Consider the following 55,076-nt stretch of genomic DNA (forward strand, 5'->3'; position numbering starts at 1 on the left):
CGTCACGTTCGACGATCTGGCCTGGATCAAAACCCAGTGGCCGGGCAAGTTGGTGGTCAAGGGTATCCAGACGCTGCCCGATGCGCGGGCGGTGGCCGATGTGGGCGTCGACGGCATCGTGTTGTCCAATCACGGCGGCCGCCAACTCGACCGGGCCCCCATCCCGTTCCATCTGTTACCCGCGGTCGCCGCCGAGGTCGGCAACGACGTCGAAATCATCCTGGACACCGGAATCATGGCCGGCGCCGATATCGTCGCCGCCATCGCGCTGGGCGCCAGATTCACCATGATCGGCCGGGCATATCTGTATGGGCTGATGGCGGGCGGTGAGGCGGGAGTCGACAGGGCCATCGAGATCCTGGCCGGTCAGGTCGAACGTACGATGCGCCTGCTCGGTGTCACTACTCTCGAGGAGCTGACACCGCAGCATGTGACGCAGCTGGTGCGGCTGGTCCCGAGGGCCGCGACGTAGAGGAGCTCCGATGGCGGTCGGCATCCGGGAAGTAGCCGCGGCAGCGTCGGTATCTGTCGGCACCGTTTCCAATGTGCTCAACGCCCCCGAGCGGGTCGCGCCGGCCACCGTCGCCCGTGTACACGCCGCGATCGAGCGGTTGGGTTTCATCCGCAATGACGCGGCCCGTCAACTGCGGGCGGGTTCGTCGCGCTGCGTCGGGCTGCTGGTGCTCGACGTCGGGAACCCGTTCTTCACCGATGTCGCCCGCTCGGCCGAGCGGCGCGCTGCCGCCAACAATCTGGTGGTGCTGCTCGGCACCTCCGATGACGACGCCGGACGGGAGCGTGCGTACCTGGAGACGTTCGACGAGCAGCGTGTCTACGGGCTGCTGATCTCGCCGGTCGGTGAAGATCTCACCCGATTACACGCGCTGTACAGCCGCGGCGTTCCGGTGGTACTGGTCGATCGCGACGGTACCGGGACGCCGTTCGCGTCCGTCGCCGTCGACGATGTGGCCGGCGGGCGGGCGGCCGTGGCGCATCTGTGCGAGCAGGGTCGCACCCGCATCGCCTATGTCGGCGGCCCGGCCGGACTGCGGCAGGTCGCCGACCGGCTTGCCGGGGCGCGCGCGGCGATCGAGGACCATCCCGACGCGACGCTGGAGGCGATGGAGACCGCGGAACCCAGCGTGTTGGCCGGCCGGGCGGCGGGTGAAGAGCTGTGTGCGCGTGCGGCAGGGGATCGACCCGATGCGGTGTTCTGCGCGAACGACCTGCTGGCGATCGGCATGCTGCAGGCGTTGATGCAGGGCGGGATCTCGGTCCCCGGCGAGATTGCCGTAATCGGTTACGACGATATCGATTTCGCCCGGTCCGCGGCGATCCCGCTGTCCTCGATCCGCCAGCCCAGCGCGGATATCGGCGCCACCGCAATCGAACTGCTGCTCGATGCGGTCGAACGCGCCGAGCCACGTCATGTGGTGTTTCGTCCCGAACTGGTCGTGCGGGCCTCGACTGCTACGTCGGCAAAGGCCGGCGGTCGCGAATCAGGGCCTTGATCTCGTCGAGGCCTTCCCAGATATTGACGTTCATCCCCGCCAGTACGCGGTCATCGCCGTCGAGCCAATACACGGTGAATTCCCGGCCAGGCACGTCACCGCGGAACTCGACACGCTCGTAACCGGCCGAATGTCCGACGTACTCCATACCGAGGTCGTACTGGTCGGTGAAGAAATAGGGCAATTCGTCGTATTCGGTTGGTTTGCCGAGCATTCCGGCGACCGCGACGGCCGGCTGTTTGAGGGCGTTTGCCCAATGTTCGGTGCGGATCCTGGTACCGAACAGCGGGTGGTCCGCCGCCGCGATATCACCGACCGCATAGATATCGGCGTCACTGGTGCGCAGCGCAGCGCTGACCTGGACCCCGCCGCCGGCCATGGCCAGCCCAGCCTCTTCGGCCAATTCGGTATTGGGTTGGGCTCCGACGCCGACCAGCACGGTATCGGCGGTGATGGTCGAGCCGTCCCCGAGTAGCAGACCGGTTGCCTTGCCGGCGTCGGTGGTGATCTCCTCGACGGAGGCTTCCAAGCGTAGGTCGACACCGTGCTCGCGGTGCAGTGCGGCGAACACCTCGGCGGCCTCTTCGCCGAGGGCGGCCAGTAATGGTAGCTTCGCCGATTCCACCACGGTGACGTCGATTCCGCGTTGGCGTGCGTTGGCCGCCACCTCAAGTCCGATCCAACCGGCTCCGACCACGGCGAGCGAAGAACCTTCTTGCAGAGCAGAATTCAAGACTTCGGCATCGTTTATCGTCCGAAGGTAGTGCACTCCCAAGGCGGTCGAGCCGGGGATCTTTGGTCGACGTGACCGCGAGCCGGTGGCCAGCAGCGCCTTGTCATAGGACTCGATGCTGCCGTCATCGGCACGTACCGTGCGCGCCTGCGGGTCGATGGCTGTGACGGCCCGACCCAACCGCAGGTCGATATCGTGATCGGAATACCACGACGAGTCGTGGACGGTGAACTCCGGGAGCGATTTCTTACCGGCCAGAAATTCTTTGGACAGCGGCGGGCGCTCGTAGGGCAGATGGATCTCTTGTGCGAACAGCACAATTCGTCCGCCGAATTCTTGTTCCCGCAGCGCCTCCGCGGCTTTCGCACCGGCTAGGCCGCCGCCGATGATGACGAACGTGGTGGGTTCAGACATGTGCGTTTCTCCCTTCGCTTACCAAACTAGCCCGCCACCGAGTTCTGCTGCATCGGTCGGCAGTCCGAGGTCGGCTGCCGGCGCCAGGACGGTGTTGGGGTGTCCTTGAGGGTGATTCCCGCTTCGTCGGCGTAGGTGGTGCCTGCGGTTTCCAGGAGTCGGGTGACGAGCTCATTGCGATCGGCCACGATAGGGGCTACCCGAGGCGGCGGGCGGCAAACCTAGCTGCGCGACAGACCCTTCGCGTAGTCCACCCCGCGGGTCACCCAGGACACCAGCTGCCGTTTGGTCTTGATGCCGTCCCCGGCGACGCGTAGCCAGCCGCGGGTCTCGCGTCCCGCCATCACCATCGGGCTGACGTGTGCGCGTTGCAGCAGGGCCGCCGTCTCTTCGGGTGCGACGCGGACCATCAGCCCGCCCTGGCCGCTAACCGCAGTGCTAGTAACCGCGACGGCCATCTTGCCCCCGATCAGGAAGGCAAGGCCGCCGAACATGGCTTTCTCGTCAACACCGGATTGTCCTGCGAGGAGTTCCCGGATGCGGTTGGCGAGGTCCTGGTCATAGGCCATGCCACCCGAGTTTAGGGCCGAGATGTTCGGCCATATCGGTAATGATCTGCGTGTAATCGTCTGCGTCGAAGGTGAACGGCAGGGCGAAGGCGATTTCGTCGGCGCGTTGGAAGCCCGCGTGGGCGAACAGTTGGTCTGCTAATTCGTCGGAGGTGCCGACGTAATCGGGGGAGAACAGCATTCCGCGCGCGCCCTGCGGGGTCTTGGTGCGTTCCAACCTGCTGGCGGCGTATTCGCGATACCGCCGGACCTGATCCGGTGTTGCCGAGTCGGTCGGAATGACCACCAAACCCTGTGACACCCTGGAATTTTCGGGGTGTGGATGGTTGGCCCGATAGGCGTCGATCTGTTCGCCCTGAATGGTGGCGAAATCACGCGAGTCGGTGCCGTCAGCGCTGACCACGGAGCTGGTCAGATAGTTGATGCCCTGTTGGCCGGCCCAGATCGCCGAGGACAGTCCGCCGCCGTACCAGACGCGCTCGGCCAGCCCGGGGGAGTGCGGTTGTACCTGACGGCTGAACTGCTCGATCCCGACGGTGCCCTCGAACTCGCTGACCGGCTCGCCGCGCAGATATTGCAGGAGCCGCACGACGCGATCCTTGGAAAAGTTCTCCAGCTCGTGGGTTTCCGGGTACAGCGCGGTTTTGAAATTGTCGTACATCATCGGGGTGCCCACCGAGACACCGGGATTGACCCGACCACCGGAGAGGATGTCGACGGTGGCCAGGTCTTCGGCCAACCGGAACGGATTCTCCAACCCCAGCGGGATGACGGCGGTGCCGAGTTCGATCCGGGAGGTGCGCTGACTGGCGGCGGCCATGATCGCCACCGGCGAGGAGATACCGGGTTGCAGATGTCGGCAGCGCAGCCACACGCTGTCGAAACCCAGATTCTCGGCATGGACGATGACATCGAGCGTCTCTTCGATGCCGGGTCCCGGGTTCTCGGCGTCGAACCGGCCGATGGTCAGGAACCCGAGCTTGCGCAACGGCTCTCCGCGTCTGGGCATGGCTCTCCTCGCGTCGACATTGCACTCAGGGTCGTGACTGATAAGAAATCACGACCCCGAGTGCAATCTGGTGATTAAGCGGCGACGGTCGCCGTCTCTGCGACCGGCTCCAACGCCTGCGCGATGATATCGGCCACGTCGGTCATCGGTTTGACCTCCAGGGCCTCAAGCACCTCGGCTGGCACGTCGTCCAGGTCGGCCTCATTGCGCGCCGGGATGAAAACCGTTGTCAGCCCGGCCCGCTGCGCGGCCAGCAGCTTCTGCTTGACACCGCCGATGGGCAGCACCCGACCGTTCAGTGTGACCTCGCCGGTCATCCCGACATCGGCGCGGACCTTACGTCCGGTCGCCATCGACACCAGCGCGGTCACCATCGTGACACCCGCGGACGGGCCGTCCTTGGGCACCGCGCCGGCAGGCACGTGCACGTGGATCTGCCGATCGAGCGCCTTCGGGTCGACACCCAACTCGGCGGCGTGGGCTCGCACGTAGGACAGCGCGATCTGCGCCGACTCCTTCATGACGTCACCCAGCTGACCGGTCAACTGCAGGCCGGTATCGCCTTCATTGGAACCCGCCTCGATGAACAGCACATCGCCGCCCAGGCCGGTCACGGCCAGGCCGGTCGCCACACCCGGCACCGCCGTGCGTTCCTGCGATTCCGGCGTGAACCGCGGACGGCCAAGGTAGGCAACGAGATCCGGCTCGTCAATGGTCAGCGACTCGACTGAGCCGTCCCTACCGGCTAGCACAGTGGTGGCCTTGCGCAACGCCTTGGCCAGCAGCCGCTCGAACTGGCGCATACCAGGCTCGCGGGTGTAGTCGGCCGCGATCTTACGCAACGCGTCGTCGGTGACTGCCACCTCTTCAGCGGTCAACGCTGCCCGGTCCCGCTGCCTGGGCAGCAGGAAGTCGCGGGCGATGGCGACCTTGTCGTCTTCGGTGTAGCCATCGATCTGCACCAGTTCCATCCGGTCCAACAGGGCCGACGGAATGTTCTCGATCACGTTGGCAGTGGCCAGGAACACCACATCGGACAGGTCCAGATCGAGGTCCAGGTAGTGGTCGCGGAACGTGTGGTTCTGCGCCGGGTCCAGCACCTCCAGCAGGGCCGCACTCGGATCGCCGCGGTAGTCCGAGCCCACCTTGTCGATCTCGTCGAGCAGCACGACAGGGTTCATCGAGCCGGCTTCGCCGATGGCCCGCACCAGGCGGCCCGGCAGCGCGCCGACGTAGGTCCGCCGGTGGCCACGGATCTCGGCCTCGTCGCGCACACCACCGAGGGCGACGCGAACGAACTTGCGGCCCAACGCACGAGCGACCGATTCACCCAGCGACGTCTTGCCGACACCGGGAGGGCCGGCCAGCACCATGACGGCACCGGATCCCCGGCCGCCGACAACCTGCAGTCCACGCTGGGTACGACGGGCCCGCACGGCCAGGTACTCGACGATGCGGTCTTTCACATCGTCCAGACCATGGTGGTCGGCGTCCAAGATCTCGCGGGCCGCCTTCAGGTCCGTCGAATCTTCGGTCGTGACATTCCACGGCAGCTCAAGGACGGTGTCCAGCCACGTGCGGATCCAACCGCCCTCGGGGCTCTGCTCGCTGGAGCGTTCCAGCTTGCCGACCTCACGCAGCGCAGCTTCCCGCACCTTCTCGGGCAGATCGGCGGCTTCGACACGGGCCCGGTAATCGTCAGACCCTTCCGGCTCGCCTTCGCCGAGTTCCTTGCGGATCGCGGCGAGTTGCTGGCGCAGCAGGAACTCCTTCTGCGTCTTCTCCATGCCGCTACGGACGTCGTCGGCGATCTTGTCGTTGACTTCGGTCTCGGCCAGGTGCGAACCGGTCCAGTCGATCAGGACCCGCAGCCGCTGCGCCACGTCTTCGGTCTCCAGCAGCTCACGCTTCTGGACATCGGTGAGATACGAGGCGTAGCCCGACGTGTCCGCCAGCGCCGACGGGTCGGTCAGCTGGTTGACGTAATCGATGATCTGCCAGGCTTCGCGCCGCTGCAGCATCGCCAGCAGCAGCTTCTTGTACTCGGCGGCCAGGGCTTTGACGTCGTCGGTGACGTCTACTTCCGCCACCTCTTCGACCTCGACCCACAGCGCGGCACCCGGCCCGGTGGTGCCGGTGCCGATATGGGCGCGACGCTCGCCACGGACCACCGCGGCGCTGCCGCTACCGCCGGCGATCCGGCCGACCTGCACGATCGACGCGATCACGCCATAGGTCGGGTACCGATCGTCAAGCCGTGGGGCGATCAGAAGCTTGCCGGACGTTCCGTCTTCCGCGGCGACCTGCGCTGCTTCGACGGCGGCCTGTGCTGCGTCATCGAGTGCGATGGGGACGACCATGCCCGGAAGCACGATCGGATCGGCGATGAACAACACCGGCAGAGATTGGGCTTGCGCCATAATTCCTCCAAAGTTGATACTGCCGGGCTCAACCTCAGGCGGGCGCGGTTTGTTCCCCTGGGGCGATGACCACCAGCCGGATGGCGACCTCAATGAGCAGGCCGACACCCCACATCGCGGAGAGCAGAACGTCAGCAGCAGATAGGCGGCGAACGGGTCGAGGCGCCGGCGTGCGATCACGCCGACGCCCCCGCGGCGCGCAGACCGTAATACGCGACCAGCCCTGATCGGTTGCCGTCACCGCTTCGACAGTATGGGTATCTGCTGACCGGCAGCTGTGAGGGAATAGCCATCCCGGTTCACCTGTCGTAGCCCGTATGACTAAAGCGGTCCAATTCGACGGGTACGGCGATATCGACGTTCTTCGGGTGCGTGAGGTACCGCGCCCGGTTCCGGCCAACGGCGAGGTTCTGGTCGCGGTGAAAGCGGCCGGCATCAATCCCGGCGAGGCGATGATCCGCAGTGGCGCTTTGGATGACCGCTGGCCCGCGACCTTCCCGTCCGGCCAGGGCAGCGATCTGGCCGGGGTGGTCGCCGAACTCGGCCCCGACGTGCAGGGTTTCGCTGTTGGCGACGAGGTGCTCGGGTTTTCCGATCAACGCTCCAGCCAGGCGCAGTTCGTTGCCGTCCCGGCCGGGCAATTGACCCGTAAACCGCCGGGCGTGTCATGGGAAGTGGCCGGCGGCCTCTACGTCGCTGGTGTCACCGCATACGCCGCAGTCCGGTCGGTGCACCTGACCGCAGGCGATACCGTGGCGATATCCGGTGCGGCGGGTGGGGTCGGAACCATTGCCGTACAGCTGGCAAAGCGAACCGGCGCAACGGTTCTCGGGATCGCCGGCCCGTCCAATGACGACTGGCTGATCGAGCACGGGGTGATCCCGGTGAACTACGGTGATGATCTGGCCGACCGGCTGCGTATCGGGTCGCCGTCGGGAACGGTCGACGCCTTCCTCGACCTGTTCGGCGGCGGCTACGTTCAACTCGCCGTCGAGGAACTGGGGGTCGCGCCACAGCGGGTGGACACCATCATCGACTTCGCCGCGGTCGAGCGGTTCGGCATCAAAGGCGAGGGCAGCGCCGAAGCGTCCACCGCCGCGGTGCTGGCTGAACTGGCCGCGTTGATTGCCGCGGGCGAGTTGGAGGTGCCCATCGCCGGGACGTTCCCGCTGGACGATGTTCAGGATGCCTATCGCGAGCTGGAACAGCGGCACACCCGCGGCAAACTCGTGCTGAGCATCGCGTGACGGGGCCGATTGTCGCCATCACCGGCGCCAGCAGTGGTATCGGTGAGGCGACCGCTCGCCTGCTCGCCACCAACGGCGCGTCCCTGGTCCTTGGTGCACGCCGAACCGACCGACTGGACCTCATCGCCGATGAACTGCGCGCGCATGGCGCTTCGGTGATCACCTGCAGCACCGACGTCACCCGCCGCGAGGATCTGGAGCGCCTGATCGCCGCCGCCACCGACGAATTCGGCGGGCTTGACGTGCTGGTGTCCAACGCCGGCGTCGCCCACCTCGGACCGGTTGTCGACGGCGACGTCGACGGGTGGTCGGCGATGATCGACGTCAACCTGCGTGGCGTGCTGTACGGCATCGCCGCGGCCATGCCGGTGTTCCGTAGCCAGGGGCACGGTCACTACGTGACGACAGTGTCGACGGCCGGGCTGAAGATCGTGCCCACGCAGGCCGGGTATGCCGCGACCAAGAATGCGATACGCACATTCATGGAGGCGCTACGTCAGGAGTCGACGGACGGCGTGATCCGTACGACCTCCATCTCGCCGGGATACGTTCGCACCGAGTTCAATCCGACCGACTTCGGCTTGCCTGCTGATGCCGTTGCCAGGGCGATAGCGTTCGCGATCGAACAACCACATGACGTCGAGATCGGCGATATCACCATCCGGCCGACCGCTCAGGGATAGCTCACTTCTCGCTGACACTGGCCAGCGCACGCTGGATATCGGTCCGTCGCTTTTCGATCGACCGCCCGATCTCCTGTAATAGCAACGGTTTCCGCAGCACCAGCTCTTCGAGGTGTTCACGGTCGATCTGCAGGACGGTGACTTCGCCGAGCGCCGTCGCGTCAGCGCGCACCGGTTCCCGGGTGAGCGCAGTCTGCCCGAGGAAATCGCCCTCTTCGAGAACCCGGACCGGCACCAATGCCCCCGCCTCGGCAGTCACCGACAGCCGCACCCGCCCACGCACCACAAACGTCATCCGCTTGGGTATCTGACCGGTGGACTGTAGCCGCTCGTCGGTTCCGTAGCGGGTGATCCTGATGTGGGGCAACAGTTCCTGTTGATCGGCGGGACTGAGCCGCAACGTCGGGGCGATGGTCCGCAGGGAGCTCTCGATCCGCTCGGGGGTGGCGAAATCGTCGACGGTCTCATCGAGGTGCAGACCGGCGCGGCGCGATGCGTACCACATCCACCGCAGGAACATCGCCCGCGCCGCCCCGTCATCGGCGGGAGTGTGCAGTGGGATCGACGTAGCGTAGGCGTTGGCACCGGTCGGGACCGCCTTGACGGCGGTGCCCTTACGCAGGTGCGGTAGGGCGCCTGCGACAGCGCTGAGCATCGAGCAGACATCGTCTGGCGGATCGTCGACGGAGAATACCGAGGTCACAGTGATCGAATGCGCCCCCGGCGGGCGGCTCAGGTTGGTGAACGACGCCGCAGCCAACATCGAGTTGGGGATGATCTGGAGGCCGCCGCCGGTATCGATATGGGTGGCCCGCCAGTTGACCTCGATGACCCGACCCCGCGCCGGTGGGATGTTGAGCCAGTCGCCGATCTGAAACGGCTGCTCGAACAACAGCAGCAGGCCGGAGATGACCTGACCGACCGAGTTCTGCAAGGCCAGACCGAGCACGATGGACGAGATGCCCAATGCGGTGAACAGGGCGCCGACATTCGCACCCCAAATGTAGGAGAAGATGATAGCCAGGCCGACGGCAATCACCACGAACCGGGCCACGTCGAGGAAGATCGACGGAATCCGTTGGCGCCAACTGCCTTCCGGAGCGCCCTGGAACAGGGTGGCCTTCAGCCCGGACAGCACCAGGATCAGCACGACAAACCCCAGTACCGTCGCGACGATGCGGACCGGGGTGGCATCTGCCGAGACCTGGGTGGCCTGCACCAACAAGAGCAGCAGGGCGCCCAGCGGAAGGATGTAGTTGCGTAGCAGGCTGACGGGCTTGACGAACACACTGTTGCGGTGGGTCAGCGCATTCTGCACTTCGGTTAGCACGACCAACCCCAGCGGCAGGCCGATGGCCACCCCGAGAGCCCAGTAGAACCAGGGCATTTCGAGCACGCTGGTCATCCGTGCCGCTCACTGAGCCGCCAGACCGGCTCGGTCACGCCGTCGACCATGACGTCCCCTGCGGCGGCGAATGCTCTGGTGTCCCGCATGGCCTCGTATACCGTGGAGGTGACATATACGCCGGGTTGCGGTGACCCGCTCTGCACCTGGTAGGCCAAGCTGACCGCCGAGCCCCACATGTCATAGGCAAGGCTGGCCCGACCGACCAGACCGCTGGTGACGGTACCGGTGTCGATACCTGCCCGCAGTTTCAGATCGTGACCGGTCTCGCCGTTGAACCGGTCGATGATGCGCTGCATCTCGACCGCGAAATCGACTGTCCGCCGTACGTTGTCCAGCCGCGGAATATTGAGTCCGCAGCTGGCCAGGTAACCGTTGTGCAGGGTGCGGATTTGCTCGACGCCGAGACTCTCTGCAGCGGAATCGAATTGGCGGACCAACTGGTTGACGATGGCGAGCTGCTCGTCCGAGTTCAGGTGTGCCGACAGTTCGTCGAGGCCGATGATATCGGCGAAGATCACCGTGACGTTCTGATGGTCCTGGGCGATGGTCTCTTCGCCTTCTCGGTACCGCTGCGCCACCGGTTCGGGCATCAGCGACAGCATCAGCCGGTCGTTTTCCTGACGCTGCTCGTTGAGCAGATCCTCCTTGATGGACAGATTGCGGCTCATATCGTTGAAAGCCGCTGTCAGGTCCCCGAATTCGTCCCGTGAATGCACGGGCAGCGTTATCCCGTACTCGCCGGAGCTGATGTTCTGCGCGCCGGATTCCAGCCGCCGGATCGGTCTGACGAACAACCTGGCGAACAACGTGGCCGCCAGGCAGACGACGAAGATGATCGCCACGGTGGACAGCACCAGCTTGCGGGTGAAGACGGAGACCGGCGCAAACGCTTCGGCGGTATCGATCTTCGCGACAATCGCCCAGTGCAGGCCAGGGATATCGACCGGCGCGTAGGCCTGCAGCGTCTCGTTCCCTAGATAGTCCCGCTCGATCTCAGTGCCGACCTGTCCCTGCAACGCGCGGTGAGCGGCGTCGGCGTTGACCGGTTGGACCAACGTGTTGCCGTGCTGGCGGATCGACTCCTGTGCGACGTCCGGCGGGGTGCCCGCTGCGATGACGTCGCGTTTGAAGGCTTCCGGGTCTTCGACGAACAGGCGCGAGTCCGACCTCATCAGGTTGTCTTCGCCGATGAGTATCGTCTCGCCGGTCTTGCCCATGCCGACCTGTGCCCACCGCTTATCGGCGGTCATCAGTTCGTTGATCGTCGAGACCGGGAACTGTAGCGCCAGCGCACCGTCCACCCGGCCCTGTGGACCCACGGGCGCGATCAGCCAGGCAGTGGGCTGATCGGCCGGTTGATAGTCACCAAAATCGGTGATACCGACGTAGTCGACGGCGTTGGATGCCATCGCCTTGGTGTAGGCCTCGGTGAGGTTGCCGCCTTGATAGGGGCCGGTCAGGATGTTGGTGCCCAGGTCGACGCCCTTGTAGGCGGTGTAGACGACGTTGCCTCTGGTGTCGATCAGCAGGGCATCCTCGAACTGGAACCGGTTGACGATCTCGCGGAAGAAATCGTTGTACTGCGCATTCGCCGCCGACCACAAACTGCCGTCGCGGGCGTCGTCGTTGTTGATGGCGTCACTGTTGTTGGGGTAGGGCGCGGTGTAGTTCGCCTGCAGATATTTCTGCGGGTTCGACATGGGCAGCAGGTTTGCCACGCTCACGTCGTTACCGGTCTGCGCGTCCTCGACTGTGGCGAACGAATTTTTGTAGTAGTCAACAATCGACTGCTGCTGGGCGGGATTGATGACCGAGTTGTTGAGCTGGTCGAATCCGGTGGTGAAGGCATCCAGCGCATTGATCGTGGTGGACCCCTGGGAATAGATCACCAGCGAGTTCTTCAGGTTCTGCGTCTCGTTCTGCAACGCGCGTGTCTGCGATTCGCGAATCTCGGTCAGCCGGTCGAACACCGATACCCGCAGTGAATTCCGCCCCGACTGGTAACCGATGGCACCGACCACTGCCACCGACAGAACGCTGGTGACCAGAAGCATGACCAACAACTTCGACTGGATACTCACCCGGGACAGCAGCCCGCGGTTGTTGCGCCACTGTCGTCTCGGCGCGCTGGCCGTAGCCTCGTGCTCGAGATCAGCCTCGGGCTCTGTCGGTGTCGTCATCGGTTCAGAAGATTAGCCTGCAAACCTGGACAACTAGGGTCAAGTATGTCCGATGGTCACAATCTGGCCTGATTCGTCCGGGCGCAGGCCCTACTGCGCCGGCCGGAGGATCCGCCAACCCTGCGCAGGCACGTCGATCTCGGTGACCTGCTCCTCGGGTGGCGCACCGCTACCGGCGATCACCACGCTGGGTTGCTGCCCCAGCGCAGCCAGTCCCAGCCGTACCGGCTCATCATCGATGTTCAGCGCGATGATCAGCGCGTCGTCACCGTTACGCGTCTCATAGACGTAGGTGCGATTATCCAATTTCAACGGGCGGGTACGGGCGGCGTGCAGCCAGGGGTTCCTGCGCCGCAGGCCGATCAGGTACTGGTGCAGGGCGAACATCTGCGCCCCAGCGTCATCAACCTGCATTGGGGGAGAGGTGAATTCGGGCCGCACGGCGTCATCACCACCGAAGCGCTCTTCCTTCACGCCGTGGAAGCCCAACTCGTCGCCGGCGTAGATGCTTGGCACCCCGCCGGTGGTGAGCAGGAGCACCAGCGCGAGGGCGGGATGCGCGGGGTCGGTCAGTTGGCTGGCGATTCTGGTGACGTCGTGGTTGCCGATGAAGGTCAACGGAGCGAAGCTGTTCAGGAATTCGTTGTGCCGCTTCAACGCATGGTCCAACTCGTGGAAGTTGGCGTCGTTGAGACCGCTCCAGATCGCCTTCCACAGTTCGTACTGGGTGACCGAGTCGAACCCCGCTCCGGCGACCAGCGCCGCGTAGTCGCCGTGGATGACTTCGCCGACGAACCAGGCGTCGGGATGGCGCTCCCTGACCTTCGGCAGTACCTGGGCCCAGAACCGTTCTGGCACTGAGTAAGCCGCGTCGAGACGCCAACCATCGGCGCCCCGATCCAGCCAGTGCGACATGACCCCGACGACGTAGTCCACCACCTCGGGTTGCTTGTGGTCGAGCGCGATCAGATCACCATGGCCTTCGAACGTGCCGAAGCGGCCGGGGCGGCCGCGGAACCAGCGTGCGGCCTCTTGTTGGTCGGGGGAGTCATCGTCGAGAGCCGAAAGGTATTGGGGAAACTCGGTACCGACGTGGTTGAAGACACCGTCGAGCAGGACCCGCAGCCCACGCCGGTGAGCCTCGTCGATCAACTGGTCGAAATCGGCATCGTCGCCTAGTCGCGGATCGATGCGGTAGTAGTCTTCTGTGTCGTAACCGTGGGTGCGCGACGCGAAGATCGGTCCCAGCGCCAAACCCGAGGCACCGAGTTCCACGGCGTGATCGAGCCACTCCGCCACCCGGCGCAGCCGATGCTCGTCACAGCTGGGCGGCTGGTCGCTGGGATAGGCACCGACAAAACCGAGCGGATAGATCTGCCACCAGATCGCGTGCGCCACCCAGTCGGGTTCACTCATGGTCGAAACCTCGCTTCATAGAGGGCGCGCATCTCATCCTCGAACTCCGGCACCGGGCCGTCGGCGACCAGCCTTGGCGCCACGACGGTGATGGGCAGCGGGGCCACCGGTGACGGTGCGGCGCCCCATTCGTCGCGCCATCCGCTGAGCTGAGCCCCCGAGGTTGCGTACACGATGCGACCCAGCCCGACCCAGGCGTGCGCTGCCGAACACATCGGGCAGTGCTCACCGGAGGTGTAGACGGTGGTGCGGATGCGGCGAACGGGCGCGATATTGGCCGCGGCCCAACGGGCGATCGAAAACTCGGGATGCTGCGTCGCATCCCCGTCCTTCACCCTGTTGCGATCCTCGAACAGGGTCTTCCCGTCGGCGTCGACCAGGATCGAACCGAAAGGCTCGTCACCGTTGTCCAGTGCCTGCCGGGCCAGTTGTACGCAGCGCGCCAGGTGTTCGACATCCTCGTCGGTCACTCCCACAGGTTCGGAGCTTACCCACGGGGTCCCTGCCAGACCGACCGTACGGCTGATAGCTCGGCTCAGTCGATGCAGCAGGACGGTGTGGTCGCCAGCCGGCATGCGCACGACGCCTCGATCGGCACGTCGGCCCTGGCCTTGGCCAATTCGAGCTGCCTGCCGATGATGCCGGCCTCTCCGGCGCGGCCCAGTCGTTGCAGGCATTCGTGGTACCCGTGCAAGGCCCACAGATTTCCCGGGTGCTGGCAGGGGCGGCTCAACGTGGGGTCGAGGCCGAGGTCGGCTTCATAGACCTTCGCAGCCTCTTCGACATTGCCCTGTTCGAGCAGCAGCGCACCGTAGGCGTGCCGGACGGGTTGCATCCAGCCCCACGGCTCGTCATAGGCCAACCCGTCCGAGCGGGCGATGGCGGTGCGGAGATCGGCGAAGGCCGCGTCGAAACGGCCTTCCCGGTAGGCGATTTCACCGTCGAGCATGGCGGCGGCGACGGCCAGGATGTCGCTGCAGACGTTGTTGAACAGCCAACGTGAATCCGGTACGTTCGCCACCGCGGCCACAAACGCCGCCCGTTCGGCATGCGCTTGCGGCAGTTGGCCTTTCGCTGCATGCGCGATACCACGGCCGTAGTGGACCAGTGCGGTGCTCACACAGTAGAGATCCCGGTCCGCCGGCAACGGCTCGGCGATCAGCTCATCCCAGCGGCCGAACCGGATCAAGACGTGTACGCGTAGCGGAACGAAGGCTTCCAGCCAGTCGGCCATCGGCGGAGATTCGATGGACAGCAGCTCGGGTGTGAGCTGTTCGGAGAGTTCGGCGGCCGCCGCCAAGGCGATCTGGGACTGACCGCTGAACATCGCGGAGTAGACCACGAAATGCAGGTCGTGAGCGCGGTACAGCGAGTAATAGTTCAGCGGCCCTTCATGTTCCACGAATCGCCGGTCGGCGCGGACGGCGGCCAGGTTTGATTCGACCGAGGTGTGATAATCCCCGCAGAGCACATCGATATGGGTGGGCATGTGTTGCAGGTGGCCTGCGTCGGGAACCAGATCGCGCAGCAGGTCCGCGGCGGGTAACGCCACCTCCGGATGCGCTGACATCTCCATGGTGTGCAGATAAAGATGCAAGATCCCGGGATGCGCCTTGCCGGCATCAGTGGCCAGTGCGTCGTCGAGGAGCTGCTTAGCCTCCAGCACCCGCGACCCTGGCGCGGGTTCACCGGTGCTGGTATCCCATAACGCCCATGCGGTGACGTTCACCAGGGCGTCGGCGGCCAGCGCCGCAATATCGACATCATCGGGGTAGGCGGCTGCCAGTTCGGCCATCGCGTCGGCGTACGCGTGGTGCCCGGTGGCGAGCGCGTCCGCGTCATCGGGGTCATCGGTGGGGAAGCGGGTGGCCAACGCGTTGATCAACCCCTGCTCCGCGGCGCTGGCACGACCATCGGCGGCCAGCCGAAGTTCCATCCGGGCCCGGGCCAACGACGCCGCCAGGTCAACTGGGTCAAACGCATCCCAGGCTTTGTTGTAGTTCGGCCCGACCGCGTAGGCGATACCCCAGCGGGCGATCGCCAGTCCGGCGTCGATCGTCAGCGCCTTCTCAAAGCAGGTGATCGCCTCGGCATGGTTGAACGCATAAGCCCAGACCAAACCGCGGTCGAACCACAATTGTGCTTGGGGCGTGGGGGTTTCGACGCGACGGTGGAAGGTGCCGAGATCGTAGTAGGGCTCGGTGGTCTCGGTGGCCGTCATGATCGAACAATAATGCAGCCCGGCAAGGGGCGGCCGCTCAGGCGGGGTCGTGGAGAGTGAGCTGGTAGCCGTCGGGGTCGGCGAAGGTGAACGTCCGACCGAAGGGGCCGTCAATCGGTGCGGAGACGATGGTGTGACCGTCGGCGACGAGAGCATCGTGAATGGCCTGAACGTCGGTGGCGTGTAGCCAGATTGCGGCACCGATGCCGGGTTGGGCCACAGAGGCGAGGTCGGTACCTGCAATGACGTCGCGCAGTGCGAACGCGATCGGCGTGGTCTCGAAGACGACGGCGTGCGGAGGTCCGGCCTGTGAACGGACGAGGCCGAGGTAGTGCTCATAGAACGCTTGCGAAGCGTCGAGATCGCGGGCTTGGAGCGAGATGAAGTCGGGACCGGTGACGGGCATGATGAGCTCCTTCTTTTCATGTCAGTTAGCTGACACGAATCAACCTATGTCAGAATACTGACATGAGTCAAGACGGTGTCGGCGTCGACCTGGAGACGTCACTGGGTTACCTGCTGAAAGAGGCGTCGAGCGTCCTGCGCGCAGCCATGGAGGAGGTGCTGCGGCCGCTCGGGATGAGCGTGACGCACTACTCCTGCCTCGAGCTGCTGGCTCAACGACCAGGCCTATCGAACTCTGAACTCGCGCGGGGCGCATTCGTGACCCGGCAGTCGATGAACGTGCTGCTCCAAGCGCTCGAACGAGATGGCTACGTGAACAGGCCTGCCGAGGCGCCCGTCGGAAAGGTTCTTCCCGCCCAGCTCACGCCTCGGGGCCGACGCAGCCTGGAGAAGGCGAGCGCAGCGGTCCGGTCCGTCGAGGCCAGAATGCTGGCCGGTATGACGAAGGCCGAGCAGGCGGACGCATTTCGAATCCTGCGGAGCATGATCCATTCCCTGCGCGACGACAACGACGGCGAGTAATTACACAGTCAATTGGCTATTGGAGATAGTCGAGGGGCTTCGCCGGTGTAGAGATAAGCAATCAATTGCCGGGGAAGGACATGAATGAATATCGCACGCATTTCGGGAGCCAGCGTGGCTGTCGCCGCGCTTCTTGTCGGCGTCACCGCGGGGTGTAGCAAGGACGAGGGATCCGCTCCGTCGTCATCGAGTTCGGCAGCATCGAGTTCGGCAGCGTCGAGTTCGGCGGTAGCGTCGTCGACCAGCGCCGCACCGGCCGACTACAGCAATCTGCTCATCCCGGCGACCGATGTCGGCGATAACGCGACCACGCCGGGACCCCCGCAGCTCAATCCCGGCGGCAACCCTGGGGTCGCGCAGGTTTTCGAAAGCCCCGATGGAAAACACCGCGTCATCGACACCATTTTGGTGTTCCCTGATACGGCTGCCGCGGAATCGAACTTCACCAGCAACAAAGCCACCCTGAACGAGATCGTCACCGGCGCACCGGAGCCGATCGACGTCGGCACCAACGGGACGATCGCCACCGGCACGTCACCCGATGGTGCCAAGGCGGTGACGGTGATCATGTTCAGCGAAGGCAAGGCGCTCGTGCACCTGTCGTTCGAAGGTCCGGCTGGCGACAACGTGCCGCAGGAGATCGGGCAGGACATCGCCACGAAGCAGGCTGACGCCGTCAAGGCGGGCCTTCCCGAGTAAAAGCGTCGTACCCCCATGGCACAATCGAACGTATGTTCGAGACAGCGGTCGCCTACGAGGAAACTCCTCTGTCGGTCTCGCTATTGGAGCGGGTCCGGGCAGCGTCGCGGGCGGAGTCCCAGGCCGCCGCCGAACGGTTGGTCGCGGTCGCCGATTTCTATACCGACCGCCTCCGCGCCACCGGCGAATGCGCCGAGATGGCTATCGACACCTGGGACGCCGTCGCCGCCCAGATCGGCGCTACCCTGCGGGTCAGCTCCAATAAGGGTGATAGTTACCTCAAATATGCGATGGCCATGCGCGAAGACCTCCCTAAGGTTGGGGCGATTTTCGAAGCCGGCGATATCGACTACGCCATGTTCCAAACCATCGTCTTCCGCACCGGGCTGGTCACCGACCCCACCCTGATGGCCACCCTGGACGCTGATCTGGCGGTGCTGGTGTCGCGGTGGAAGTCGATGAGCCGTAAACGCCTCGTCGACGCTATCGACAAGCGCATCCACCGCCTCGACCCGGACCTGGTTCGGCGTGCGAAAGATGTTGCCGCTGACCGCTATGTCGAGATCGGCGAGACCGACGCCGGCATGGCTGAGATCGAGGCGCGGTTGTTCAACACGACCGGCCTGGCCCTGGATCGACGCCTGGATGAACTCGCCGCCACCGTCTGCGACGCCGACCCGCGGACCAAGGATCAGCGCCGCGCCGACGCTATTGGCGCAATGGTCGAGGGCGCCGAGCAGTTGGCGTGCACCTGCGGCAGTGATAGCTGCACCGCCGCGGCCAACCGGCGCCCTGCCGGCCATGTCGTCATCCACGTCGTCGGCGAAAAGAGCGCACTCGAAGGACGTAGCGAAGCCCCTGGCTTCTGCCCGGGTGCCGATGCGTTGATCCCGGCCGAAATCCTGCGTGAGCTTGCCGCCGCCGCGAAATGGCTACCGATCATCCCGCCGGTCGACGCTGCGCCCGAAAGCAGTTACCGGCCATCGCGGGCACTGGCCGACTTCGTGCGGTGCCGCGATCTGACCTGTCGGGCACCGGGATGTGACCGGCCCGCCGTGGGTTGCGAAATTGACCACACCGTCCCGCATCCCGACGGGCCGACGCATCCGTCGAACCTCAAATGCCTATGCAAGCTGCACCATTTGTTGAAGACGTTCTATGGCTGGCACGACGAGCAACTCCCCGATGGCACGGTGATCTGGACCCTGCCCGGCGGGCAGAGACACGTCACCACACCCGGCAGCGCCCTGTTGTTTCCCACGCTGTGCATACCGACAGCGCGCCTACCGAAACTCGGTTCCACCGCTCGGGCAGGGAATCTGTCGAACGCGCCGACCCGCACCCGCACCCGCAGGCAACAATGCGCCCAGGCGATCGCCGCCGAACGCAACCACAACAAGCAAGCCCGCCTGGCCCGGCAACACCACGCCGCGGGCGCTATCGGCTGTCCGGACGATCCCGACGATCCGCCGCCGTTTTAGGGCAGCAGCTAGCATCGGCCGCATGATTCGCTGCGTCCGTCTGTGGACCGGTCAGGACGACGGTTCCCATGTGCAAATCGGTCGGCTCGACATGAGCTCAGGGCGCAATGCCGACCTGGTGTCGTCGACGATGCCCGCCACGCATGTCACCGTTGAGGAGACCGCCGGTGGCGGTGCACTTGCGTGGCATACCGCTCCGGTGCGCCAACTCGTTGTAACCCTCTCCGGCACATTGGCTTTCATCACCCGCGATGGTGAACGCTTCACCCTGCATCCCGGCGATGTGCTGCTGGCCGAGGACACCGCCGGCTCCGGTCACCAGTGGCAGCTGCAAGGCAGCGACCCCTGGCGCCGGATGTACGTCGTCCTCGCCGAAGGAACGGACGTGGCGTTCGTTCCCGACTGAGCCAGGTCTAATGCCCGGCGACGATATCGGCCTCGTCGATCTCGACCGGGTCCTTGGCTCCGGGGAGGAAGTAGAACGCCGCACAGACCAGGCCGAAGAACAGATAGCCCAGCGCGACCTGCGGGTTGGCCGCCCACGCCACCTGCGGAGCGTGGATCAGCCCGATGAAGGACAGCGCGGCACCGACCACCGACGCAATCGCGGCGTTGATGAACTTCTTCTCCAGGATGAAGGTCACCATGGTGCCGAGAATCAGGCCGACCAGGACGGCGCCCTCGCCGAGGGTCTGCAGGCCCTCGTAGACCACGCCGGCCCCGTTGAGTTTGTCCATCCCGACCTCGGTGGCCGACGTCCCCGCCGCATTGAGCGCGTTGTCGATCAACCCGCTGGCCCACTGGGCGAGGTTCGGCAGGATCGCCGCGACGACCGCCACGGCGTGCAGGCGGGGAACCGCCTGGAACGCCTGGGCGCCGATCAGCAGGCCGATGTACAGCAGGATCGGCACGATCGCCGGCACCGGCAGCAGGGCATCGAGCACACCGAAAAGGCCGAGGAAACACAGGATTCCAATGACAACCCCGCTGGCCAACGAGTAACCGGCGCGCCCACCGGCGTCCTTCCAGCCCGGGTGGCCGATGTAGACCGCGGGCGGGAACGGGGATCCGAATGCCGAACCGATCACGGCACCCGCACCGTCGGCGAGCAGCACGCTGCGCAGGTTGTAGTTATCCCCGGCCGCGGCTGCACTTTCGACGTTGCTCATCGCCTCGGTGAAGTTGTAGACACCCAACGGAATTGCGGTGCCGAGCAGCGGGGCCAGATGCGACAACCCGGAGAACAGCATGTCGACACGCAGATCGGGGATGCCGATCGCGATGTCGGAGACAGCCTGGCTGACATCGGGTGCGGACATGTAGCCACCGATCCAGCCGATGGCGGTACCGACCAGCAGGGCGGCCAGTCCGACGGGAATCCCGAAGGGCAGCTTCATATTCGTGAAGAAGCCGATCAGGATGATCGCCATCACGGGCAGGCCGATCCAGGCCGCCTCCCACATCTGCGCGGCGGGCCGCATCGAGATGAAGGTGATGGAGATGCCGGCCAATGTGCCGAGCATCGCCGCTCGCGGGGTGAGCTTGCGGATATACGGCCCGACGAAGGCGCCGATCATCACGATGATGCCGATCATGAACGCCCACGCCAGACCCGATTCCCAGGCCACCATGGCGTCCTTGGTGTTGAGGTACACCGGCAGCATCACCACGAAGACCACGATGAACATGTGCGGCACACTGGGTCCGTACGGCAATGCCGTGACGTCGGAACGGTTTTCCTTCTTGGCCAGCCGCCGGGCGAGGAAGGTGTAGTACAGGTTGCCCAGGATCAGCGCCACCCCGAGCGCGGGTAGCACGGTGCCGAGCACGTCGCCGGCGGGCACCTTGATGACCCCGATCATCAGACCGGTCAGGGTCAGCACATTGACCAGGATGTTGAAGCCAAGCCCGAAGAAGGCATTGGTATCGCCGCGGGTCCACCACGGCACGTTCACCGCTGACGGCGGCTCGTCGGATACCGGGGGATCGGCGGGTGGTTCGGTGACGTCGGTGCTGCTCATCGTTATTCTCCTAGGGCATTCAGCGCGGGGATGACGGTCGCGCTATCCGCGACCCAGCCGAAGATGCCGCCCTGGGCGGCGATCATCTCCAGTCCGATTTTCTGGAAATCGGGGAAATACGAACCGACACAGTCGGATACCACCAGGCACTCGTAGCCGCGGTCATTGGCTTCCCTGGTGGTGGTGTGAACGCAGACCTCGGTGGTCACTCCGGTCATCAGCAGCTGGGTGATACCGGCCTCGACCAGGATGTCTTGTAAGTCGGTCGCATAGAACGCGCCTTTGCCCGGCTTGTCGATGACGATCTCACCGTCGATGGGGGCCAGCTCGTCGACGATATCGTGGCCGTACTCACCACGAATCAGGATGCGGCCGTACTTGCCCGGGTCACCGATCCGCTTCGACGGCGCACCACGGCTCAGCTTGGCCGGCGGACAGTCCGAGAGATCGGGTTCGTGGCCCTCCCTGGTGTGGATCACCAGAATGCCTGCCGCCCTGGCCGCTTCGATCAGTGACTGCAGCGGCGGTATCACCTGGAGCAACTGCCCTACGTCATTGCCGAGGCTTTCGCCGAAACCGCCGGGCAGCAGGAAGTCTCGCTGCATATCGATGATGATCAGCGCGGTTTTTCCGGCGATCAGCGGGAACGGCGACGGGTCGGCCAGGACTTCTACGGTTTCACTCACAGGCGCTCCTCTGACATGGCGGGGACATTCGTTGCGGTGGGACGGGTTTCGCGGGGCTCGTCAAGCACATGCGCGGCGAACTGCAGGACGATGTCATCGCTGCAGGCCGCGCCGAGTAACGTCGCACTGTGCGGTCGGCCATCGGCGGCGGTCCCGAGTGGCACCGCGACGCCGAGTAGATCCAACAGGTTTCCGAAATGCGTGTAGTGACCGAGCATCGTGTTGCAGTCGATGGGGCGGGCCTGCACCTCCTCGACGGTGAATGTGGTCCCGATGGTCGGCACCACCATCACGTCCATCTGCTGCCACAGCCGACCCACCTCGGCCTTGAGTTCCTGCAGTCGCTGTAGCGCCGCGAACGCATCGACGGCGGTGTACTTCTCGCCACTGCGCAGAATGTCGCGAACCACGGGATGGATCGAATCGGGATGGGAGGCAAGGAAATCACCGAAGACGACCAGGCGCTCGGCGACCCATGGCCCCTGATAGAGCAATTCCCCGGCGGCCAGGAACGGTGCCAGCGAGACCTCGACAGTGTTCACCTGTGCGGACAACCGGTCGCGAAACGCCAGATGGGCGCGTTCGATCTCCTTATCGCCGAAGAACTCCAGCTCCGACACGGGCGGCAGCCCGACCCTGATGGCAGAGCCGCCGTAGCGGGGACCGCGGTCGCGCGACCATGCGTCATCGTCATCGCGGCCGGCCATGACGTCGAAGACGCGGTCGACATCGTCGACCGAGCCGGCCATCATCGTGATGCAGTCCAACGATTTGCACGCCGGTACCAGCCCGACGGTGCTGATCAGGCCACGCGACGGTTTGAAGCCGATGACACCGTTGAGTGCGGCGGGCACCCGGCCAGAACCAGCGGTATCGGTGGCCACGGCGAACGGCACCTGACCCAGCGCCACCGCCAGTGCCGACCCGGAACTTGAACCGCCGGAGATCATCTCACCCCCGTACACGCTGCGCGGCACCGTGTACGGGGTCCTCGTGCCGTTCAGTCCGGTGGCGAACTGATCGAGGTTGGTCTTGCCGACATAGAGTGCACCGGCGTCGAGGAGTCGCTGGACGCATGGGGCGGTACTGGTGGCCACATAGGAGTAGTCCGGGCAGGACAGCGTGGTCGGCACCCCTGCCACGTCGATACTGTCCTTGACGCCGAACGGCACTCCGTAGAGCGCCAGCGCCCGTGCCCCAGGCCGGTTCTCGATGGCCTTGGCCGCGGCCAGCAGCTCATCGCGCGGAACCGTCGACAACCATGTTCCGTCGTCACCGCGAGCGGCGATCGCGTCGGCTACCCGCGCTGCGGTTTTGGTGGGCGAACCCGATCCACTGGCGTGCGATTCCAGAATCTCCGCGACTGAGGGACCGATCGACGGGCCTGCTGTGTAAGCCATAGTTGTCGATTGTCGACAGAATGATGGCGCTTACGGGTCGGCTGTGTGTCGATTGTGTTAGCAGCCGTCAGAGCGTCAGATAGGTGAGGTGGCCGTGGTCGTGCATGGCGGCCAGCACCACCGCCGAGTCGTTGGCCTCAAGGGCGGTCAGGATCGACTGATGACGTTCGATACCGTCACTACCGTGCTGGTGGCGCGCCTCTTCACGTAGATTGACGGCCATCGGTAGCTGCAGTTTGAGCAGGATGGGTTCCAGCGCAATGTTGAGTTGGCGGTTATCGGCCAATCCCACCACTGCGGCATGGAACGCACGGTGGGCGTCATCGCGTTCCAATTCGGTTACCGCCGAACGCATCTGGCATAACGCATCGCGCACCGGGGCCAGGCCGTTGATCGGATCGGGCAGCGGGAGCGCGGATTCGATGGCATGGCGTTCCAGCACCCCGCGCAGCTCGAACAGCTGCCGGATGTCCTCGGGGGACCAGTCGCTGACCCGAGACCCGCGCCGGGGCAGATGTTCGACGAGGCCCTGCTGGGCGAGCAACCGCAGCGCTTCGCGCAGCGGGGCCCTGCTGATGCCGAAATCAGCGCACAACTGCTCCTCGACGATCTTCTCGCCGGGCTCCAGCGAACCGCTCAAAATCGCGTCACGTAGCCGATTCTCGGCGAGCTCGACGAGCGTTGCGGGAAGTTCGTGCTCCTTGGGCGCAGACATTGTCGACAATTGTAGGGGTTGCGGCGTGATGAGTACGGTGACCTGATGGCGACCACCCGGGCCCGCAACGCGGAAGGCACCCGCGCCGACATCCTGGCCGCGGCCAGGAAGCGGTTCGGCGAAGAGGGATACGAGCGCACCACGCTGCGTGCCGTGGCGGGTGACGTCGGAGTCGACGCCGCCCTGGTCATCCGGTATTTCGGCAGTAAACAGGACTTGTTTGCCGCCGCCGCCGAGTTCACCCTCGATCTGCCAGACCTGACCGATGTGGAGCCAGACCGCCTCGCCGAAGTTCTGTTACCCCGGTTTTTCGCGGTATGGGAGGACGACAGCACGTTCGTGGCCCTGTTGCGTGCCGCGATGACCAGTCCGATCGCCGTCGACACGATGCGACGCGTGTTCGCCACCCAGGTCGCGCCCGCATTGACGGCCATCACCCCGGATAATCACGCGCAGCGCGCCGGCCTGTTCGGCGCCTATGTGATCGGCCTGGCGACCACGAGGTACGTCATCCGCAATCCGGCCGTCGCGGAGATCAGCCATGACGAACTCGCGAGGTGGATGGCGCCGGTGGTGACCCAACTTCTGGTCGGGCCCGCACCGGTCACTGATGAGCCATCGCGATATTGAACCTGTCTTCCGCGGTGATCAGGTGGTCGTGGCTGTCGTCACCGATATCGATCTGCACCCATTCGATGGTGCCGGAGAACTTGTTGCCGGTGGGCCCGTAATCGGGGGATGCCGGTGAGCCGGTGTCGGCGCCGACGTCGCAGGCCTCGTCGGCCGAATAGCCCATCGGAATGGTCCGCTCGACGCGGCCGGTGCCGACCGCCTCGCCGTCGTAGTACAACGTGACGTCGCCGCCCTTACCCAATCCGCCTCCGTCGTAGACGAATTCCATGCGGACCTGATGCTTCCCGGCCGGGATGGGGGATTCGGCGGTGATCATGTAATGCTCGATACCGAAGAAGTTGAAGCAGTATTTGAGCTTGCCGTCACACGCGTACAGCGTCCAGCCGCCCGCATTGCCCCCCTGGGTGGCGATCACACCGGTGGCCCCGGAGGCCGGCACGTCGGTATTGGCGGTCACCGAGTGGGATTTGTTCTTCACCGAGATCACACAGCCTTCGGCCACCCGCATACCCGAGAACAGCAACTGGCTGTTGCCCGTGATCAGTTGAGGGCGCCCGGCGATATCGGGATTGATCCGCTCGAACCCCCGATCGTCGATCGGGACGACGTTGTACTTGACCGCCTCGATGAGCCAAAGCCGCTGCAGCTCGGCGAGTTTCTCGGGCCGCTCGGCCGAGAGATCGTGGGCCTGAGTCCAGTCGTCGGGACCGTACAGCTCCCAGACATCGTCATCGAAGGCGGGCGGGGTCTCGACCGTCCACGGGGTTCGGTGCTTGGTCGAGGCCGTCCAGCCATTGTGATAGATGCCGCGATTGCCCATCATCTCGAAGTACTGCACCACGTGGGTTTCCGGTGCCGCCGCGTCGCGCAGCGTGTCGAGCATGCTGACGCCTTCCAGCGGTGCCTGGGTGATGCCGTTGACCATCGTCGGTGCGGGTAGGCCGGCGGCGGCCAAGATCGTGGGTACGACGTCGATCACGTGATGGAACTGGTTACGCACACCGCCCTTGTCTGCCAACCCATTCGGCCAATGCACGACGGTACCGTTGCGGGTGCCGCCCCAATGCGAGGCGACTTGTTTGGTCCATTGATACGGCGCGCACAGTCCGTGCGCCCAGCCCACCGCATAGTGGTTGTAGGCCTCGGGGGTGCCGAAATCGTCGATCTTGGACAGCAGAAACTCGGTAGTCTCGATACCGGGCATCCCGTTGAGCACGGCCATCTCGTTGAAGCAGCCGTTTGGTGTGCCCTCCGCGGACGCCCCGTTGTCGCCGATGATGACGTAGATCAAGGTGTCGTCCAGCACGCCGAGGTCACCGATGGCGTCCACCAGCCGACCGATTTCGTGATCGGTCTGCTCAAGGAAACCGGCGTAGATCTCCATCTGCCGGGCCAAGACGGGTTTGAGTTCATCGGGCATGTCATCCCACGCCGGTATCTCATCGTGTCGACGGGTCAGCTCGGCATCCTGCGGGATCACCCCCAGCTTCTTCTGTGCCGCGATGGTGTTCTCCCGCAACACATCCCAGCCTTCGTCGAACTTTCCGCGGTACTTGTCCGACCAGTCCTTGGGCACATGGTGCGGGGCATGCGTGGCACCAGGCGCCCAGTACATGAAGAACGGCTTATCGGGCATCAACGCCTTCTGCTGACGTACCCAGGTAATGGCGCGATCGGCCAGATCTTCGGTCAGGGTGTAGCCGTCCTGCGGTGACTTCGGCGGTTCGACCGCCGTGGTGCCCTCATAGAGGCCGGGGTAATACTGATTGGCCTCACCGCCGACAAACCCGTAGAAATACTCGAAACCCGAACCCGTCGGCCACTGGTGGAACGGCCCGACCGGGGACACCTCCCACAGCGGCACCTCGTGGCACTTGCCGAATTGCGCGGTGGAATAGCCGTTGAGTCGCAGGGTCTCGGCGACGGGCGCCTTCTCCTTGGGCCGGATGCTGCTGTTACCCGGCGCTGAGGTGGCCATCTCGGTGATTGCCCCCATGCCCACCGAGTGGTGGTTGCGGCCGGTCAGGAGCGCCTGACGGGTGGGGGAACATAGTGCCGTGGTGTGAAAACGGTTGAGCTTCAGGCCATTCGCGGCCAGACGCTCGATCACCGGTGTCTGGCACGGACCGCCGAACGCCGATGCGGCTCCGAAGCCGACGTCATCGATCAAGACGATCAGCACGTTCGGGGCACCCTTGGGTGGCCGCAGCATGGTGATCGGCGGATAGCTGGTGTCAGGATCCTTCGCGTCGTACGTCGTGAGCCCGACGTGCTTGGGCTCCGGTATCGGAAGCTGTTCTCGCGCAATGTGCTTATCGGTTGCCATGATCCCTCTTTCTAGAGATGGGCGACTGGTGGTGTGATCGACAACAGAGCTCGGGTGATGGTAGCGACCTCGGCAAGCAATACGCGTTGACCGGCGTTATCGACCGTCAGTAGCGTCGATGCGTCCCGTAACTGCTGATCGGCCTCGCTCAGGTGGGCGGTATCGACGGTCCATGGCTGGCCGGCCGACGGCAGGTCCCCTCGCAATGAATCCACGTAATCGTCGACGGCCACTACGAATCGGCGATCCAGCCCGACGTCCGGGGTCGGCAGGTGAGACTCCAACGTCGCGCACGCGCCGGTGACCGTGTTGAGCGCGCCCCGATACGACGTCAGCCACCGCCGGACCGCAGGTGCCTCGACACGAACGCTGCCACGCGCCGCCTCGAATGCCGACCGCGCCCGCGACGCCCGCTGCCAGGCGGTGGTCAACGTCGCATCAAGATCCTCGATCGGATGTACGAATGCGCGTAAGACCGTTGCGGCGTAATCGATTTCGTCCTTGAGGAGTTCGCCGGCGCGTTGCCGCAGCCGGATCAGGGCGCGATCAGGTAGCACCACGTGACCGCCTACGGCCAGCGCTCCGCCGATGATAGTGGCCATCAGCCGCTCCTGGATTGTGGCGGCGTCGGCTGCGCCGGAGATATCGAGTAGGAACACGATGGCCGCTGCCAGTGCGGCAGTCAACGCCGCGTAGCCGATACCGGAAACTGCGTACCCGACGCCGATAAAGGCGACGGCGAGCACCGCGGACACCAGACCCGACGGATGCACGAGCACCGTCACTGCCGTCGCGACGGTGATCCCGACCGCGTTTCCGGCAATCCTGGTGATGCACCGGGTGTAGGTGTGGGCAGTCTCGGGACGGAGCACCATCACCACGGTCAGTGCAATCCAGTAGCCGTGCGGCATCCCCGTCGCCCGAGCCAGCGCGGTGCCGATCGCAGCGGCGGCGGTCAGCCGGATCGCATGCCGCAGCACCGGCGAATCCGCGGACAGGTTCTCGCTCAACGCCCCCTTCGCGGCCGCCACGGCCTCCGAGCGGGGTGGTCTGCGCAACTGTTGCACGGTGCCCGCGGGGGCAACCGCCCCGGTGAAATGCAGTGTGGCGGCTTCCCAGAGTTGGGTCCGCAGTCGCTGTCCAGATACCGCGGCGGGCCTGGGCAGCGCAGCGACGGCGTCGTCGACCCGCCCCAGGGCGGCCAGGGTGGCATCGTGCGCCGCCCGGCGGGTCGGTCCAGCGACACCGTCGAGTACGTCGGCAGCCGCGGACAGAACCGCCGCGACCTCCGGTGTGGCCGCCGTCGGGCCAAGGGCGGCCAGAGTCATGGCGATCCGTTCGGGCAACCCGTAGAGCCCGCGGAAGGCAGGCGGGCGGCGACGGGCCTGACTTTCGGAGAGGGTGAACGCTTCGCGCAGCGCGATCAGCGGGGTCGGGTCGAAGGACACCACCGTGCCGGTGTCATCGGTGGATTCGGTGGCGAGCAGTCGCGCATGCCTGGCCACCGACCGGTACGCGTTCGCCAGCGCCAGCCGTTGAATCTGCCAGCGTTGCCGCGGCCAGGCGGCGACCAATACCGCCTGGATCAGCCCACCGGCCACTGCGAGTAGGGCAGCGATCACCACCTCGGTGAGCGTCTGCGGTAGGGCCGACGACGTGACCAGCAGGGCGGTGGCTGCGGCGGCCACCAGGCCGGCATTCGCGCCCAACGCCCACACCATGCCAGCGCCAAAGCACCAAATGGCTACCACCACAACGAAAATCACACTGTGCGGTGAGCTGAGCGCACCGACGAACACCGCCGCACCCATCCCCAGCGATACCGCTATCACGAGGTGGATCCGGCCACGGGGCCCATCCTGAAGCGCGGTCGCACCTGCGATGGCCGCGCTACCGCCCGCGGCGATTGCGGCAGCGCTTGACCCCCAGTGCAGGGCGACCGCGACCGCGACCACCACGCCAAGCAGACTGCGGGCCACCTCACCGATGTAGGGCCACGACGGCCGTAGGCCGGCGGCCCCCCAAACGCCACCCCCAACGACGCCGTCCCCATAAGAGCGGCCCCGAATCATGGGTCGATTATTGCGCGTCCAGGCCCGGAGTAGGTTCTCCGACATGGAGAAAGTCATCCTCGCTCTTCGTACCGACGCATCCGCACAACAAGAGTGGTGTGCCCGGCTGCGTGGCCCCGTCGCTGCGGAATTGCTCGACCTCGACCTGCCGGGACTGACGCTGAACGTCAAAGACGATGCGGTCCGCGATTCGCTGATGACGCTGACCACGCTGGACCCACCCGTCAGTGGCTTCGTCAGCCTGTGGACACATCAGTACTACGGCGACCAGGTGGCGGCGGCCATCGCCATCCTGGAGAAGGAATGCGATGACGTCTTCGGCTATCTGGTCACCGAATCTGTCCCGCTGGATCCGCCGCGGACCGAGCCGGGCGAGCGGACAACAGGATTGGCCAATATCGCGCTGTTGCGCCGACCCGATACGTTGACCGAGGAGACCTGGCGGGCTCGTTGGCAGCTCGATCACACATCGGTGGCCATCGAAACCCAGGCGACCTTCGGTTACTTTCAGAACGAGGTCGTGCGGCCGCTGACCTCCGGCGCGCCGACCATTGCGGCGATCGTCGAAGAATTGTTCCCGGCTGAATCGGTCACCGACATCAAGGCGTTTTTCGGCGCGTCCGATGATGCCGACCTCAGCGACCGGATCGGCCGGATGGTGGCCAGCACCGCGGCGTTCGGTGCGAATGAAAATGTGGATACCGTGCCGACCAGTCGCTACGTCCTGCGTACACCGTTCGCGTCATGACGACGCTGAATGACGCTTTCGCGTTGGCGCGGGACGAGAGCGGTCTCGTGGTTGTCTCCACGGTGCGGGCCGACGGCAGCGTGCAGGCATCGCTGGTCAACGCGGGGGTGGTGGCCCACCCCGCGACGGGCGAGCAGGTGCTGGCGTTCATCACCTACGGCAAGGTCAAGTTGGCGAACCTACGGGCCCGGCCCAACCTGGCCGCCACCTTCCGCAATGGTTGGCAGTGGGCCACCGTGGAGGGTCCGGCCGAACTCGCCGGTCCCGACGACCCGGCCGACTGGCTGGCCGACGCCGATCAGCTTCGGCTGCTGCTGCGTGAGGTATTCGCCGCAGCCGGTGGCACACATGATGATTGGGCCGAGTACGACCGGGTGATGGCCACTCAGCGCCGCACGCTGGTGTTCGTTACACCGACCCGGGTGTACAGCAACGGATAAGTGTTCATAGGGTGGCGGGGTGACTCTCGACATCGCCGACGAGAACCGGGTGCGTACGCTCACCTTGAACCGTCCGGGTGCCCTCAATGCCTTCAACGAAGCGCTGTACGACGCGACCACCATCGCGCTGCGAGCGGCCGCCGACGATCCCGAGGTGGCGGTGGTGATGATCACCGGCACCGGACGCGCGTTCAGCGCCGGTACCGACCTGGCCGAGATGCAGGCCAGGATCACCGACCCGGGTTTCACGCCGGGTGAGTACGGCTTCATGGGGCTCATCGATGCTCTGAGCGCTTTCCCGAAACCGTTGATCTGCGCCGTCAACGGTGTCGGAATCGGAATCGGCACAACGATTCTCGGCTTCGCCGATCTTTCCTTCATGGCGACCACCGCGCGGCTGAAGTGTCCATTCACCAGCCTGGGCGTGGCACCGGAGGCGGCGTCGTCGTATCTGCTCCCGAAACTGATCGGCCGACAGAACGCGGCATGGCTGCTGATGTCCTCGGAATGGGTGGACGCCGACGAGGCCCTGCGCATGGGTTTGGTGTGGAAAGTGTGCGAACCAGACGATCTGCTGGCGCAGGCCCGCAAGCATGCCGAGGTGCTGGCCTCGCGGCCGATCTCATCTCTGATGGCAGTCAAGAGCACGATGGCCGCTCCGGTGCTGCCGGGAATCGATGCCGCACGCGAGCGCGAGAACGCGTGTTTTGCTGAATTGATGGGCACTGCGGCGAACGCCGACGCGCTGGCTGAATTCAACAAAGGTAAAGCCAGCTAACCCACCGGGCTAGCCAACGGCAGCAGGGGTCTTCGCGTGGAAGTAGGACTCGATGATCGATCGAACGGTATGTCTGCAGCGGCCGCAATCGGTGCCTGCACCGCACGCCGCGGCGACCTCTTTCGAGGTGCATGCGCCGTTGGCCACCGCATCAACCACCACGTGACTGGTCGCTCCGGTGCACAGGCAGACGTACATAATTAGTGGAGTCTAACCTAAGTCCGCCGAAAATGTTAGGGGGCCCTTGGTTAGGTGTGCCTACCGTAAACGCGCTGGTAGCGAGCATTTACCGCGGCATTTCTGCGTGCCATGCCACTGATACTGGGCTAGGTTCGTATCTGAAGCGGATTGCGCACAGCCCCGCGCGCCACGACATTTCGAGGAGACCCCGATGCTAGGCGATCCAGATGTTCTCAAGCTGCTCAACGAGCAGCTGACGAGCGAGCTCACCGCCATCAACCAGTACTTCCTGCACTCCAAAATGCAGGACAACTGGGGCTTCACCGAACTTGCCGAGCACACCCGCAAGGAATCGTTCGAGGAAATGCACCATGCGGAATGGATCACCGACCGCATCCTGCTGCTCGACGGCCTGCCCAACTACCAGCGGCTCTTCTCGCTGCGTGTCGGCCAGACCATCCGCGAACAATTCGAAGCCGATTTGGCCATCGAATACGAAGTGTTGGAACGGCTCCGGCCCGGCATCATGATGTGCCGCGAAAAGGGCGATGCCACCAGCGCCAACATCCTCGAAGCAATCCTCAAGGACGAGGAAGGTCATATCGACTACCTCGAGACGCAGCTGCAATTGATGGACACCCTCGGCGTCGAGCTCTACTCGGCACAGTGCGTATCCCGCCCACCGGGTGGCGGTTCTGGCGGCGGCGGCTAGCAACACAGCGTCAGGCAGTAACCTCGGCACCGTGACTCTCGTCGCGGGTATCGACTCGTCAACTCAGTCCTGCAAGGTGATGGTCTGCGATGCCGATACGGGCGCTGTGGTGCGCTCGGCGTCGGCCCCGCATCCCGGTGGCACCGAGGTTGATCCGCAGGCGTGGTGGGTGGCGTTGCAGGCCGCCATCGACGGCGTCGGCGGTCTCGACGACGTCGCCGCGGTGTCGGTGGGAGCCCAGCAGCACGGCATGGTGTGCCTGGACGAGACCGGTGGTGTCGTCCGAAAGGCATTGTTGTGGAATGACACCCGCTCAGCCGGTGCCGCACAGGAACTGATCGACGACCTCGGTGGACCCGCGCAGTGGGCCAAGGAGATCGGCGTCGTACCGGTTGCATCGATCACGGCAACCAAGCTGCGCTGGCTGGTGGACCACGAACCCGATAATGCCGACCGGACCGCCGCGGTCTGCCTGCCGCACGACTGGCTGACGTGGCGATTGGCCGGATCCGGTGACCTCAAGGCGCTGAGCACCGACCGCAGCGATGCCAGCGGCACCGGCTACTACTCGGCCGGGGTGAGCCGGTACCGCGACGATCTGCTGACCCTGGCGATGCGGGGACGCCGACCCCACCTACCCGTCGTCTTGGGACCCAGCGACGTGGCGGGGCAGCTCTCCGGTGCCCGCGCGGTGCTCGGACCCGGTGCCGGTGACAATGCCTCAGCTGCGCTGGGATTGGGCGCTGCCTCCGGCGATTGCGTGATGTCGCTGGGCACCTCAGGTGTCGTCAGCGCGGTCGGTGAGGCCGCACCACACGATGCGGACGGCATTGTCGCCGGATTCGCCGATGCCACCGGACGTCAGTTGCCGCTGGTGTGCACGCTCAACGGTGCGCCGGTACTGGCCGCGGTGGCAGGCATGCTCGGAGTTGATCTGGGCCGGTTCGCCGAACTGGCACTCTCGGCGCCCGCCGGGGCCGAGGGGTTGGTGTGGGTGCCGTACTTCGACGGTGAACGCTCACCTAATCTGCCCGAGGCCCGCGGCGCGTTGCAGGGCACGACGACGTCGAACCTGACGCCGGCGAACGTCGCCAGGGCCGCCGTCGAAGGTCTGCTGTGCTCGATGGCGTATTGCCTGGACGCGATCGCCGAACAGGGCGTGAACGTCGACCGGGTGTTGCTGGTCGGCGGCGGCGCGCATTCTCCTGCTGTGCGCGTTATCGCCCCGGCCGTACTGGGTAGACCCGTCGACGTGCCCACACCGGGGGAGTACGTCGCGCGGGGCGCCGCCCGCCAGGCCGCATGGACCCTGACACAGGGCGACGCGCCGCCGACCTGGGAGTTGGAGGGTGCCGACACCTTCACCGCAGACCCCACCCCGGCGGTGATGGAGCAGTACCACGCGGCCCGCACGCTGACGCTGGGTCAGTCGAAGAAAGTTTTCCTAGTTTAGCTAACAAAATGGGGTATCCGCGACGATAGGCACGTTATGAGCCAGCCGACTGCCACTGCGCAGACCGCGGACCCCGAGTCCAGTAGCGCGCTGATCACGCCGCAACGGCGGAACCTGATCTTCACCGCGCTGCTGCTCGGCATCCTGCTGTCCGCGCTCGACCAGACCATCGTCGCCACCGCACTGCCCACCGTCGTCGCCGATCTCGGCGGCGCGGGCCATCAATCCTGGGTGGTCACCAGTTATCTGCTGGCCTCGACCATCGTGACGGCCGTCGTGGGCAAGCTGGGTGATCTGTTCGGCCGGAAAGTCATCTTCCAGGTCGCGGTGCTGTTCTTCATGGCCGGTTCGGTGCTGTGCGGATTGGCCGAGTCCATGACGATGCTGGTCGCGGCCAGGGCAGTACAGGGCATCGGCGGTGGCGCCATCATGGTGACCGCGACCGCGGTGATCGGCGAGGTCATCCCGCTGCGCGAGCGTGGTCGATACCAGGGCGCACTCGGCGCGGTGTTCGGTGTCACCACGGTGATCGGCCCGCTCTTGGGTGGGTTCTTCACCGACCACCTGACCTGGCGCTGGGCGTTCTGGATCAACGTCCCCGTCGCGGTGATCGTGCTGCTGGTCAGCGCGGTGGCCATTCCGGCGCTCGCCAAGAGCTCGGCCAAACCGGTGATCGATTACCGGGGCATCCTGTTCGTCGGGCTCGGCGCATCCGGGTTGACCCTGGCGACCAGCTGGGGTGGCGGCGAATACGCCTGGTCGTCGCCGGTGATCATCGGCCTTTTCGCGCTGTCGTTGGTGTCGATCGGCCTGTTCATCTGGGTGGAGTCCAAGGCTGCCCAACCCATCCTGCCGATGCGGCTGTTCCGCAATCCGGTTTTCGCCGTGTGCTGCGTGCTCGGCTTCATCGTCGGGTTCGCGATGTTAGGTGCGCTGACCTTCCTGCCCACCTTCATGCAGTTCGTCGACGGGGTCTCGGCCACTGAATCCGGCCTGCGCACGCTACCGATGGTCGCCGGGCTGCTGATCACCTCTACCGGCAGCGGCATCCTGGTCGGTCGCACCGGTCGCTACAAGATCTTCCCGGTGGCCGGGACCGCGATCATGGCGGTGGCGTTCGTCCTGCTCTCGCAGATGGACGCCAGCACGCCGACCTGGCTGCAGTCGGTCTACCTGTTCGTGCTCGGCAGCGGGATCGGGCTGAGCATGCAGGTGCTGACGCTGATCGTGCAGAACACCGCCCGGTTCGAAGATCTGGGGGTGGCCACCTCCGGGGTGACGTTCTTCCGGACCATCGGTAGTTCCTTCGGCGCGGCCATCTTCGGCTCACTGTTCACAAACTTTCTGTCCGACCGCATCGGGCCTGCGCTGGCCGCCAGTGGGGCGCCACCGGAATCGGCGGAATCCCCGGCGGCGCTGCATCGGCTGTCCGCCGAGATGGCCGCGCCCATCGTCACCGCCTATGCCGATGCGCTCGGGATGGTCTTCATGTGCGCCGTGCCCGTTGCGGTCATCGGATTCATCGTGGCGTTGTTCCTCAAGGAAGTTCCGTTGCAGGAAATCGACAAGGACATGGACAACGTCGGAATGGATCTCGGCGAAGCGTTCGGCATGCACACAACGGAGTCCCCGCAGAAGATTCTGGAGATGATGATCGGCCGGATGTTCCGCGATGATCCCGATATCCGGCTGCGCAGCTTCGTGAAGTACCCGGGCTGCGAACTCGATATCGCGCGCCTGTGGGCGCTGATGCAGATCAACCGGTATGTCCAGTCCACGGGCTCGGCGCGGATCGAAGATATCGCCGAGCGCATCCGGGTGCCGGCCGAGGTCCTGGAACCCTCGTTCGCCCGGCTGGTCGACACCGGTTACGCGTTCCGCACGGGAACCGAGTACTGGCCCACCGGCCGCGGTTTGCGGCAGGTCGATTTCGTCCGCTCGCTGATCGTCGCGCGGATCATGCAGCAGCTCGGGCGGTCCAGCGAATTCGAATCCCGGCTGGACCTGGTAGAGGTCGAGGCCGCCCTCGATCGCGTCGCACAACGGGTGCTGGTGCAACGCAGCTGGAACGAGGACGACGACCGGCGCGCCGCGATCGCCCCGACAAACTAGAACGTGTTCCAATTCGGCCCGCCCGGGCGTAGCATCGCGCCATGAGCCGAATCGGAGATTTCCAAGACGACGACCTGGCGGGCTGGTTTGTGAAGTCGCCGGATATCGGTACTGCGATGGGCGGATTCAGCCATGCCGTCTACAACAAGAACCGGCTGCCGATGCGGGTCCGCGAGCTGGCCCGCATGGTGATCGCCCACGACAACGAATGCGCGGTCTGCGTCAACACCCGCGACGAGGACGCCCCCGCCGCCGGGGTGGACGAAGAGTTGTATGACCACGCGCTGGAGTGGCGGACCTGGCCCGGCTACACCGAGCAGGAACGCACCGCGGCCGAATTCGCCCACCGGTTCGGCACCGAACACACCAAACTGCGCGATGACGAGGAGTTCTGGGAACGCGCGAACGCACAGTTCTCCGATGAGCTCCTGGCTGACCTGGCGTTGTCGTGTGCGTTGTGGGTCGGGATGGGCCGGGTGCTGCGCACCCTCGACCTCGGACAGACCTGCAAGCTGACCATTCCAGCACGCACTTAACCCGCACGCGGCCTCAGTCCCAGGCAAGATGGCGACATGACAGCCACCTCTGCCGAGCTCGAGGCCAACGGCGTCGTCGCGGTGATCGGGACCGTGGTCAACCCGGCCGGGTTGACCCACGCCAAGACCGTTCCCGCCGCGCGGGTAGACGCCTTCGCCGACCCGGGTCTGGGAGCCAGCCCGGTCTGGCACGGCTTCACCATCGACCAGACCGGAATCGCGATGACCGACGGTGTCGGCGTGGTCGGTGACGAGCGGATCCGGATCGACCTATCGGCGCTGAGGTTGATCGGCGACGGATTGGCTTGGGCGCCAGGGGAGTTCTTCTGTCAGGACGGGACCCCGGTGCCGATGTGCAGTCGAGGAACCCTGGCCAGGATCGAGGGCGAACTGGCCGCGCACGGGCTGGCCGCACTGGTCGGGCACGAGATGGAATTCGTCCTGGTCGGGCCCGACGGGAGCGCGCTGCCCTCGAATCTGTGGGCGCAGTACGGATTGGCGGGTTTGCTCGAACATGAGGGCTTCGTGCGCGACGTGCTGGAGGCGGCCGCCGCGGCCGGCGTCGTCATCGAGCAACTGCACCCCGAATACGGTCTCAACCAGTTCGAGATCTCGCTGGCACCCCAAACCCCGGTGGCCGCCGCCGATCAGCTGGTGCTGACCCGGATCATCATCAGCCGAGTCGCGCGCCGGTACGGCTTTCGGGTCAGCCTGTCCCCGGTGCCGTTCTACGGCAGCGTCGGATCCGGTGCACACCAGCACTTCTCGTTGGCTCGCGGGGGAGTGCCGGTGTTCTCCGGTGGCGACGGTCCGCACGGGCTGACCCCGGATGGTGAGCATGCGATTGCCGGAGTGTTGGCGGGTCTGCCCGCTGCTCAGGGCATCCTGTCCGGGTCGATCCTGTCCGGGCTGCGGATGCAGCCCGGACATTGGGCCGGCGCGTGGGCGTGCTGGGGTACGGAGAACCGGGAAGCGGCGGTGCGCTTCCTGGTCGGCGGCCCTGCCAATCCGTACGGGGCCAACGTCGAGGTGAAGATCGTCGACCCGTCGGCCAACCCGTATTTCGCGTCGGCGGCCATCCTCGGCCTGGCGCTGGACGGGATCGACCGCGAGGCGACGTTGCCCGCCGAAATCGCCGTCGACCCGGCGACGGTCGAGGGTGCGATGCACCTACCGGACTCACAAGCCGACTGCATTGCTGCACTGGATGATTCGGCGCTGCTGCGGCGCATCCTTGGCGAGCCCGCCATGACCATGCTGGTGTTGGTGCGCCGCTACGAGATGGCACAGTACGGGGAGTTGTCGCCGGAGGAGTTGGCGGCGAAGTTCAGGCTGGCCTGGAGTCTCTAAGCTAACGCACCCCGCGCAGCAACCGGCCAGGTCGGGCACCGGTGTCGACACCGTGGCGGCGCGTGAGCACCCCGTTGACCACTGTCGCGTCGTACCCGCTGGCGCCCTGGATCAGCCGACGCCCACCGGCGGGCAGGTCGTAGACCATTCGAGGTGAGTCGAGGGTTAACGCCTCCATGTCGATGACATTGAGATCGGCCCGCTTGCCGACCTGGATGACGCCGCGATCGGACAGCCCGAAAAGCGTTGCGGTATCTAAGGTCTGCTTGCGGATCACGTATTCCAGCGAGAACTTCGGCCCACGGTATCGGTCCCTGGCCCAGTGGGTCAGCAGGAACGTCGGATAGGACGCGTCGCAGATCAGGCCGCAGTGGGCACCGCCGTCGGACAGTCCTGAGACCGCCGCCGGGCTCTGCATCATCTCGTAGATCGCGCTGTGGTCGCCCGAGGCGTAGTTGAAGAACGGCAGCATCAGCATCGCGCCGGCATCCGATTCCAGCATCAGGTCATACATCGTCGACAACGGGTCCTGGCCCCTGGCCGCGGCGATCGCCGCCACCGTCATATCCGGGGTGGGTTCGTAATCCGGCGGATCGCCGATCGCGTAGAGCCGGTCGGTGCTGTACTGCGCCAGCGCGAACAGCCCGTCGAGTAGCACCCCGGGGGCAGGTGCCACATCCTCTTCGGCGAGGATCGCGGCCTTGACCGCTGGATCCGTCAGCCGCTGCGACAGTTCCTCTCGGCTAAGTTCGGCCTTGAGCCGTCGGAACGTCGGGCGGTGGGTGAAGGCGTGGTAACCCGGGAAACCCAGCAACATGCCGAACGGTCGGGCCGCGAACTGCGCGTACAGCTCGATACCGTTCTCATGCGCCTTCTCGGCGCGATCCAGCTGCTGGCGCCACAAGTCCGGGGCGTGCGACGCCTGGATCAACGTGAACGAAACCGGCCGGCTGATATCGTCGGAGAGCTTTGCCATCCACTCCATTTCGCGCATGCACGCCTCGGCTGGGCTCTCGCCCGCGGTGCCCTGCGGAGCCACCTCGAACACGGCCTGGCCACCTGCGGCCATCGCCCGGCCCAGGCCGAACAGCTCCGCCTCGGCCGCATACGTGCCAGGGACGGCCTGGCCGTCGATCGCGCGGTGCGCCTCGGTGCGTGAGGTGGAGAAGCCCAAGGCGCCGGCCTCGATTCCCTCCTGCACGATCCGGGCCATCGCGGCGATATCGTCGGCGGTGGCTTCCTCGTTGTTGGCGCCGCGTTCGCCCATCGCATAGCCGCGCACCGGTCCGTGGGCGATCTGAGTACCGTAATCAACTGACAGATGGCGCTTCTCGATGGCATCGAGATACTGCGGGAAGCTCTCCCACTGCCAGGTGATGCCCTCGGCGAGCGCGCTGCCGGGAATGTCTTCGACGCCCTCCATCAGCTCGATCAGCCACTGTTCCTTGCCGGGACGTACCGGCGCGAAGCCGACGCCGCAGTTGCCGCTGACCACGGTGGTGACGCCGTGCATGCTCGACGGCTCAAGAGTGTCGTCCCAGCTGACCTGACCGTCGTAATGGGTGTGCACGTCGACGAATCCCGGCGCGACGATGCGCCCCGTGGCATCGATCGTCTGTGCCGCATCAACCTCGATACCCGGGCCGTCACCGGTGCGCCGCCGCACCTCGACGATCTTGCCGTCCTTGACGCCGATATCGGCGCGATAGCGCTGCGCTCCGCTGCCGTCGACAACCGTTCCGCCAGTAATCTTTACGTCAAGCATCGTTGCTCCCTAAACCAGGCCGGTGGCGTCGAACACCCAGGACATATCGGCGTTTGCAAAGTCCGCCAGCCAGGTCGGTGGGGCATGGTTGGTCAGCGCGGCCATATCCCAGTAGTCCTTCCACAGGGTGATCTTGCCGTCCACCACCTTGTGCACCGTCGCGAACTGCAGAACCGCGGATTCCCCACTGGCCCAGTGCCAGGTCTCGGAATGCTCGTACATCACGTCGACGCCGTTATCCACCAGCAACCCGTCATGGTTGACATAGGAGGCCAGCGGTTCGATGCCGATCTTGAGGCGTTTGACGATGTCTTCTGGCCCCCGCGCCGCCGCACCAGGTCCGACCGGCATATCGAGATAGATGCAATCGTCGGAGAGGTATGTCTTCAGCGCCCCCCAGTCGCGGCGCGACAATGCCTGCCACATCCCGACGACGACGTCGGTCACTGGAGAATCCACCTCTGTGGGCACCTGCTGATCAACGGACACTGGCGAATTCGCCCTTCTGCTGGGTGGGTGCGGAGACGGCGGTGTCCGCCCGCAAGAAGCTGCCGGTGCGCTCGTTACCGAGCACCTCGGTGGGCTGGCCGTCGCGGATCACCGCACGGCCACTGATGAACACCGCACTGATGGTGGCGTCGTTACGGTTGACCATGCGAGAGAGCCCGCCGTACTGCTCGACCGTGGCCTCGGCATAGTCGTCGAGGGTGCTGTCGAGTTTCTCCGGGTCGATCACCACCACGTCGGCGCGGTCGCCGACACGCAGGTGGCCTGCGTCGATGTGGTACCAGTCGGCCAGTTCTCCGGTCAGCCGATGCACCGCGTGTTCGACGGTCATGAACGCAGTTCCGGCCCGCTCGGCATCGCGGACGTGGCGCAGCAACCGCAATCCGAAGTTGTAGAACGCCATGTTTCGCAGGTGTGCACCCGCGTCCGAAAAGCCCATCTGGATACCGGGTTCGGCGGCCAGCTTCTTGAGTACCTCGGGCCGGTGATTGGAGATGGTGGTCCGCCAGCGCAGCGCCCGGCCATGCTCCAGAACCAGATCGAGGAACGCGTCAACCGGGTGAATACCGCCACGCTCTTTGCCGACCTGACCGAATGATTTGCCCACCACCGAGGGATCGGGGCAGTCGACGATATCGGCATCGAAGAAGTCTCGCTGCCACACCCGCACACCGAGTTTGTTCTCGTAATCCTTGCGGAACTGCCGGCGGTAGGTCTCATCGCGCATCATCTCGTTGCGCTCGATCTCATCCTGCAGATGCAGGGCGGCCGCGCCGGAGCCGAACTCCTCGAAGATCACCAGATCGATACCGTCGGCGTAGACCTCGAATGGCACCGGCAGGTGCTGCCAGCGGAAGTCGCCGCCGAGCCGATTTACCACACCGGAGAGCGGGCGGAAGATCTTGACGGCGAACGGGTTTGACTTGACGTCGGCAGCCGAGAGCAGGCTGGTCTTGAGTTTCTTGCGAAAGACCCCGAGGGACTGGGCGACATTCGACAGCAGATTCAGCGGGTTTTCGATATCGGGGCCGGACTGCAGAACTCGTCCACGACGCCGCAGGATCGACTTGAGCCTGCGCAGTTCGCGGGGTTTGGCATAGGTGGAGGGCAATGTGCGCGACCGGCACACCTCGCCGTCGAGTTTGTCGAACAACAGCTGCATCGAGGACATCCCGACAAAGCCCGCATCCATCGCATCGACCAGCCAGCGTTCCATCTGCGCCTGCTCGGCCCGGGTGGGGCGTTCCTCCTTGCGCGTCGCCCGATCGAGACCCATTGTCGCGGTGCGTAAATCGGAGTGTCCGATGAATGCGGAGATGTTCGGCCCCAGTGGCAATGATTCGAGGGCGGCGATGTACTGCTCACAGTTCGACCAGGTTTTGCGATCGTCGATCGCGCTGATCACATACTGCCGGGGGATCGCTTCGACCCGGCCGAAGATATCCCCGGCATCGACACCGTCGACGTGAATGGTCGACAGCGAGCACGATCCCAGGGTGATGGTGGTGACCCCATGACGGACCGACTCCGAGAGCGACGGCCGCAACAGAACTTCGACGTCGTAGTGGCTGTGGATATCGATCAAGCCGGGCAGTACCCACTTACCTGATGCGTCGATGACCTCGGTGCAGCCCGCTTCGTCCAGGTCGTGCGGGGTGATCGTCGCGATGTGGCCGTCCCTGATACCGATATTGCGGATGGACGACGGCGCACCCGAGCCGTCGAACCAACGGCCGTTGCGAATGATCGTGTCGTAGGTCACAAGCGTTAATAGAACCTGTTCTAGGGACAGGTGTCAACGATTTAGTGAACAGATTTATCGATGTGTTCACATGCGACGCTCCGTGTCTTCGCGCGCATACTCGAGAGGGTGACTCCCTTACAGCGCTACATCGCCGAAGAGATTGCCACCGACCACGTCGACGGACTGCTGTCCCGTCGCGAAGCGATGCGCCGGTTGGCGCTGCTTGGCGTGACCGCAGCGTCCGCAACAGCATTGATTGCGGCGTGCAGCGACGAGCGGGCCACGGCGCCGAGCTCGACGAGCCCGACCGGCAGCGCCACGACCGGCACGTCGGCGGCCGCCGCCGGCCCGCCGCCGGGCATGGCCACCGCCTTGCCAACCACCGATATCTCCTGGGCGGGTCCCACCGGCGAATTGAAAGGTGCCTGGGCGCAAGCCGGCGACCCCAAGGGGGCCGTGTTGGTCATCCACGAGAACAAGGGACTCAACGACTGGGTGCGCACCGTTGCGGGCCGGCTCGCCGGCATCGGGTATTCCGCGCTGGCGATCGACCTCCTCTCCGAGGAAGGGGGCACCGGGACGTTCACCGATCCGGCGGAAGCCACCGCGGCGCTCGGCAAGATCGATCCCCAACGGTTCGTCGCTGACCTCAAGTCCGGGTTGGGAGAGCTGACACGACGAGCCCCTGGCAAAAAGCTCGCGGTCATGGGCTTCTGTTTCGGTGGCGGCCTGACCTGGCAACTACTCGCCTCGGGTGTCACCGAACTGGCCGCGGCAGTGCCCTTCTACGGCCCGCTGCCCGACGGCGCTGACTTCGCTGGGTCGAAAGCTAATGTCCTCGGCTTCTACGGCGCGCTCGACACCCGGGTCACCTCGACCCAGGACGCGGCCACAGCCGCCTTGGAAAAGGCCGGCCTGAACCACCTGCTCGTCGTCGAACCCGAGGCCGATCACGCATTCTTCAATGACAGCGGTCCGCGGTACAACGCCGATGCCGCGGCCGACGCCTGGCAGAAGGTGCAGGACTGGTTCGGGCGGTATCTGGTCTAGTTGAGTGTCAGCACCACGGACACCCGGCCGCGGTCGTCGCGCGTCGCAATCGCGTGACCGCTGCGCTCGGTGCCATCCAGCTGGATCGTCATGGGCGCCCCTGCCCCAAGGAAGTTGCGCCACCACGCCTTCTTCTCGGGCATTCCGACGCGGATGGTGACAGTGTCACCGCTGCGCTGGTAGCCGATCGGCAGGCTGAAGGCGCGGCCGGACTTGCGGCCGACATAGCTGATCGTGGTGATGTATCCGCTGACCAGCGGACCCACCACAGGGGCGTTGGCCAATGCCGTAGCACCCGCGTTGAGCACATCGACCAACCGTCTGAGCGGACCACCGAAGGACATACAAGGCATGATGCCAGGCGATGCTATCCACGCTGGGCGATGTGCTCGACTCGCTGAACCTCGAACAGGTCAATGCGCACTTCTTCGTCGGACAACAGTTCGACGGGCCCGGTCATCACATCCTCGGGGCTCATATCGCCGCCCAGGCACTGATGGCGGGCGCGCGTACTGCCGGCGGCCGCGCGCCGCACAGCATGCACACCTATTTTCTGCGGCCCGGTGACGGTCGAGAGCCCGTCGACTTCGAGGTCACGCCCCTGCAGGACGGACGGACCTTCGCCGCGCGGCGGGTGACCGGCCGCCAGAAGGACGTCGTGTTGATGGAAGCGAACACCTCGTTCAGTGCGGTGGTCGAGGATATCGAGTACCAGCCGACGATGCCCGTGGCACCCGATCCGGACACCCTGTCCTCGATACTGCCGCAGGGCACCTGGGCCAGTCTGGACTGGTTCGAACGCCGCACCGTGCAGACCGCCGAAGGGGCCCCTGCATCGCGAATGTGGTTGCGCCCCATGGGCGATATCCCCGACGATCCGATTCTGGCGAGTTGCCTGGCGGCCTATCTTTCGGCAGTCACCTTGATCGAGCCCACTCTGGTCCCGAGATGGAAATCCATGGCGGCTCCGCCAATTTCGGCGATGCGTGGCCATTCGGTCTGGTTCCATTCTGATGCGGTGCTGTCGGACTGGCTGTTCTACGACGAATCGAGTCCCAGCAGCACCGGTGGCCGGTCACTGGCGACCGGGACGATGTTCAATCGCAGCGGTGAACTGGTATGCACCGCGACCCAGGAAATCTACTTTCCGCCGAAGCGAGGGTGAACCGCAGCTGCGGTGTTCACTGGTAATTCAGGTACCGGTTGAGCTGCGGTTGTCGACCGCACACGCCTGGTCGATGTGATGCTCTCATGACGCGGATCGTGCAGGTCGCGAATTTCTACGGCCCGCGCTCGGGTGGTCTGCGGACCGCCGTGGACCGCCTCGGCGCCGAGTACTGCGCGCGGGGCCACGAGGTGTTTCTCATCGTCCCGGGCGGCCGGTCTGATCGCACCGAGATGGCATCGGGGGTCACGCGAATCTCGTTGCCGGCCCGCAAGATTCCCTGCACCGGAGGCTACCGCGCCGTGCTCCCCGGGCCGGTGACCGGGCTGTTGGAAACGCTCGCCCCTGATGCGCTCGAGGTGTCCGATCGCGCCACGCTGCGCTCGCTGGGCCGGTGGGGGAGTCGCCACGGTGTCACCACTGTGATGATCTCCCATGAACGCCTGGACCGCCTCACCGGACAGCTGCTGCCACCTCAGATTGCAAGGCGGGTAGCCGATTACGCCAATCGGCGCACCGCACGCGAATACGACACCGTGCTGTGCACCACGCAGTTCGCCCGCGAGGAATTCGACCGGATCGGGGCCTCGAACGTCGTCACCGTGCCGCTGGGGGTGGATCTCGGCACGTTTCACCCAAGCCGGTTCTCGCACCAGGTCCGCGGCCGCTGGGCGGCGCCAGAACAGCTACTGCTGGTGCACTGCGGCAGACTCTCGGTGGAGAAACGCGCCGATCGGAGCATCGATACCCTTGCGGTACTGCGTGATTCGGGCGTCGATGCAAAGTTGGTGATTGCGGGGGAGGGGCCATTGCGGCACCGTCTGCAACGGCACGCGGCGCGACTTCCTGTCGACTTCGCGGGTTTCATCGACAGCCGAGAGGGGGTCGCGACCCTACTGGCCTGCGCCGATGTGGCACTGGCGCCGGGACCGCACGAAACCTTCGGCCTGGCCGCACTGGAGGCCCTGGCCTGCGGCACACCGGTGGTCGTGTCGCGTACCTCGGCCCTGCGCGAAATCCTGACCGCCGACAGCGGCGCGTGTGCCGATAACAACCCCGATGCCATCGCCGCGGCGGTCACCAACGTCATCGGTCGCCCAGAGCGGGGGCGGCGCCACGCGGCCCGACTTCGAGCCGAACGATTCACCTGGCCTAACGCCGCCGCGGGGATGCTGAAAGCGCTCGGCGCGTTTGGCGTCTGACGATTTGGGCAACCTGGACTTATTGACGGGTCTGTCGAAGGCGCGGCCCACCTAACGAAGGAGCCGGAATGGCTGACAACACCACCTTGTGGATCGTTATCGGGGTCGTCGTGGCGGTGCTTGTACTCGGCGCGCTCGCCTGGCCGCCCGCAACAAGCGCAACCAGAAATTGCACGGCGAGGCCGAGCGCATCCGCAGCGAAGTCGAAGAGGAATCCGCGCAGGTAGCGCGCCGGGAAGCGCTTGCAGAAGAGACCGCCGCGAAGGCGCGGGCGGCAAAAGCCGAGGCCGAGGTCAAGGCCGCGGAAGCGGCCCGGCTCGAAGAGCGCGCGCTCTCGCACCGCAGCTCCGTGGAGTCGGCCAACGATGATCTCGAGGAGCGCCGCGCGCACGCCGACCATATCGACCCGCGGGTCAAGACCGACAAGACCGATGATGCCGCTCAGGCCGGCGACGTTGATCACCCGGTCGTCGTCGAGGATCCCAACTACACCGACCCGTCAACGCGCGCGGCTCACCGGCGCTAGTCGCTGTGGTCCCAGCCTGACCGGCAGCGCCGACCACCCGCGCAGGACCCGGGTCTCCCGAGGGACACCCGGGCCTGCCGGTTTGGCATCTGGGAACCTCTCGAAGAAGGCACTGAGCCCGACTTCGCCCTCAGCTCTGGCCAGTGCCGCCCCTAGGCAAAAGTGCCGTCCACCCGAAAAGGAAAGGTGCCGTGCGGCATTGGACCGGGTGACATCGAAGGTATCCGGGTTGTCGAACAGGGCGGGATCGCGGTTGGCCGCAGCCAGGTAGATCACCACCATCTCCCCTGGCGCAACACCGGTCCCCGCCACTTCGGTCGCCACCCGGGCCACCCGGCCGGTGAGCTGTACCGGGGATTCCAGGCGCAGGATCTCCTCGACGGCACCCGCCCAGTGCTCGGGAGCTTCGCGGAGCACGTCGAGTTGGTCTGGCGAGGCCATCAGCAGCCGGATCCCGCTGCCCAGTAGATTGACGGTCGTCTCGAAGCCGGCGGCGAGGACCAGACCCGCCACCGCCCGCAGCTCATCATCGTCGAGCCGCGCGTCCCCGTCAGAGGCCTTGATCAACTCGCTCAACAGGTCATCGCCCGGGTCCTGTCGCAATCTGTGCAGGTGATCGGCCAGCCAGCTGTTGAAGCCCACCAGCCCCTCCTGGACCCGGCGGTACTCCGGCCAGGTCAAACCGATATCGAGGCTGGGTGCGGCCAGCTCGCCGAATTCCAGAATCTTCGCGCGGTCGCTATCGCGGACGCCGAGCATGTCGCTGATCACCGCGACCGGCAGCTGGGAGCAATATCGGTCGACGATATCGACGACGGCGGTGCCGTCGGCGGCCAGCTCGTCGAGCAGTTGCTCGGCCGTCGCGGCCACCCGTCCCCGCAGCGCGGCGACGGCCCGTGGGGTGAACACCGACGAGACCGTCTTGCGGTAGCGAGTGTGCGCAGGCGGCTCGACAGCCAACAAAGACGGCGGCCGCAGTGGATGCAATCCAGTTGGCCTGGTGTGCTTTTCGAGCCAGCGCAGTGGTGCGGGCAGATTGGATCCCAGTGAGATGACGCGAAAGTCATCCGAGCGGAGCAGCTCGTGCGCCACGCCGTGGTCCAACGTCAGGTACCCGGTGCGGCACGCGATCATGGGTCCGCGCTTTCGGAGCTCCTGGTAGAACGGCACCGGATCTGCGCGGACGGCCGGGTCGGCGACCAGCCGGGCCTGCGGGTCGCCGCGTCGTGCACCCACGTTGACGAGCACGCGGACCACCCCGTGCATGGACATCCAATGCAACCGTTGTCTCATGCGACCCACGCTAGTGACTCCCGCCCGGTCACGGCCTACGCTTCCCTCATGATCGCGCGGCTCGTAGCTTTCCCGGTGGCAATGGTCGCCCTGTTCGGTGGCTCCGTCGTGGTTGCCGCTCCCGCTCTCACCGAGGTCCCTGCGGCATGTGATTTCACCCTGACCGCGCCCTACGTCGTGGACGTCTCGGGTACGCCAACGGTCACCGCAACCCTGAGCCCCGCGGCCTGCACGGGGACGGCGAATCCGAAGTCCTCACAGATCTGCCTCACCGTGGGCGCAAGCGTCGGCCAGTGTGTGCAGGCCAATGGCTATGCGACCGCGCAAGCCTTCTTTGCGCCGTACACGCCGGGTCTGACCTACACCGCGAAGGGCTCAGGCTGCGCAGGCATTGCGACGCCGTCGGCAGCGATCTGCTCCTCGGTGGGCCCCAAGAGCGCCACTCTTTAACGCGGCGGGGTCCAGCTGACCGGCAGCCTCTTGATGCCATGAATGAAGGATGACTGCAGCCGCGCAGGCTCCTCGGTGGCGGTGAGATCGGGAATCTGCTTGTGCAGTTCGTCGAAGAGCACGCTGATCTCGCGGCGGGCGAGGTTCGCTCCCAGGCAGAAGTGCACGCCGCCGCCACCGAACCCCAGGTGTGGGTTGCTGGCCCGGGTGATGTCGAAGCGCCATGGATCGTCGAACTTCTGCTCGTCCCGGTTGGCCGACCAGTACCAGAGCGTGACCTTGTCACCCGCGGCCATCGGGACACCGCTGAGCTCGAAATCGCGGGTCATGGTTCGGCGCATATAGATGACCGGTGACGCCCACCGGATGATTTCTTCGACCGCTGTCTTGCTGTGGCCGTCGAAGTTGCTCCACCACGTGTCGCGTTCGGCCGGGTACCGGGTCAGCGCCAGCACGCCGTGGCTGATGGCGTTGCGGGTGGTTTCGTTACCCGCCACCACCAGCAGGATGAAGAACGACGCGACCTCGGCCGAGGTCAGGCGTTCCCCATCGAGCTCCGCGTGCACCAGGCTGGTCGTCAGGTCCTCGCCGGGATTCATCCGGCGATCCTCGGCGAGCGCGTGGGCATAGGCGCCGATATCCATTGCGACCTTGACGAAGCCGTCGAAATCGGTGGTCAGGTCGGGGTCACCGAATCCGAGGATGACGTTGGTCCAGTGAAAAATGGTGTCGTGGTCCTCTGCGGGGATGCCCATCATGTCGCAGATGACTTGCAGCGGTAGCGGTCCGGCCAACTCGGCGACCAGCTCGCCGTTGCCGTCGGGGTGATTGGCCACCATATCGGCAACGAGGCGGCGAGCCCGGTCGCGGACAGAAGCTTCGATGCGGGCCACCACTTTCGGGGTGAAGGCGCGGCTGACGATCCCCCGCAGGCGCTGATGGCGGGGATCGTCCATCGCGATCATCGACCCGAAATACTCGGTCAATTCGGGGGATTGGTCGCCGATGGTGATACCGCCGCTGGAACTGAAGATTTCCGGGTGGCGGCTGGCGAAGTGCACATCATCGAACCGGGTGAGCGCCCAATGACCTTGCCCGGGGTCGAAACCGGCCAGCCCCGTCGGCGGATCGAAGAACGTGATCGGCGCCTCCCTGCGCAAAGTGGCGAATGCCCCTTCGCGGAGGCTGTCGTCGAGTCCCCAGAACTCCCACGCGGAGAGGTTGATATCGACCAGCGGCACTTCGGGCGGTGGCGCTCCGTTGACAGGTGTCACAATTCCCACCACAGGAGACTAGATTCCGGTGTCACCCTGTGTGGTCAGATCACGCTGATAGGGAATGCTGGCCGTCACAATGGCTCTGTGACCAACACCGAAGGATTGCCACCCCTGGTGTGCCGCGCATGCGGTTCCAGCTATGACGTGTCGAGTCTGGCCTGGCACTGCGATTGTGGGGGTGTCTTCGATATCGGGGACAGCACCACTGCCGTGGCGATCACACCCGAGCAGGGGGAGCGGACATCGATGTGGCGGTACGAATCGGTGCTGCCGGTGCCGTTCGACGCCGATATCAGCCTCGGTGAGGGCGGTTCACCGATCGTCGCGTCACGCGCCCTCCCGCACGTGCGGCTCAAGCTGGACTTTCTGATGCCGACACTGTCATTCAAGGACCGCGGGGCGGTGGTGCTGGCCACCCTTGCCAAACGGCTCGGCGTGCGTTCGGCACTCGTCGACAGCAGCGGTAACGCAGGGACGGCCGCGGCAGCCTATTTCGCGCGGGCGGGGATCGACGTGCAGGTGTTCGTCCCGGCGTCCACCTCGCCGGGCAAGCTGGCCCAGATGCGGGCGCACGGTGCTGGCCTCACCCTGGTTCCGGGAACCCGCGCCGATACCGCCGCCGCGGCACTGGCGGCCGCTGACAGACCCGGGGTTTTCTACGCCAGCCACGTCTTCCACCCCTATTTCCTGCACGGGGTGAAGACCTACGGCTACGAGATCTGGGCGCAGAACGGTTACTCCCTTCCTTCGACCGTCGTCGTCCCCGTCGGCAACGGAACCTTGCTGCTGGGCTGCTACCTGGCGTTCCGCGAGCTCGTGGACGCCGGACTGGCCGCCAGGATGCCTGCACTGGTCGCCGTGCAAGCAGAAGGCTGTTCGCCGGTGGCGGCGGCCTTCGCCGCACACCTTGACACCGTGGCGCCGGTGGCAGCGCAGGCGACGGTTGCCGAGGGGATTGCGATCGCGGCCCCACCGCGCGGTGCGCAGATCCTGGCTGCCGTACGCGAGACCGGCGGCACCATCGTGTCGGTCAGCGATCAACAGGTGCTGGCCGGGAGGACCGAACTTGCTGCTGAGGGGCTCTATGTCGAGCCGACGTCGGCGGTGTGCTGGGCCGCTGCCCGCGCCGCCGCCGGACCCGCGGCGGACCTGCCGTGGAATTGGGCTCTGGCCGTGGAGTTGTTCCGCGTGGACAACGTCACACTTCCGCTATGCGGTGCGGGGTTAAAAGCGCCGGGGTGAGTGGGTATTTGATCACGCATGCCCACCGTATCCCGCACTTTCACCGTGACCGCGTCGCCCGATCGGGTCCTGGATTACCTGAAGGATTTCGCCCATGCAGAGGAGTGGGATCCCGGGACGCAGTCCTGCACCCGAGTTGATGACGGTCCGGTGGTGGTGGGGTCCAGCTGGCACAACGTGTCCAAGATTGCGGGTGTCTCCACCGAGCTGGACTACGTGCTGATTGAACAGACAGACACCCGCCTGGTGTTCGAGGGCGTCAACAAATCGGCCACCTCGACCGACACCATCGTCATCACCCCCGCCTCGGGCGGCGCCCAGATCGACTACCGGGCCGAGCTCGAAATGCATGGAGTCGCGATGCTCATCAGTCCCGCGATGAAGGTGCTCTTCGAGAAGATCGCCGGCGACACCGAAACGCAGATGACCACAGTGCTGAATTCACTGACGGTGTGAGGATTAGCCGAGATCCCATTTCATCGCCTGCGCGAACGCTTCGGCGTCCGCTGATGCGGTACCGAGGCTTTTACAGCTGGTGATGTAGCGCTGCACCATCGGTAGGAAGTTCATCGGGTTGTAGGCGTCCTCTTCGTAGCTCCACAGCCCGTCGCCGGCATATTTCAATACCGACAGGTTGGCTTCTTCGTGGATGCTGCCGTCGCCGGGGTCTTTCATGCGGTTGAGGAATTCGCAGAACACCCAGCCGCGGTCTTCGTCGATCGAGTGCCACGATGTCGGATAGAACGGCATCTCGCTGCCGGGGAAACTGCTCATCTGGCCGACGATCCATTTTCTGATCGCTTCCCGGCCGTGAAACGTGCCGAACGAATGCTCCTTATACGTGGCGTCTTCGGTGAATTGGTCGGCGAATCGTGACCAGTCCCAACTGTTTCCGATTTCGACCACTACCTGCTTGTGCGCCTCGAAGGCGGATTCGATCTCGTCGCGCGACCATTGCCCCATGGGCGGAGTCTAGGCGTGCGGGATGAGCGCGAAGATGTCGTTGATGGTTTTGCGCAAGATCGTGCCGGGATCGAAAGTCGGCATCTTGATCGGGTTGCCGACGCCGGCGAAGGGGACGGTGCCTGCATTGGCTCCGCATGTGGGCCATGCGCCCATTCCTTGGGTCCGTGCGACATTCTCGGCGACGCGGATCTGCTCTTCGCGGGATGCGCCGGCGGGGGAGCCGAAACCACCGTTGGACGTCCAGGTCGCCTGGCTGAACTGCAGGCCGCCGTAATGGCCGTTGCCGGTATTGGTCGACCAGTTACCCCCGGATTCGCACTGTGCAATCGCATCCCAATTCGCGGTGTCCGCGCTTGCGGTGCCCGTCGACAAAGCGAAGAGGGCGACCAGGAAGGCGCCGGTGATTGCAACCGCTGCGAAGAACTTCCGGATGGATTTCATATGGCATGTTTCGCCCCACCTGACGCAAGCGTTACTTAAGTCACAAACTTTTTTTCTTGGGCGTCAAATTGGCGCGGCTAGGGTGGCGTCGTGAAGATCAGATTCGGTGTGAGCCTGGGCGCTGATACCGGGCCCGAGCGGCTCGGCGACGTCGTCGACCGCCTGGAAGCCGCCGATGTCGACTCGTTGTGGTTCTCGGAACTGGTCTACTCCAAAGCCGTCGACCCATTCGTTGGAATGGCCTTCGCGCTCGGCCGGACCAATCGGCTCAAGATCGGCACGTCGGTGGCGGTACTCCCCGGCGGGCGCCATCCCGTCCTGGTCGCCAAACAACTCGCATCGTTGGCTGTCCTTGGTCCCAAGCGGGTGCTGCCGGCCTTCGGCCTGCGGTCTGCGATACCGGCCGAACGGGAGATCTTCGCTGTTCCGGACGGTCAGCGCGCCGCCGTCTTCGACGAATCGCTGCAACTCGTCCGTGCGGTGCTGACCGGGGATGACGTTGACTTTGCGGGTAAGTACTTCACGGTGACCGGCGCCAGCATCGGCTCGCGGCCGGCCGCACCACTGGATATCTGGCTCGGCGGTTCGGCGCCGGCCGCCTTCCGTCGGATCGGTCGTTTCGGTGACGGCTGGCTGGGCAGCTTCCTGACACCTCAGGAGGCGGGCAGGGCAGTGACGCAGATTCACGCCGAAGCCGCCGAAGCCGGACGTGAAATCGAGCCCGATCACTTCGGGATCAGCCTGGCAGTCTCCGAGGGTGGCCTCACCGATGACGTTGCCGCGGCGATCCGCAGCCGCCGACCCGATGTCGATCCGACAGACCTCGTCGCAGGCACGTGGGATGACCTGCATCGCCAGCTCGACGGCTACATCGCGGCCGGCCTGACGAAGTTCGTGATCCGCCCGGCCGGGGTCGGCGGGCTCGACGAATTCATCGATGCATTCATCACCGAGTTGCTGCCGAGGGAGAACTGAGCGGGCGCTCCGAGGCCGGGCTGGTTAGCATGCGACGTCACGTCAGCACCCGAAGGAGCGTCATGATCCGCGCAGCAGTCACTACGGCCACGGCGGTGATGGCGGTATGCGGTCTGACTGCCTCACCCGTCGCGCTGGCTGATCCCGCCACCACCTACATGTTCGGTGCGTGCTTCACCCCGGACCAGCCGGTGGTTGAGCAGCCGACCACGATCATGTACGGCTGCGACGGCACCAGCTCCATGCAGGACATGACGTGGTCGTCGTGGGGCGCTGACGGGGCGAACGGAACGGGTACTGACAATTCAGTGCAGTGCCAGCCCAACTGCGCCCAGGGTCAGCGACTGCTCAACCCCATCATCGTGCATGCGTGGAATCCGTTGCCGCCCAAGACACCTGGTTGCCCCGCCGGAGTCGACTTCTACAGCGACTACACCGTCGCCTATCCGCAGGGCGTGCCGCCCTGGGTGAAGCCGGGTACGTCGTGGGCTGCCGATGTCGACTACGTCTACGTCGACGGCATGCCCGCCGTGCACTTCAAGGCGCAAGGCCCGCTCAGCTGCGCCTCGGGGGTGGGCCAAGCGGCCTAGCAGCCGACCGGGTGCGACTCGCAGTACGGCGTCGTGCCAGGGAACTTATAGCGGTGCGTCGCCACCCACCGGTAGGCCTTCTCCTGGAGCTGCCGGACCCCGGGCGCCCGATAGATCCGCAGGGGAAGCTGCGTGCCAAGGGCGGCCGATAACGCGGCGTTGCAGGCCTCGGCGGCTGCGTAGATCTCACCCGTCGGCTCGATCCACCACACGGAGTCGTACATCCGCTCGGTGGACACGCCCAGGCGCTCCGCCGTACCCGCCTGCTGAAACGGCACGGTCTGAAGCTCACCGGTGCGGTCCCAGCGGACCAGCGCATTACGCGCTCGTGTACACATGCCGCAGCCACCGTCGAAGAACAGCACTCCAGCCATAGCGCCATTATCCACCCTGACGGGAGGTGACTCAGGTCCCTCGAAAAGGGACTTTTGCCGCGACCGGTGACCCGTCGTCGCACCTAAAGTCAGGCCCATGACGTATGTGATTGGAACAGCGTGCGTGGACATCGCTGACAAATCGTGTGTAGCCGAGTGCCCGGTTGACTGCATCTACGAGGGCGACCGAACGCTGTACATCAACCCCGACGAATGCGTGGACTGCGGCGCCTGCAAGCTGATCTGCAAAGTCGACGCCATCTATTACGAGACCGATTTGCCGCCTGAGCAGGAACAACACCTCGCCGATAACGCCGCCTTCTTCACCATCGTGCTGCCCGGCCGCGACCAACCGCTCGGCAACCCCGGTGGCGCGCACCGCCTCGGCCCGGTCGGCGTCGACACCCCACTGATCGCGAGCGTCGCATGCAGGTCGGCCCAATCTGACTGATTCTCCGTTCGCTTTTCAGGTCACGATCCGGTAAAGAAGGAGCATCGAGCCGCTATACCCGAGCGCGGGTAGGCTCACGCGGAGCGAGGTAGATCCAGGCCTCGCCTTCCCGGTCAGCGTGACGGTCCGGGCACGAAGGGAGTACATGAGTGGACACGGTTCTCGGTCTCCTGGTGACACCGACGAATGTCCAGACCGTCCTGGTTGAGGGTCAATCCGGCGACGGAGCCACCCTCGAGCACGACGAATTCACCACCCGGGCCTCCGAGGAGGTGGCCGAGGCGGTACTCAGCATCGCCGAAGCCGAAGGCCAGCGGCTGCACTCCATCGGGGTCACCTGGAGTGACGGCGCCGATATGGAAGCGTCCCAGCTGCTGGATTCGCTGGCCGGAGTCGGTTTTCACAACATTGTCCTGGTGAAGTTGCCGCAGGCCGCCGAGGCGCTCGCCTGCAGTATCGGCCGGGTGATCGGCTACGAGCGCACTGCGGTCTGTGTCGTGGAGCCGGATGCGGTGATGCTGTCGCTGGTCGAAACCGACGGCGGCGAAGTGGAAACACTGATCAGCCACACGATCGACAGCGAAGACCTGCTCGTCTCGTGGGTGACCGCGATCTTCGACCGCGACGATTGGCGGCCCGAGGGCCTGTTCGTGGTCGGTTCCGTCGGTGGGCTCAAGGCCGTGGCGACCCGGCTCGAGCAGGCGCTGTCGCTGCCGGTCTTCGACCCACCGGAAGCAGAGCTGGCCCTGGCGCACGGCGCAGCCCTGGCCTCGGCGGCATCGCCCTCCGGGCAGCCGCTTTTCGGCGACGACCTATTCGGTAGTGACCTTTTCGGTAGCGATGAGGACCAGGACGCCTGGGAGTACACGCCTGAACCTCGTCCCACCACCCGCAAGTCTTACGCCGGTCCGATGACGATGCTGGTGGCCGGGGCGGTCACCTTCGTGGTGTCGGTATCGCTGGCGCTGGGTCCGCACCTGGTGCCGGCGAAGCCGATCCCGGTGGAGAGCCGTGAAGTGATCCAGACCGCGGGCACACCCCCGATCGCACTTCCCGTCGAGCCGATCGCGCCAGCGGCGCCGCCGCCGGCGATCCCGGTGGCCGATGTACCGCCGCCGCCGGAAGCCATCGATCCAGCTCCGGTCGAGTTGCCTGCGCCTGCGCCTGAGTATGTTCCTGACCCGCCAGAGGCGTATGTTCCCGACGAGCCGGCCGCGCCAGCACCTGCCTACGTGCCGCCACCTGCCTATGTGGCCCCGCCCGCATACGTGCCGCCGCCGCAGGTCGTGGCGCCACCAGAACCTCAGACGCCGGTTCGGTCATGGCTCAAAGAGAAACTGCACCTCGGCAACTGATCAGCTGATCGCGCCGTGCAGGTTCTTGGCTGTCGGCGAGCTTGCCACGCTGGCCGAGTCGGGGTAGGTACCCAGTAAACGGTCCGCAGTACCAGAGCTGGTGACAGTGAACCAGTAGTGCTCGTTCTTGTAGTGATGCTGGCGGTGGTTGCGCCAAATCGCCCGGTAGACAGACGAATTCGGCTTGTAGTCAGTATGGATGAGGTAATGCGTCCATTCGTAGCCGAGCCCGAGTGCGGCGAGGAACACCAGGAAAGTCAGCCCGAGCGCTGGTCGCGAGAGCGTGGAAAACGCCAGTGTGGCAATGAGTATCGCGGCCAACAGGATCCACGGCAGAGACCTGGCCGGGATGAACACCAGCGGTAGGTCGCGCGGATCGCCATGGTGCTCACGGTGTTTGCGTGCCAGCAGTGGGTCGATGGTGACCTGGCCGACTCGGCGCGGTCGCCAGTGCAGGACCATGACGTGGACAACCCACTCGAAGAACGGAAAAACGGCCAGCATCCCCAGCGGTAGAAGCGCGTCAGTGAGCTGCCAGTCGGCGACGATGATGCGCGCGGTCACCGCGGCCACCAAGGTGGTGGCGATCATCCACGGCGACGGGTGTTTCCAGAACTCACGGC

Annotated in this window: 57 protein-coding genes (2 of these 57 only partly in view); 28 read left to right on the forward strand and 29 right to left on the reverse strand. The window is 65.3% G+C overall.

Annotated features, from left to right (window positions below):
* Positions 1–472, forward strand: partial view of an alpha-hydroxy acid oxidase gene (locus tag ADBZ9O_RS18280; RefSeq protein ID WP_526524282.1) — the end only. 764 nt of this gene lie to the left of the window's left edge; 472 of the gene's 1,236 nt are visible here — the last part of the coding sequence; its start codon lies off the left edge, out of view; it ends in the stop codon at positions 470–472.
* 10 nt (positions 473–482) lie between these two features.
* Positions 483–1,511, forward strand: coding sequence for a LacI family DNA-binding transcriptional regulator (locus ADBZ9O_RS18285; protein WP_526524284.1), 1,029 nt, complete (start codon positions 483–485; stop codon positions 1,509–1,511).
* On the opposite strand, the gene ADBZ9O_RS18290 is transcribed toward ADBZ9O_RS18285, so the two are convergent.
* The 6 genes from ADBZ9O_RS18290 to ADBZ9O_RS18315 form a co-directional block, all read right to left on the reverse strand.
* Complete coding sequence (locus ADBZ9O_RS18290; protein WP_526524286.1) at positions 1,471–2,658, reverse strand: NAD(P)/FAD-dependent oxidoreductase; 1,188 nt, start codon at positions 2,656–2,658, stop codon at positions 1,471–1,473. The two genes, ADBZ9O_RS18285 and ADBZ9O_RS18290, sit on opposite strands and share 41 nt — an antisense overlap.
* Positions 2,659–2,684: 26 nt before the next feature.
* Positions 2,685–2,846 (reverse strand): hypothetical protein, encoded by a 162-nt coding sequence (locus ADBZ9O_RS18295; protein ID WP_526524288.1) that lies wholly within the window; start codon positions 2,844–2,846, stop codon positions 2,685–2,687.
* A 33-nt stretch (positions 2,847–2,879) separates the two neighbouring features.
* Complete coding sequence (locus tag ADBZ9O_RS18300; RefSeq protein ID WP_526524290.1) at positions 2,880–3,227, reverse strand: TfoX/Sxy family protein; 348 nt, start codon at positions 3,225–3,227, stop codon at positions 2,880–2,882.
* Complete coding sequence (locus ADBZ9O_RS18305) at positions 3,217–4,236, reverse strand: LLM class flavin-dependent oxidoreductase (RefSeq protein ID WP_526524292.1); 1,020 nt, start codon at positions 4,234–4,236, stop codon at positions 3,217–3,219. The genes ADBZ9O_RS18300 and ADBZ9O_RS18305 overlap by 11 nt, the downstream gene beginning before the upstream one ends.
* 74 nt (positions 4,237–4,310) lie before the next feature.
* Positions 4,311–6,656: an endopeptidase La gene (lon, locus tag ADBZ9O_RS18310; RefSeq protein WP_526524294.1), complete on the reverse strand. Its 2,346-nt coding sequence runs from the start codon at positions 6,654–6,656 to the stop codon at positions 4,311–4,313.
* Between the two features lie 34 nt (positions 6,657–6,690).
* Positions 6,691–6,897, reverse strand: coding sequence for a hypothetical protein (locus ADBZ9O_RS18315; RefSeq protein ID WP_526524296.1), 207 nt, complete (start codon positions 6,895–6,897; stop codon positions 6,691–6,693).
* 76 nt (positions 6,898–6,973) lie between these two features.
* Between ADBZ9O_RS18315 and ADBZ9O_RS18320 the strand changes: the two genes are divergently transcribed.
* The gene (locus tag ADBZ9O_RS18320; protein ID WP_526524298.1) at positions 6,974–7,903 is read left to right on the forward strand and encodes an NADP-dependent oxidoreductase; all 930 of its coding nucleotides are present in this window, start codon (positions 6,974–6,976) and stop codon (positions 7,901–7,903) included.
* On the forward strand, positions 7,900–8,586 hold the full coding sequence (locus ADBZ9O_RS18325) for an SDR family oxidoreductase (RefSeq protein ID WP_526524300.1): 687 nt from the start codon (positions 7,900–7,902) through the stop codon (positions 8,584–8,586). Before ADBZ9O_RS18320 ends, ADBZ9O_RS18325 begins: the two co-directional genes overlap by 4 nt.
* A 1-nt stretch (position 8,587) precedes the next feature.
* Here the strand turns inward: ADBZ9O_RS18325 and ADBZ9O_RS18330 are convergent, their stop codons facing one another.
* From ADBZ9O_RS18330 to ADBZ9O_RS18355, 6 genes are all read right to left on the reverse strand, one after another.
* Complete coding sequence (locus ADBZ9O_RS18330; protein ID WP_526524302.1) at positions 8,588–9,991, reverse strand: mechanosensitive ion channel domain-containing protein; 1,404 nt, start codon at positions 9,989–9,991, stop codon at positions 8,588–8,590.
* Positions 9,988–12,174 (reverse strand): adenylate/guanylate cyclase domain-containing protein, encoded by a 2,187-nt coding sequence (locus ADBZ9O_RS18335; protein WP_526524304.1) that lies wholly within the window; start codon positions 12,172–12,174, stop codon positions 9,988–9,990. The genes ADBZ9O_RS18330 and ADBZ9O_RS18335 overlap by 4 nt, the downstream gene beginning before the upstream one ends.
* A 90-nt stretch (positions 12,175–12,264) precedes the next feature.
* The gene (locus tag ADBZ9O_RS18340; RefSeq protein WP_526524306.1) at positions 12,265–13,590 is read right to left on the reverse strand and encodes an alpha-amylase family protein; all 1,326 of its coding nucleotides are present in this window, start codon (positions 13,588–13,590) and stop codon (positions 12,265–12,267) included.
* Positions 13,587–14,066 (reverse strand): nucleoside deaminase, encoded by a 480-nt coding sequence (locus ADBZ9O_RS18345; protein WP_526524308.1) that lies wholly within the window; start codon positions 14,064–14,066, stop codon positions 13,587–13,589. The genes ADBZ9O_RS18340 and ADBZ9O_RS18345 overlap by 4 nt, the downstream gene beginning before the upstream one ends.
* Positions 14,067–14,125: 59 nt before the next feature.
* Positions 14,126–15,811, reverse strand: a complete 1,686-nt coding sequence (locus ADBZ9O_RS18350) for a hypothetical protein (RefSeq protein WP_526524310.1) — start codon at positions 15,809–15,811, stop codon at positions 14,126–14,128.
* 37 nt (positions 15,812–15,848) lie between these two features.
* The gene (locus ADBZ9O_RS18355) at positions 15,849–16,217 is read right to left on the reverse strand and encodes a VOC family protein (protein ID WP_526524312.1); all 369 of its coding nucleotides are present in this window, start codon (positions 16,215–16,217) and stop codon (positions 15,849–15,851) included.
* A gap of 62 nt (positions 16,218–16,279) precedes the next feature.
* Here ADBZ9O_RS18355 and ADBZ9O_RS18360 point away from each other — a divergent pair, with 62 nt between their 5' ends.
* From ADBZ9O_RS18360 to ADBZ9O_RS18375, 4 genes are all read left to right on the forward strand, one after another.
* Positions 16,280–16,738 (forward strand): MarR family winged helix-turn-helix transcriptional regulator, encoded by a 459-nt coding sequence (locus tag ADBZ9O_RS18360; RefSeq protein WP_526524314.1) that lies wholly within the window; start codon positions 16,280–16,282, stop codon positions 16,736–16,738.
* 84 nt (positions 16,739–16,822) lie between these two features.
* Positions 16,823–17,437 (forward strand): hypothetical protein, encoded by a 615-nt coding sequence (locus tag ADBZ9O_RS18365; protein ID WP_526524316.1) that lies wholly within the window; start codon positions 16,823–16,825, stop codon positions 17,435–17,437.
* Between the two features lie 32 nt (positions 17,438–17,469).
* Complete coding sequence (locus ADBZ9O_RS18370; protein WP_526524318.1) at positions 17,470–18,918, forward strand: HNH endonuclease signature motif containing protein; 1,449 nt, start codon at positions 17,470–17,472, stop codon at positions 18,916–18,918.
* Between the two features lie 22 nt (positions 18,919–18,940).
* Positions 18,941–19,324, forward strand: coding sequence for a cupin domain-containing protein (locus ADBZ9O_RS18375; protein ID WP_526524320.1), 384 nt, complete (start codon positions 18,941–18,943; stop codon positions 19,322–19,324).
* A 7-nt stretch (positions 19,325–19,331) separates the two neighbouring features.
* Here the strand turns inward: ADBZ9O_RS18375 and ADBZ9O_RS18380 are convergent, their stop codons facing one another.
* The 4 genes from ADBZ9O_RS18380 to ADBZ9O_RS18395 all read right to left on the reverse strand — a co-directional run bounded on the left by ADBZ9O_RS18380 (position 19,332) and on the right by ADBZ9O_RS18395 (position 23,740).
* Positions 19,332–20,939, reverse strand: a complete 1,608-nt coding sequence (locus ADBZ9O_RS18380) for a regulator (RefSeq protein WP_526524322.1) — start codon at positions 20,937–20,939, stop codon at positions 19,332–19,334.
* A gap of 2 nt (positions 20,940–20,941) precedes the next feature.
* Positions 20,942–21,625 (reverse strand): cysteine hydrolase family protein, encoded by a 684-nt coding sequence (locus ADBZ9O_RS18385; protein WP_526524324.1) that lies wholly within the window; start codon positions 21,623–21,625, stop codon positions 20,942–20,944.
* The gene (locus ADBZ9O_RS18390; RefSeq protein ID WP_526524326.1) at positions 21,622–23,025 is read right to left on the reverse strand and encodes an allophanate hydrolase; all 1,404 of its coding nucleotides are present in this window, start codon (positions 23,023–23,025) and stop codon (positions 21,622–21,624) included. The genes ADBZ9O_RS18385 and ADBZ9O_RS18390 overlap by 4 nt, the downstream gene beginning before the upstream one ends.
* A 67-nt stretch (positions 23,026–23,092) precedes the next feature.
* Positions 23,093–23,740 (reverse strand): GntR family transcriptional regulator, encoded by a 648-nt coding sequence (locus ADBZ9O_RS18395; RefSeq protein ID WP_526524328.1) that lies wholly within the window; start codon positions 23,738–23,740, stop codon positions 23,093–23,095.
* A 45-nt stretch (positions 23,741–23,785) separates the two neighbouring features.
* On the opposite strand from ADBZ9O_RS18395, the gene ADBZ9O_RS18400 reads away from it, so the two are divergent.
* Complete coding sequence (locus tag ADBZ9O_RS18400; RefSeq protein ID WP_526524330.1) at positions 23,786–24,370, forward strand: TetR/AcrR family transcriptional regulator; 585 nt, start codon at positions 23,786–23,788, stop codon at positions 24,368–24,370.
* Here ADBZ9O_RS18400 and ADBZ9O_RS18405 read toward each other — a convergent pair.
* On the reverse strand, positions 24,345–26,699 hold the full coding sequence (locus tag ADBZ9O_RS18405) for an arylsulfatase (RefSeq protein WP_526524332.1): 2,355 nt from the start codon (positions 26,697–26,699) through the stop codon (positions 24,345–24,347). The genes ADBZ9O_RS18400 and ADBZ9O_RS18405 overlap by 26 nt on opposite strands.
* Before the next feature lie 11 nt (positions 26,700–26,710).
* Positions 26,711–28,678 (reverse strand): FUSC family protein, encoded by a 1,968-nt coding sequence (locus ADBZ9O_RS18410; RefSeq protein WP_526524334.1) that lies wholly within the window; start codon positions 28,676–28,678, stop codon positions 26,711–26,713.
* A gap of 136 nt (positions 28,679–28,814) precedes the next feature.
* Between ADBZ9O_RS18410 and ADBZ9O_RS18415 the strand changes: the two genes are divergently transcribed.
* The 3 genes from ADBZ9O_RS18415 to ADBZ9O_RS18425 are packed head-to-tail and all read left to right on the forward strand — an operon-like array spanning position 28,815 to position 30,737.
* Positions 28,815–29,519, forward strand: a complete 705-nt coding sequence (locus ADBZ9O_RS18415; RefSeq protein ID WP_526524336.1) for an EthD domain-containing protein — start codon at positions 28,815–28,817, stop codon at positions 29,517–29,519.
* Entirely contained in the window at positions 29,516–29,959 is a 444-nt protein-coding gene (locus ADBZ9O_RS18420) for a TIGR03618 family F420-dependent PPOX class oxidoreductase (RefSeq protein ID WP_526524338.1), read from the forward strand. Before ADBZ9O_RS18415 ends, ADBZ9O_RS18420 begins: the two co-directional genes overlap by 4 nt.
* Positions 29,960–29,978: 19 nt before the next feature.
* A complete protein-coding gene (locus ADBZ9O_RS18425) occupies positions 29,979–30,737 on the forward strand; it encodes an enoyl-CoA hydratase/isomerase family protein (RefSeq protein ID WP_526524340.1) in 759 nt (252 codons plus the stop codon).
* Between the two features lie 9 nt (positions 30,738–30,746).
* On the opposite strand, the gene ADBZ9O_RS18430 is transcribed toward ADBZ9O_RS18425, so the two are convergent.
* Positions 30,747–30,935, reverse strand: coding sequence for a (2Fe-2S)-binding protein (locus ADBZ9O_RS18430; protein WP_526524342.1), 189 nt, complete (start codon positions 30,933–30,935; stop codon positions 30,747–30,749).
* A gap of 193 nt (positions 30,936–31,128) precedes the next feature.
* Here ADBZ9O_RS18430 and bfr point away from each other — a divergent pair, with 193 nt between their 5' ends.
* The 5 genes from bfr to ADBZ9O_RS18455 are packed head-to-tail and all read left to right on the forward strand — an operon-like array spanning position 31,129 to position 37,080.
* On the forward strand, positions 31,129–31,629 hold the full coding sequence (bfr, locus tag ADBZ9O_RS18435; protein ID WP_526524344.1) for a bacterioferritin: 501 nt from the start codon (positions 31,129–31,131) through the stop codon (positions 31,627–31,629).
* A gap of 31 nt (positions 31,630–31,660) precedes the next feature.
* Entirely contained in the window at positions 31,661–33,082 is a 1,422-nt protein-coding gene (locus tag ADBZ9O_RS18440) for a xylulokinase (RefSeq protein ID WP_526524346.1), read from the forward strand.
* A gap of 36 nt (positions 33,083–33,118) precedes the next feature.
* Positions 33,119–35,194, forward strand: coding sequence for an MDR family MFS transporter (locus ADBZ9O_RS18445; protein WP_526524348.1), 2,076 nt, complete (start codon positions 33,119–33,121; stop codon positions 35,192–35,194).
* A gap of 41 nt (positions 35,195–35,235) precedes the next feature.
* Positions 35,236–35,730: a carboxymuconolactone decarboxylase family protein gene (locus ADBZ9O_RS18450; RefSeq protein WP_526524350.1), complete on the forward strand. Its 495-nt coding sequence runs from the start codon at positions 35,236–35,238 to the stop codon at positions 35,728–35,730.
* Between the two features lie 36 nt (positions 35,731–35,766).
* Positions 35,767–37,080 (forward strand): type I glutamate--ammonia ligase, encoded by a 1,314-nt coding sequence (locus ADBZ9O_RS18455; RefSeq protein WP_526524352.1) that lies wholly within the window; start codon positions 35,767–35,769, stop codon positions 37,078–37,080.
* A 1-nt stretch (position 37,081) separates the two neighbouring features.
* On the opposite strand, the gene ADBZ9O_RS18460 is transcribed toward ADBZ9O_RS18455, so the two are convergent.
* From ADBZ9O_RS18460 to ADBZ9O_RS18470, 3 genes are read right to left on the reverse strand one after another with little or no spacing between them, the layout of a single operon-like run.
* Complete coding sequence (locus ADBZ9O_RS18460; RefSeq protein WP_526524354.1) at positions 37,082–38,845, reverse strand: N-acyl-D-amino-acid deacylase family protein; 1,764 nt, start codon at positions 38,843–38,845, stop codon at positions 37,082–37,084.
* A 9-nt stretch (positions 38,846–38,854) separates the two neighbouring features.
* A complete protein-coding gene (locus ADBZ9O_RS18465; protein ID WP_526533270.1) occupies positions 38,855–39,271 on the reverse strand; it encodes a nuclear transport factor 2 family protein in 417 nt (138 codons plus the stop codon).
* A gap of 52 nt (positions 39,272–39,323) precedes the next feature.
* Entirely contained in the window at positions 39,324–41,114 is a 1,791-nt protein-coding gene (locus ADBZ9O_RS18470) for an N-acyl-D-amino-acid deacylase family protein (RefSeq protein ID WP_526524356.1), read from the reverse strand.
* A 108-nt stretch (positions 41,115–41,222) separates the two neighbouring features.
* Here ADBZ9O_RS18470 and ADBZ9O_RS18475 point away from each other — a divergent pair, with 108 nt between their 5' ends.
* The gene (locus ADBZ9O_RS18475) at positions 41,223–42,146 is read left to right on the forward strand and encodes a dienelactone hydrolase family protein (RefSeq protein ID WP_526524358.1); all 924 of its coding nucleotides are present in this window, start codon (positions 41,223–41,225) and stop codon (positions 42,144–42,146) included.
* Here the strand turns inward: ADBZ9O_RS18475 and ADBZ9O_RS18480 are convergent.
* Positions 42,143–42,490, reverse strand: coding sequence for a hypothetical protein (locus ADBZ9O_RS18480; RefSeq protein ID WP_526524360.1), 348 nt, complete (start codon positions 42,488–42,490; stop codon positions 42,143–42,145). The genes ADBZ9O_RS18475 and ADBZ9O_RS18480 overlap by 4 nt on opposite strands.
* Positions 42,491–42,510: 20 nt before the next feature.
* Here ADBZ9O_RS18480 and ADBZ9O_RS18485 point away from each other — a divergent pair, with 20 nt between their 5' ends.
* The 3 genes from ADBZ9O_RS18485 to ADBZ9O_RS18495 all read left to right on the forward strand — a co-directional run bounded on the left by ADBZ9O_RS18485 (position 42,511) and on the right by ADBZ9O_RS18495 (position 45,039).
* Positions 42,511–43,311, forward strand: a complete 801-nt coding sequence (locus tag ADBZ9O_RS18485; protein WP_526524362.1) for an acyl-CoA thioesterase — start codon at positions 42,511–42,513, stop codon at positions 43,309–43,311.
* A gap of 86 nt (positions 43,312–43,397) precedes the next feature.
* Positions 43,398–44,513, forward strand: a complete 1,116-nt coding sequence (locus ADBZ9O_RS18490) for a glycosyltransferase (RefSeq protein WP_526524364.1) — start codon at positions 43,398–43,400, stop codon at positions 44,511–44,513.
* Between the two features lie 88 nt (positions 44,514–44,601).
* Complete coding sequence (locus ADBZ9O_RS18495) at positions 44,602–45,039, forward strand: hypothetical protein (RefSeq protein WP_526524365.1); 438 nt, start codon at positions 44,602–44,604, stop codon at positions 45,037–45,039.
* On the opposite strand, the gene ADBZ9O_RS18500 is transcribed toward ADBZ9O_RS18495, so the two are convergent.
* Positions 45,013–46,332 (reverse strand): cytochrome P450, encoded by a 1,320-nt coding sequence (locus tag ADBZ9O_RS18500; RefSeq protein ID WP_526524367.1) that lies wholly within the window; start codon positions 46,330–46,332, stop codon positions 45,013–45,015. The genes ADBZ9O_RS18495 and ADBZ9O_RS18500 overlap by 27 nt on opposite strands.
* 48 nt (positions 46,333–46,380) lie before the next feature.
* On the opposite strand from ADBZ9O_RS18500, the gene ADBZ9O_RS18505 reads away from it, so the two are divergent.
* Positions 46,381–46,782 carry a hypothetical protein gene (locus tag ADBZ9O_RS18505; RefSeq protein WP_526524369.1) on the forward strand — a complete coding sequence of 134 codons (402 nt, stop codon included), beginning with the start codon at positions 46,381–46,383 and terminating at the stop codon, positions 46,780–46,782.
* On the opposite strand, the gene ADBZ9O_RS18510 is transcribed toward ADBZ9O_RS18505, so the two are convergent.
* Complete coding sequence (locus ADBZ9O_RS18510; protein WP_526524371.1) at positions 46,779–48,065, reverse strand: cytochrome P450; 1,287 nt, start codon at positions 48,063–48,065, stop codon at positions 46,779–46,781. The genes ADBZ9O_RS18505 and ADBZ9O_RS18510 overlap by 4 nt on opposite strands.
* A gap of 78 nt (positions 48,066–48,143) precedes the next feature.
* On the opposite strand from ADBZ9O_RS18510, the gene ADBZ9O_RS18515 reads away from it, so the two are divergent.
* Both ADBZ9O_RS18515 and ADBZ9O_RS18520 read left to right on the forward strand, forming a co-directional pair.
* Entirely contained in the window at positions 48,144–49,301 is a 1,158-nt protein-coding gene (locus ADBZ9O_RS18515; RefSeq protein ID WP_526524373.1) for a pyridoxal-phosphate dependent enzyme, read from the forward strand.
* Positions 49,302–49,319: 18 nt separating this feature from the next.
* Positions 49,320–49,757 carry an SRPBCC family protein gene (locus ADBZ9O_RS18520; protein WP_526524375.1) on the forward strand — a complete coding sequence of 146 codons (438 nt, stop codon included), beginning with the start codon at positions 49,320–49,322 and terminating at the stop codon, positions 49,755–49,757.
* 3 nt (positions 49,758–49,760) lie between these two features.
* Here ADBZ9O_RS18520 and ADBZ9O_RS18525 read toward each other — a convergent pair whose 3' ends face one another.
* Together ADBZ9O_RS18525 and ADBZ9O_RS18530 are read right to left on the reverse strand one after the other, a co-directional pair.
* Positions 49,761–50,264 (reverse strand): nuclear transport factor 2 family protein, encoded by a 504-nt coding sequence (locus ADBZ9O_RS18525; protein WP_526524377.1) that lies wholly within the window; start codon positions 50,262–50,264, stop codon positions 49,761–49,763.
* Positions 50,265–50,273: 9 nt separating this feature from the next.
* Positions 50,274–50,708 carry a transglycosylase family protein gene (locus ADBZ9O_RS18530; protein ID WP_526524379.1) on the reverse strand — a complete coding sequence of 145 codons (435 nt, stop codon included), beginning with the start codon at positions 50,706–50,708 and terminating at the stop codon, positions 50,274–50,276.
* Between the two features lie 90 nt (positions 50,709–50,798).
* Between ADBZ9O_RS18530 and ADBZ9O_RS18535 the strand changes: the two genes are divergently transcribed.
* Complete coding sequence (locus ADBZ9O_RS18535) at positions 50,799–51,683, forward strand: TIGR03854 family LLM class F420-dependent oxidoreductase (protein WP_526524381.1); 885 nt, start codon at positions 50,799–50,801, stop codon at positions 51,681–51,683.
* 62 nt (positions 51,684–51,745) lie between these two features.
* On the forward strand, positions 51,746–52,273 hold the full coding sequence (locus ADBZ9O_RS18540; RefSeq protein WP_526524383.1) for a hypothetical protein: 528 nt from the start codon (positions 51,746–51,748) through the stop codon (positions 52,271–52,273).
* On the opposite strand, the gene ADBZ9O_RS18545 is transcribed toward ADBZ9O_RS18540, so the two are convergent.
* Positions 52,270–52,647: a thiol-disulfide oxidoreductase DCC family protein gene (locus ADBZ9O_RS18545; protein WP_526524385.1), complete on the reverse strand. Its 378-nt coding sequence runs from the start codon at positions 52,645–52,647 to the stop codon at positions 52,270–52,272. The two genes, ADBZ9O_RS18540 and ADBZ9O_RS18545, sit on opposite strands and share 4 nt — an antisense overlap.
* A 97-nt stretch (positions 52,648–52,744) precedes the next feature.
* Between ADBZ9O_RS18545 and fdxA the strand changes: the two genes are divergently transcribed.
* Positions 52,745–53,098, forward strand: coding sequence for a ferredoxin (gene fdxA / locus ADBZ9O_RS18550; RefSeq protein WP_526524387.1), 354 nt, complete (start codon positions 52,745–52,747; stop codon positions 53,096–53,098).
* Between the two features lie 149 nt (positions 53,099–53,247).
* Positions 53,248–54,453, forward strand: a complete 1,206-nt coding sequence (locus tag ADBZ9O_RS18555) for a DUF7159 family protein (RefSeq protein ID WP_526524389.1) — start codon at positions 53,248–53,250, stop codon at positions 54,451–54,453.
* Here the strand turns inward: ADBZ9O_RS18555 and ADBZ9O_RS18560 are convergent, their stop codons facing one another.
* Positions 54,454–55,076 carry the 3' portion of a sterol desaturase family protein gene (locus ADBZ9O_RS18560; protein WP_526524391.1) on the reverse strand. The gene runs 49 nt beyond the window's last position, so 623 of the gene's 672 nt are visible here — the last part of the coding sequence; its start codon lies off the right edge, out of view; it ends in the stop codon at positions 54,454–54,456. It abuts the gene before it with no gap.

This window comes from Mycobacterium sp., assembly GCF_965229105.1.
In the GTDB taxonomy this organism is placed as follows: Bacteria; Actinomycetota; Actinomycetes; order Mycobacteriales; family Mycobacteriaceae; genus Mycobacterium.

What these genes read in the sequence shown, in the direction of transcription:
- ADBZ9O_RS18285 (WP_526524284.1), top strand. Translation starts at nt 483, where the DNA reads ATGGCGGTCGGCATCCGGGAAGTAGCCGCGGCAGCGTCGGTATCTGTC.
- ADBZ9O_RS18290 (WP_526524286.1), bottom strand. Translation starts at nt 2,658, where the DNA reads ATGTCTGAACCCACCACGTTCGTCATCATCGGCGGCGGCCTAGCCGGT.
- ADBZ9O_RS18300 (WP_526524290.1), bottom strand. Translation starts at nt 3,227, where the DNA reads ATGGCCTATGACCAGGACCTCGCCAACCGCATCCGGGAACTCCTCGCA.
- ADBZ9O_RS18305 (WP_526524292.1), bottom strand. Translation starts at nt 4,236, where the DNA reads ATGCCCAGACGCGGAGAGCCGTTGCGCAAGCTCGGGTTCCTGACCATC.
- lon (WP_526524294.1), bottom strand. Translation starts at nt 6,656, where the DNA reads ATGGCGCAAGCCCAATCTCTGCCGGTGTTGTTCATCGCCGATCCGATC.
- ADBZ9O_RS18320 (WP_526524298.1), top strand. Translation starts at nt 6,974, where the DNA reads ATGACTAAAGCGGTCCAATTCGACGGGTACGGCGATATCGACGTTCTT.
- ADBZ9O_RS18330 (WP_526524302.1), bottom strand. Translation starts at nt 9,991, where the DNA reads ATGACCAGCGTGCTCGAAATGCCCTGGTTCTACTGGGCTCTCGGGGTG.
- ADBZ9O_RS18335 (WP_526524304.1), bottom strand. Translation starts at nt 12,174, where the DNA reads ATGACGACACCGACAGAGCCCGAGGCTGATCTCGAGCACGAGGCTACG.
- ADBZ9O_RS18340 (WP_526524306.1), bottom strand. Translation starts at nt 13,590, where the DNA reads ATGAGTGAACCCGACTGGGTGGCGCACGCGATCTGGTGGCAGATCTAT.
- ADBZ9O_RS18350 (WP_526524310.1), bottom strand. Translation starts at nt 15,811, where the DNA reads ATGACGGCCACCGAGACCACCGAGCCCTACTACGATCTCGGCACCTTC.
- ADBZ9O_RS18355 (WP_526524312.1), bottom strand. Translation starts at nt 16,217, where the DNA reads ATGCCCGTCACCGGTCCCGACTTCATCTCGCTCCAAGCCCGCGATCTC.
- ADBZ9O_RS18360 (WP_526524314.1), top strand. Translation starts at nt 16,280, where the DNA reads ATGAGTCAAGACGGTGTCGGCGTCGACCTGGAGACGTCACTGGGTTAC.
- ADBZ9O_RS18365 (WP_526524316.1), top strand. Translation starts at nt 16,823, where the DNA reads ATGAATATCGCACGCATTTCGGGAGCCAGCGTGGCTGTCGCCGCGCTT.
- ADBZ9O_RS18370 (WP_526524318.1), top strand. Translation starts at nt 17,470, where the DNA reads ATGTTCGAGACAGCGGTCGCCTACGAGGAAACTCCTCTGTCGGTCTCG.
- ADBZ9O_RS18375 (WP_526524320.1), top strand. Translation starts at nt 18,941, where the DNA reads ATGATTCGCTGCGTCCGTCTGTGGACCGGTCAGGACGACGGTTCCCAT.
- ADBZ9O_RS18380 (WP_526524322.1), bottom strand. Translation starts at nt 20,939, where the DNA reads ATGAGCAGCACCGACGTCACCGAACCACCCGCCGATCCCCCGGTATCC.
- ADBZ9O_RS18390 (WP_526524326.1), bottom strand. Translation starts at nt 23,025, where the DNA reads ATGGCTTACACAGCAGGCCCGTCGATCGGTCCCTCAGTCGCGGAGATT.
- ADBZ9O_RS18395 (WP_526524328.1), bottom strand. Translation starts at nt 23,740, where the DNA reads ATGTCTGCGCCCAAGGAGCACGAACTTCCCGCAACGCTCGTCGAGCTC.
- ADBZ9O_RS18400 (WP_526524330.1), top strand. Translation starts at nt 23,786, where the DNA reads ATGGCGACCACCCGGGCCCGCAACGCGGAAGGCACCCGCGCCGACATC.
- ADBZ9O_RS18405 (WP_526524332.1), bottom strand. Translation starts at nt 26,699, where the DNA reads ATGGCAACCGATAAGCACATTGCGCGAGAACAGCTTCCGATACCGGAG.
- ADBZ9O_RS18415 (WP_526524336.1), top strand. Translation starts at nt 28,815, where the DNA reads ATGGAGAAAGTCATCCTCGCTCTTCGTACCGACGCATCCGCACAACAA.
- ADBZ9O_RS18420 (WP_526524338.1), top strand. Translation starts at nt 29,516, where the DNA reads ATGACGACGCTGAATGACGCTTTCGCGTTGGCGCGGGACGAGAGCGGT.
- ADBZ9O_RS18430 (WP_526524342.1), bottom strand. Translation starts at nt 30,935, where the DNA reads ATGTACGTCTGCCTGTGCACCGGAGCGACCAGTCACGTGGTGGTTGAT.
- bfr (WP_526524344.1), top strand. Translation starts at nt 31,129, where the DNA reads ATGCTAGGCGATCCAGATGTTCTCAAGCTGCTCAACGAGCAGCTGACG.
- ADBZ9O_RS18445 (WP_526524348.1), top strand. Translation starts at nt 33,119, where the DNA reads ATGAGCCAGCCGACTGCCACTGCGCAGACCGCGGACCCCGAGTCCAGT.
- ADBZ9O_RS18450 (WP_526524350.1), top strand. Translation starts at nt 35,236, where the DNA reads ATGAGCCGAATCGGAGATTTCCAAGACGACGACCTGGCGGGCTGGTTT.
- ADBZ9O_RS18455 (WP_526524352.1), top strand. Translation starts at nt 35,767, where the DNA reads ATGACAGCCACCTCTGCCGAGCTCGAGGCCAACGGCGTCGTCGCGGTG.
- ADBZ9O_RS18460 (WP_526524354.1), bottom strand. Translation starts at nt 38,845, where the DNA reads ATGCTTGACGTAAAGATTACTGGCGGAACGGTTGTCGACGGCAGCGGA.
- ADBZ9O_RS18465 (WP_526533270.1), bottom strand. Translation starts at nt 39,271, where the DNA reads ATGTGGCAGGCATTGTCGCGCCGCGACTGGGGGGCGCTGAAGACATAC.
- ADBZ9O_RS18480 (WP_526524360.1), bottom strand. Translation starts at nt 42,490, where the DNA reads ATGTCCTTCGGTGGTCCGCTCAGACGGTTGGTCGATGTGCTCAACGCG.
- ADBZ9O_RS18485 (WP_526524362.1), top strand. Translation starts at nt 42,511, where the DNA reads ATGCTATCCACGCTGGGCGATGTGCTCGACTCGCTGAACCTCGAACAG.
- ADBZ9O_RS18490 (WP_526524364.1), top strand. Translation starts at nt 43,398, where the DNA reads ATGACGCGGATCGTGCAGGTCGCGAATTTCTACGGCCCGCGCTCGGGT.
- ADBZ9O_RS18500 (WP_526524367.1), bottom strand. Translation starts at nt 46,332, where the DNA reads ATGAGACAACGGTTGCATTGGATGTCCATGCACGGGGTGGTCCGCGTG.
- ADBZ9O_RS18505 (WP_526524369.1), top strand. Translation starts at nt 46,381, where the DNA reads ATGATCGCGCGGCTCGTAGCTTTCCCGGTGGCAATGGTCGCCCTGTTC.
- ADBZ9O_RS18520 (WP_526524375.1), top strand. Translation starts at nt 49,320, where the DNA reads ATGCCCACCGTATCCCGCACTTTCACCGTGACCGCGTCGCCCGATCGG.
- ADBZ9O_RS18525 (WP_526524377.1), bottom strand. Translation starts at nt 50,264, where the DNA reads ATGGGGCAATGGTCGCGCGACGAGATCGAATCCGCCTTCGAGGCGCAC.
- ADBZ9O_RS18530 (WP_526524379.1), bottom strand. Translation starts at nt 50,708, where the DNA reads ATGAAATCCATCCGGAAGTTCTTCGCAGCGGTTGCAATCACCGGCGCC.
- ADBZ9O_RS18540 (WP_526524383.1), top strand. Translation starts at nt 51,746, where the DNA reads ATGATCCGCGCAGCAGTCACTACGGCCACGGCGGTGATGGCGGTATGC.
- ADBZ9O_RS18545 (WP_526524385.1), bottom strand. Translation starts at nt 52,647, where the DNA reads ATGGCTGGAGTGCTGTTCTTCGACGGTGGCTGCGGCATGTGTACACGA.
- fdxA (WP_526524387.1), top strand. Translation starts at nt 52,745, where the DNA reads ATGACGTATGTGATTGGAACAGCGTGCGTGGACATCGCTGACAAATCG.